The 54,195-nt window shown below is 59.9% G+C and carries 44 protein-coding genes (1 of these 44 only partly in view); 29 read left to right on the top strand and 15 right to left on the bottom strand.

Annotation, left to right across the window (positions count from 1 at the left end; translation table 11 throughout):
* Positions 1 to 263: 263 nt before the first annotated feature.
* Positions 264 to 1,361 (top strand): murein transglycosylase A, encoded by a 1,098-nt coding sequence (gene mltA / locus ABLV64_RS11735; protein WP_002915579.1) that lies wholly within the window; start codon positions 264 to 266, stop codon positions 1,359 to 1,361.
* Between the two features lie 87 nt (positions 1,362 to 1,448).
* Positions 1,449 to 2,258 carry a tRNA cyclic N6-threonylcarbamoyladenosine(37) synthase TcdA gene (gene tcdA, locus ABLV64_RS11730; protein ID WP_057213113.1) on the top strand — a complete coding sequence of 270 codons (810 nt, stop codon included), beginning with the start codon at positions 1,449 to 1,451 and terminating at the stop codon, positions 2,256 to 2,258.
* Between the two features lie 141 nt (positions 2,259 to 2,399).
* Here the strand turns inward: tcdA and csdE are convergent, their stop codons facing one another.
* Both csdE and csdA read right to left on the bottom strand, forming a co-directional pair.
* On the bottom strand, positions 2,400 to 2,837 hold the full coding sequence (csdE, locus tag ABLV64_RS11725; RefSeq protein ID WP_032456539.1) for a cysteine desulfurase sulfur acceptor subunit CsdE: 438 nt from the start codon (positions 2,835 to 2,837) through the stop codon (positions 2,400 to 2,402).
* Complete coding sequence (gene csdA, locus ABLV64_RS11720) at positions 2,837 to 4,042, bottom strand: cysteine desulfurase CsdA (protein WP_004205516.1); 1,206 nt, start codon at positions 4,040 to 4,042, stop codon at positions 2,837 to 2,839. Before csdA ends, csdE begins: the two co-directional genes overlap by 1 nt.
* 197 nt (positions 4,043 to 4,239) lie before the next feature.
* Here csdA and ABLV64_RS11715 point away from each other — a divergent pair, with 197 nt between their 5' ends.
* The 4 genes from ABLV64_RS11715 (at position 4,240) to rlmM (ending at position 7,241) form a co-directional block, all read left to right on the top strand.
* Positions 4,240 to 4,464: a YgdI/YgdR family lipoprotein gene (locus ABLV64_RS11715; RefSeq protein WP_002915549.1), complete on the top strand. Its 225-nt coding sequence runs from the start codon at positions 4,240 to 4,242 to the stop codon at positions 4,462 to 4,464.
* Positions 4,465 to 4,815: 351 nt separating this feature from the next.
* Positions 4,816 to 5,733, top strand: coding sequence for a glycine cleavage system transcriptional regulator GcvA (gene gcvA, locus ABLV64_RS11710; protein WP_002915545.1), 918 nt, complete (start codon positions 4,816 to 4,818; stop codon positions 5,731 to 5,733).
* 19 nt (positions 5,734 to 5,752) lie between these two features.
* Positions 5,753 to 6,148: a DUF423 domain-containing protein gene (locus ABLV64_RS11705; protein WP_002915543.1), complete on the top strand. Its 396-nt coding sequence runs from the start codon at positions 5,753 to 5,755 to the stop codon at positions 6,146 to 6,148.
* Positions 6,141 to 7,241 (top strand): 23S rRNA (cytidine(2498)-2'-O)-methyltransferase RlmM, encoded by a 1,101-nt coding sequence (rlmM, locus tag ABLV64_RS11700; protein WP_004205518.1) that lies wholly within the window; start codon positions 6,141 to 6,143, stop codon positions 7,239 to 7,241. The genes ABLV64_RS11705 and rlmM overlap by 8 nt, the downstream gene beginning before the upstream one ends.
* 52 nt (positions 7,242 to 7,293) lie before the next feature.
* On the opposite strand, the gene fucR is transcribed toward rlmM, so the two are convergent.
* The 5 genes from fucR to fucP form a co-directional block, all read right to left on the bottom strand.
* The gene (gene fucR, locus ABLV64_RS11695) at positions 7,294 to 8,004 is read right to left on the bottom strand and encodes an L-fucose operon activator (RefSeq protein ID WP_004205519.1); all 711 of its coding nucleotides are present in this window, start codon (positions 8,002 to 8,004) and stop codon (positions 7,294 to 7,296) included.
* A gap of 58 nt (positions 8,005 to 8,062) precedes the next feature.
* On the bottom strand, positions 8,063 to 8,485 hold the full coding sequence (gene fucU / locus ABLV64_RS11690) for an L-fucose mutarotase (RefSeq protein ID WP_017899197.1): 423 nt from the start codon (positions 8,483 to 8,485) through the stop codon (positions 8,063 to 8,065).
* A gap of 1 nt (position 8,486) precedes the next feature.
* Entirely contained in the window at positions 8,487 to 9,905 is a 1,419-nt protein-coding gene (gene fucK / locus ABLV64_RS11685) for an L-fuculokinase (protein ID WP_023319036.1), read from the bottom strand.
* A 107-nt stretch (positions 9,906 to 10,012) separates the two neighbouring features.
* Positions 10,013 to 11,788: an L-fucose isomerase gene (gene fucI / locus ABLV64_RS11680; protein ID WP_062913570.1), complete on the bottom strand. Its 1,776-nt coding sequence runs from the start codon at positions 11,786 to 11,788 to the stop codon at positions 10,013 to 10,015.
* 32 nt (positions 11,789 to 11,820) lie between these two features.
* Positions 11,821 to 13,131: an L-fucose:H+ symporter permease gene (gene fucP, locus ABLV64_RS11675; RefSeq protein ID WP_004205525.1), complete on the bottom strand. Its 1,311-nt coding sequence runs from the start codon at positions 13,129 to 13,131 to the stop codon at positions 11,821 to 11,823.
* Positions 13,132 to 13,697: 566 nt separating this feature from the next.
* Between fucP and fucA the strand changes: the two genes are divergently transcribed.
* A complete protein-coding gene (gene fucA, locus ABLV64_RS11670) occupies positions 13,698 to 14,345 on the top strand; it encodes an L-fuculose-phosphate aldolase (RefSeq protein ID WP_002915470.1) in 648 nt (215 codons plus the stop codon).
* 27 nt (positions 14,346 to 14,372) lie between these two features.
* Complete coding sequence (gene fucO, locus ABLV64_RS11665) at positions 14,373 to 15,521, top strand: lactaldehyde reductase (protein ID WP_348843271.1); 1,149 nt, start codon at positions 14,373 to 14,375, stop codon at positions 15,519 to 15,521.
* A 58-nt stretch (positions 15,522 to 15,579) separates the two neighbouring features.
* Here the strand turns inward: fucO and xni are convergent, their stop codons facing one another.
* Together xni and ABLV64_RS11655 are read right to left on the bottom strand one after the other, a co-directional pair.
* Positions 15,580 to 16,335: a flap endonuclease Xni gene (xni, locus tag ABLV64_RS11660; RefSeq protein ID WP_102006720.1), complete on the bottom strand. Its 756-nt coding sequence runs from the start codon at positions 16,333 to 16,335 to the stop codon at positions 15,580 to 15,582.
* Between the two features lie 96 nt (positions 16,336 to 16,431).
* A complete protein-coding gene (locus ABLV64_RS11655) occupies positions 16,432 to 18,375 on the bottom strand; it encodes a sigma-54-dependent Fis family transcriptional regulator (protein ID WP_004205531.1) in 1,944 nt (647 codons plus the stop codon).
* A gap of 272 nt (positions 18,376 to 18,647) precedes the next feature.
* Here ABLV64_RS11655 and ssuD point away from each other — a divergent pair, with 272 nt between their 5' ends.
* From ssuD to ABLV64_RS11615, 8 genes are all read left to right on the top strand, one after another.
* A complete protein-coding gene (gene ssuD / locus ABLV64_RS11650; RefSeq protein ID WP_348843270.1) occupies positions 18,648 to 19,820 on the top strand; it encodes an FMNH2-dependent alkanesulfonate monooxygenase in 1,173 nt (390 codons plus the stop codon).
* A gap of 46 nt (positions 19,821 to 19,866) precedes the next feature.
* Entirely contained in the window at positions 19,867 to 21,264 is a 1,398-nt protein-coding gene (locus ABLV64_RS11645; protein WP_064189520.1) for an FAD-dependent oxidoreductase, read from the top strand.
* A gap of 73 nt (positions 21,265 to 21,337) precedes the next feature.
* Positions 21,338 to 22,744 carry an LLM class flavin-dependent oxidoreductase gene (locus ABLV64_RS11640; protein ID WP_023319027.1) on the top strand — a complete coding sequence of 469 codons (1,407 nt, stop codon included), beginning with the start codon at positions 21,338 to 21,340 and terminating at the stop codon, positions 22,742 to 22,744.
* Positions 22,741 to 23,763, top strand: coding sequence for an ATP-binding cassette domain-containing protein (locus ABLV64_RS11635; protein ID WP_023319026.1), 1,023 nt, complete (start codon positions 22,741 to 22,743; stop codon positions 23,761 to 23,763). The genes ABLV64_RS11640 and ABLV64_RS11635 overlap by 4 nt, the downstream gene beginning before the upstream one ends.
* On the top strand, positions 23,760 to 24,458 hold the full coding sequence (locus tag ABLV64_RS11630; protein ID WP_348851554.1) for a methionine ABC transporter permease: 699 nt from the start codon (positions 23,760 to 23,762) through the stop codon (positions 24,456 to 24,458). The genes ABLV64_RS11635 and ABLV64_RS11630 overlap by 4 nt, the downstream gene beginning before the upstream one ends.
* Positions 24,455 to 25,333 (top strand): MetQ/NlpA family ABC transporter substrate-binding protein, encoded by an 879-nt coding sequence (locus ABLV64_RS11625; RefSeq protein ID WP_004205538.1) that lies wholly within the window; start codon positions 24,455 to 24,457, stop codon positions 25,331 to 25,333. The genes ABLV64_RS11630 and ABLV64_RS11625 overlap by 4 nt, the downstream gene beginning before the upstream one ends.
* A 193-nt stretch (positions 25,334 to 25,526) precedes the next feature.
* Complete coding sequence (locus tag ABLV64_RS11620; RefSeq protein WP_348843268.1) at positions 25,527 to 26,948, top strand: MFS transporter; 1,422 nt, start codon at positions 25,527 to 25,529, stop codon at positions 26,946 to 26,948.
* A 10-nt stretch (positions 26,949 to 26,958) separates the two neighbouring features.
* Positions 26,959 to 28,182, top strand: a complete 1,224-nt coding sequence (locus tag ABLV64_RS11615; RefSeq protein ID WP_004205543.1) for an acyl-CoA dehydrogenase family protein — start codon at positions 26,959 to 26,961, stop codon at positions 28,180 to 28,182.
* A 45-nt stretch (positions 28,183 to 28,227) separates the two neighbouring features.
* Here the strand turns inward: ABLV64_RS11615 and ABLV64_RS11610 are convergent, their stop codons facing one another.
* The 5 genes from ABLV64_RS11610 to queF all read right to left on the bottom strand — a co-directional run bounded on the left by ABLV64_RS11610 (position 28,228) and on the right by queF (position 34,848).
* Positions 28,228 to 29,169, bottom strand: a complete 942-nt coding sequence (locus ABLV64_RS11610; RefSeq protein WP_032456530.1) for a sulfonate ABC transporter substrate-binding protein — start codon at positions 29,167 to 29,169, stop codon at positions 28,228 to 28,230.
* A 131-nt stretch (positions 29,170 to 29,300) separates the two neighbouring features.
* Complete coding sequence (locus ABLV64_RS11605; RefSeq protein WP_348843267.1) at positions 29,301 to 30,668, bottom strand: L-serine ammonia-lyase; 1,368 nt, start codon at positions 30,666 to 30,668, stop codon at positions 29,301 to 29,303.
* Between the two features lie 65 nt (positions 30,669 to 30,733).
* Positions 30,734 to 32,023, bottom strand: coding sequence for an HAAAP family serine/threonine permease (locus ABLV64_RS11600; RefSeq protein ID WP_004205549.1), 1,290 nt, complete (start codon positions 32,021 to 32,023; stop codon positions 30,734 to 30,736).
* Positions 32,024 to 32,523: 500 nt separating this feature from the next.
* The gene (gene ppnN / locus ABLV64_RS11595; protein WP_004205551.1) at positions 32,524 to 33,891 is read right to left on the bottom strand and encodes a nucleotide 5'-monophosphate nucleosidase PpnN; all 1,368 of its coding nucleotides are present in this window, start codon (positions 33,889 to 33,891) and stop codon (positions 32,524 to 32,526) included.
* Positions 33,892 to 34,002: 111 nt separating this feature from the next.
* The gene (gene queF / locus ABLV64_RS11590) at positions 34,003 to 34,848 is read right to left on the bottom strand and encodes an NADPH-dependent 7-cyano-7-deazaguanine reductase QueF (RefSeq protein ID WP_217324714.1); all 846 of its coding nucleotides are present in this window, start codon (positions 34,846 to 34,848) and stop codon (positions 34,003 to 34,005) included.
* 68 nt (positions 34,849 to 34,916) lie between these two features.
* On the opposite strand from queF, the gene syd reads away from it, so the two are divergent.
* The 8 genes from syd to ABLV64_RS11550 all read left to right on the top strand — a co-directional run bounded on the left by syd (position 34,917) and on the right by ABLV64_RS11550 (position 43,403).
* Positions 34,917 to 35,462 carry a SecY-interacting protein gene (gene syd / locus ABLV64_RS11585; RefSeq protein WP_004205553.1) on the top strand — a complete coding sequence of 182 codons (546 nt, stop codon included), beginning with the start codon at positions 34,917 to 34,919 and terminating at the stop codon, positions 35,460 to 35,462.
* Positions 35,463 to 36,094: 632 nt separating this feature from the next.
* Entirely contained in the window at positions 36,095 to 36,424 is a 330-nt protein-coding gene (locus ABLV64_RS11580) for a YqcC family protein (protein WP_002915249.1), read from the top strand.
* Entirely contained in the window at positions 36,424 to 37,218 is a 795-nt protein-coding gene (gene truC, locus ABLV64_RS11575; RefSeq protein WP_004205557.1) for a tRNA pseudouridine(65) synthase TruC, read from the top strand. The genes ABLV64_RS11580 and truC overlap by 1 nt, the downstream gene beginning before the upstream one ends.
* A 4-nt stretch (positions 37,219 to 37,222) precedes the next feature.
* The gene (locus tag ABLV64_RS11570) at positions 37,223 to 37,666 is read left to right on the top strand and encodes a flavodoxin (RefSeq protein WP_004205560.1); all 444 of its coding nucleotides are present in this window, start codon (positions 37,223 to 37,225) and stop codon (positions 37,664 to 37,666) included.
* A gap of 470 nt (positions 37,667 to 38,136) precedes the next feature.
* Positions 38,137 to 39,489 carry an MFS transporter gene (locus ABLV64_RS11565; protein WP_004205562.1) on the top strand — a complete coding sequence of 451 codons (1,353 nt, stop codon included), beginning with the start codon at positions 38,137 to 38,139 and terminating at the stop codon, positions 39,487 to 39,489.
* A gap of 2 nt (positions 39,490 to 39,491) precedes the next feature.
* A complete protein-coding gene (locus ABLV64_RS11560) occupies positions 39,492 to 40,832 on the top strand; it encodes an enolase C-terminal domain-like protein (RefSeq protein ID WP_023319020.1) in 1,341 nt (446 codons plus the stop codon).
* 18 nt (positions 40,833 to 40,850) lie between these two features.
* Entirely contained in the window at positions 40,851 to 42,191 is a 1,341-nt protein-coding gene (gudD, locus tag ABLV64_RS11555; protein WP_032456528.1) for a glucarate dehydratase, read from the top strand.
* 72 nt (positions 42,192 to 42,263) lie between these two features.
* On the top strand, positions 42,264 to 43,403 hold the full coding sequence (locus ABLV64_RS11550; RefSeq protein WP_004205570.1) for a glycerate kinase: 1,140 nt from the start codon (positions 42,264 to 42,266) through the stop codon (positions 43,401 to 43,403).
* A 162-nt stretch (positions 43,404 to 43,565) separates the two neighbouring features.
* On the opposite strand, the gene barA is transcribed toward ABLV64_RS11550, so the two are convergent.
* Positions 43,566 to 46,316: a two-component sensor histidine kinase BarA gene (barA, locus tag ABLV64_RS11545; protein ID WP_348843266.1), complete on the bottom strand. Its 2,751-nt coding sequence runs from the start codon at positions 46,314 to 46,316 to the stop codon at positions 43,566 to 43,568.
* Between the two features lie 112 nt (positions 46,317 to 46,428).
* Between barA and rlmD the strand changes: the two genes are divergently transcribed.
* From rlmD to eno, 5 genes are all read left to right on the top strand, one after another.
* Positions 46,429 to 47,733 carry a 23S rRNA (uracil(1939)-C(5))-methyltransferase RlmD gene (rlmD, locus tag ABLV64_RS11540; RefSeq protein WP_348843265.1) on the top strand — a complete coding sequence of 435 codons (1,305 nt, stop codon included), beginning with the start codon at positions 46,429 to 46,431 and terminating at the stop codon, positions 47,731 to 47,733.
* A gap of 121 nt (positions 47,734 to 47,854) precedes the next feature.
* Complete coding sequence (relA, locus tag ABLV64_RS11535) at positions 47,855 to 50,092, top strand: GTP diphosphokinase (RefSeq protein WP_004205575.1); 2,238 nt, start codon at positions 47,855 to 47,857, stop codon at positions 50,090 to 50,092.
* A 111-nt stretch (positions 50,093 to 50,203) separates the two neighbouring features.
* Positions 50,204 to 50,995: a nucleoside triphosphate pyrophosphohydrolase gene (gene mazG / locus ABLV64_RS11530; RefSeq protein WP_004205577.1), complete on the top strand. Its 792-nt coding sequence runs from the start codon at positions 50,204 to 50,206 to the stop codon at positions 50,993 to 50,995.
* Positions 50,996 to 51,275: 280 nt separating this feature from the next.
* Entirely contained in the window at positions 51,276 to 52,913 is a 1,638-nt protein-coding gene (pyrG, locus tag ABLV64_RS11525) for a glutamine hydrolyzing CTP synthase (RefSeq protein ID WP_004205579.1), read from the top strand.
* A gap of 81 nt (positions 52,914 to 52,994) precedes the next feature.
* Positions 52,995 to 54,195: the 5' portion of a phosphopyruvate hydratase gene (gene eno / locus ABLV64_RS11520; RefSeq protein ID WP_002915213.1), read on the top strand. It continues 98 nt past the right edge of the window; only the first 1,201 of its 1,299 coding nucleotides appear in the window; its start codon is at positions 52,995 to 52,997; its stop codon lies beyond the right edge, outside the window.

Below are 54,195 nucleotides of genomic sequence, written 5' to 3'. Positions count from 1 at the left end.
CGACGACCTTCGGGTTATGAGCCCGACGAGCTACCAGGCTGCTCCACCCCGCGTCCGTGGAAGCGCACTATACTCCGCTAGCGAGATGATGCAACCTTTTTTCGACCAAATCGACATTTTTGTAAGAATTGGCTTATAAAACGCCACGTTGTGGTGTTTTTTTACACAAATCTGTGCCATCGATGAGATCGCGCATTTCAATAGCTCTGGCGCTTTGTTATCTTCAACACGCACTAAGGCTTCGCAGCAAAAGATGAGACACCATGAAAGGACGTTGGGCAAAATACGTAGCGACGGGGGCAATGCTGGCTATGCTCGCCGCCTGTTCCTCAAAACCGACCGACCGCGGTCAGCAATATAGCGATGGCAAGTTCACCCAGCCGTTTTCACTGGTAAACCAGCCGGATGCCGTCGGGGCGCCGATCAACGCCGGCGACTTCTCCGAGCAGGTTAATCAAATTCGTAACGCCTCTCCGCGCCTCTATAACAGCCAGAGCAACGTCTATAACGCGCTGCAGGAGTGGCTGCGCGCCGGCGGCGACACCCGCACGCTGCGCCAGTTTGGCATCGACGCCTGGCAGATGCAGGGCGTCGACAACTATGGCAACGTCCAGTTTACCGGCTACTACACGCCGGTGGTGCAGGCGCGCCACACCCGTCAGGGCGAATTCCAGTACCCCATTTACCGGATGCCGCCGAAGCGCGGCAAGCTGCCGTCCCGCGCCAGCATTTATGCCGGCGCGCTGAGCGACAACTATGTGCTGGCGTACAGCAATTCGCTGATGGATAACTTCATCATGGACGTGCAGGGCAGCGGCTATATCGATTTTGGCGACGGTTCGCCGCTCAACTTCTTTAGCTATGCCGGGAAAAACGGCTGGCCCTATCGCAGCATCGGCAAAGTGCTGATCGACCGCGGGGAAGTGAAGAAAGAAGATATGTCGATGCAGGCGATCCGCGAGTGGGGTGAAAAGCACAGCGAAGCGGAAGTGCGCGAGCTGCTGGAGCAGAACCCGTCGTTCGTGTTCTTTAAACCACAGTCTTTCGCGCCGGTGAAAGGCGCCAGCGCCGTGCCGCTGATCGGCCGCGCCTCGGTGGCCTCCGACCGGTCGATTATTCCGCCGGGAACCACCTTGCTGGCCGAGGTACCTCTGCTGGATAATAACGGCAAGTTTAACGGCCAGTACGAACTGCGCCTGATGGTCGCCCTCGACGTTGGCGGGGCCATCAAAGGCCAGCATTTCGACATCTATCAGGGCATTGGGCCTGATGCTGGCCACCGTGCCGGCTGGTATAACCACTACGGCCGCGTATGGGTGCTGAAAAACGCGCCAGGCGCGGGAAATGTTTTTAGCGGCTAACACTCCTGGCCGTGCCTGTTGACCAGGGCGCCCGGATGACGCCGTTTGCGGCGGCCTCCGGGCGCTGTCATTTTGTTCTGAGGTTCTATGTCTGTTGTAATCAGCGATGCCTGGCGCCAGCGTTTTGGCGGTACGGCACGTTTATATGGTGAAAAAGCGCTGCAATGTTTTGCCGACGCCCACGTCTGCGTGGTCGGGATCGGCGGGGTCGGCTCGTGGGCGGCGGAAGCGCTGGCGCGGACCGGCATCGGGGCGATCACCCTTATCGATATGGACGATGTCTGCGTTACCAATACCAACCGCCAGATCCACGCCCTCAGCGGCAACGTCGGGCTGGCGAAAGCGGAGGTGATGGCGGAACGTATTCGCCTGATCAACCCGGAGTGTCGGGTGACGGTGGTGGATGATTTCGTAACCCCGGAAAACGTGGCCGAATACCTTGGCGCCGGCTTCAGCTATGTCATCGATGCCATCGATAGCGTCCGGCCAAAAGCGGCGCTTATCGCCTGGTGCCGCCGCTACAAAGTGCCGCTGGTCACCACCGGCGGGGCGGGCGGCCAGATTGACCCAACGCAGATCCAGGTCGCTGACCTGGCGAAGACCATCCAGGATCCGCTGGCAGCTAAACTGCGCGAGCGTCTGAAAAGCCAGTTTGGGGTGGTGAAAAACAGTAAAGGCAAGCTCGGCGTGGACTGCGTATTCTCTACGGAAGCGCTGGTCTACCCGCAGGCGGACGGCAGTGTCTGCGCGATGAAGAGCACGGCGGAAGGACCGAAGCGGATGGACTGCGCTGCCGGCTTTGGCGCGGCGACGATGGTGACCGCGACCTTCGGGTTTGTCGCGGTGTCGCATGCCCTGAAGAAGATGCTGGCGAAGGCGGAGCGGCAGACGACGTAAATTCCCGGGTCGCGGCGCAGGCGCCTTACCCGGTCTACAGGACAATTCCCCGGAGGCGGCGCTGCGCACCTGTCCGGGCGACAAAACTGCACGAGCCCGTAGCCCGGGCAAGGCGCGTCAAGCGCCGCCCCCGGGATGAGCTTAAACCTCAACCTCGCGGGCGGCGGCGAGCACCGCCTCGCTCAGGGCGCTGAGGCCCTGGCTGCGCGAGGCGCTGAGCTGGCCGCGCAGCCCCAGCTCGTCGAACAGCGCCAGCGGATCCTGCGCCAGGATCCCGGCGCGGGTTTTTCCTTCCACGGCAGTTAAAAGTACCGCCAGCAGACCGCGCACAATCCTTCCTTCGCTGTCGCCAAAGAAGTGCAGCCTGCCCTCGGCGTCCTCCTCATAGCCCAGCCAGACGCGGTTCTCACACCCGGCAATCTCATGGGCCTGCGCTTTGTGCTCGTCGGTCAGCGTCGGCAGCTTTTTGCCTAACAAAATCAGCTGCCGATATTTATCCTCCCACTGGTTCAGCGGGGCGAAGGTCTGGCGCAGCGTGGCGTCGGTAATGGTCGTGCCGAAGGGGTGCAGGGTCGTCATTAATCCACCAAAATTTCCAGGGCGCGATCCACCGCGTGGACCAGCGCTGCAACATCGTCTTGGGTATTGTAGGGGGCGAAAGAGGCCCGCAGCGTGCCGCTGACTCCTAAAGCCGCCAGCAGCGGCTGGGCGCAGTGCTGCCCGGCGCGCAGGGCAATGCCGGACTCGGCCAGCAGCGTCACCAGATCGCTGTGATGAATACCGTCGAACTCAAAGGCGAGCAGGCTTGACTGCTGGCAGCGGAAAGAGCGGAAGCCCGGCCGTTTCGCCAGCGCCTCTTCCGCCAGGCTCGCCAGGCTGCGGCTCCAGTTTTCCGCCTGGCCGATATCGCTCTGCGCCAGCCACTCCAGCGCGGCGCTGAGGCCGATAACCCCGGCGACATTGGGCGTACCGGCCTCAAGGCCATAGGGCGCCGGCTGCGGCGTAAAGCCGTCAAAGCTGACTTCGGCGATCATCTTCCCGCCGCCGAGCCAGGGCGACATCGCCGCCAGCAGTTCGCTTTTGCCGTACAGGGCGCCGATCCCGGTCGGGCCATACAGCTTATGGCCGGAAAAGGCGTAAAAATCGATATCCAGCGCCTGCACGTCCGCGGGGAAATGTACCGCCCCCTGCGCGCCGTCGACCATCACCACCATCCCGGCGGCGTGAGCAAGGCGGATGGCCTGAGCCAGGTCCGGGCAGCCGCCGGTGACGTTGGACATCTGGCCGATGGCCAGCACCCGGCTGCGCGGGGTGATGAGCGCGCTGAGGCTGGCGATATCCGGCAGACGGTCGGCGCCGAGCGGCAGCTTGACCACTCTGGCGCCGGTTTGCCCGGCCACCATCAGCCAGGGCACGAGGTTGGCATGATGCTCGGCTTCGCTAACTAGAATTTCATCGCCAGGCTGCAGGCGCGGCCGGACGTAGCTCTGCGCCACCATATTGATGGCCTCGGTGGTCCCCCGCGTCCAGACGATATCTTTGCCGGAGGGGGCGTTCAGCCACGCCGCCACGCGCTCGCGGGCCGCCTCATAGCGCTCGGTCAGCCGCTGGGCGGCGGCGAATTGACTGCGGTGGACGTTGCCGGCGCTCAGGCGATAAAACTGGTCGCTGGCGTCGATCACCGCCTGCGGTTTGAGCGCCGTCGCCGCGCTGTCGAGATAGACGCCGGCATCGGCCAGAGCCGGAAACTGCGCGCGAAAGTGCGCAGGGTTGAATGCGTTCATGGAATTCCTCGTATCAATACCGCGATCGTCGCGCAATTTGTCGGGCGTGACAAGGCCTCTGCGCTCTGTGGAATTGTCCGAATGTGACTCCACGTGGGTCAAAGAGGGTTATGCTGAAAAGTGTTGGGTTTGTGTTTTAACCTATTACTTAACGAGTCACGAATAGTATAAATAGCCGTAAGGAGAGAAAAATGAAAATGACTAAGGCCGCTGCGATTATCTCTGCCTGTATGCTGACTTTAGGCCTGAGCGCCTGTTCCTCTAACTATGTGATGCATACCAATGATGGGCGGACCATCGTTACCGACGGGAAACCGCAAACCGATAATGATACTGGCATGATCTCGTATAAGGACGCGTGGGGCAACAAACAGCAGATCAATCGCTCTGACGTGAAACAGCTGGGTGAGCTGGACGAGTAAGGCAGTAAAAAGGCAAAAAAAAGCACCGCGCGTTGCGGTGCTACATTAAATCACTATGGACAGACAGGGTAAATGTACAGGAAGTGAAAAGGGGTAGCCTTGCTACCGGGGTCTGCAAAGACAGACCAATTGCAAACACAACAACACAACATCACAACCGTAAGCCAAAAGCTTGATGGAACACGCATTCCAAAAAAAGCTTCTCGTTCCGGCTCAGGAAGTGCCGCCACTATAGGTATTTGCTGGTAGAACCTCAACGGACAATTTATAATGGCTCAGATAAAAAAAACTAATAGGTTAACCATTGTTTCCTATTTGTTAAATTGAGTTAACATCTAAGCCAGAATAAACATGTCGAAGCGATTACCTCCTCTGAATGCATTACGTGTTTTTGATGCAGCCGCACGCCATCTCAGCTTCACTCGGGCAGCCGATGAGCTTTTTGTAACGCAGGCCGCAGTCAGCCACCAAATCAAGTCTCTCGAGGATTTTCTGGGCCTTAAGCTGTTCCGTCGGCGCAATCGTTCGCTGCTGTTAACGGAAGAAGGGCAGAGCTATTTTCAGGATATTAAAGAGATTTTTTCGCAACTGACGGAAGCGACGCGTAAACTGCAGGCGCGCAGCGCCAAAGGGGCATTAACGGTCAGTTTATTGCCAAGTTTCGCCATCCAGTGGCTGGTGCCGAGACTGACAAGCTTTAACTCAGCTTATCCGGGAATCGACGTCAGGATCCAGGCAGTGGACCGTCAGGAGGATAAGCTGGCGGATGATGTCGATGTGGCGATTTTTTACGGTCGCGGCAACTGGCCGGGCCTGCGTGTGGAAAAACTGTACGCCGAGTATCTGCTGCCGGTCTGTTCCCCGCTGCTGCTCACCGGCGATAAAGCATTGAAAACGCCTGCCGATCTGGCGCAACATACGCTGCTTCACGATGCGTCCCGCCGCGACTGGCAAACTTATACCCGCCAGCTTGGTCTAAGCCATATTAATGTGCAGCAGGGGCCGATTTTCAGCCACAGCGCGATGGTGCTGCAGGCGGCCATTCACGGGCAGGGCGTGGCGCTGGCCAACAATGTCATGGCGCAGTCCGAAATTGAAGCCGGTCGCCTGGTGTGTCCATTTAATGATGTTCTGGTCAGTAAGAATGCGTTTTACCTTGTTTGCCATGACAGTCAGGCAGAACTGGGTAAAATAGCCGCTTTCCGGCAGTGGATTCTGGCGAAAGCGGCAAGTGAACAAGAAAAATTCCGCTTTCGTTATGAACAATAATTACTTGTAGGGTAACAACATGACCAGCCGTTTTATGCTGATATTCGCCGCGATTAGCGGCTTTATCTTTGTGGCTCTGGGTGCCTTCGGCGCGCATGTCTTAAGTCAATCGCTCGGCGCGGCGGAGATGGCCTGGATCCATACCGGCCTGGAGTATCAGGCCTTCCATACCCTGGCGATTTTTGGTCTGGCGGTGGCGATGCAGCGTCGGATCAGTATCTGGTTCTACTGGAGCAGCGTGTTTCTGGCGTTAGGGACCGTGCTGTTCAGCGGCAGCCTCTACTGCCTGGCGCTCTCTCATTTACGCCTGTGGGCGTTCGTGACCCCGGTGGGCGGCGTGAGCTTCCTCGCCGGCTGGGTGTTAATGTTAATTGGTGCAATTCGTCTGAAACGTAAGGGCGTTGTTCATGAATAAGGTTGTCCTCTATTGTCGCCCTGGGTTTGAGAAAGAGTGCGCAGCAGAAATTACCGATAAGGCAGCCCGCCTCGAGGTGTTTGGTTTTGCCCGGGTCAAAGAAGACTCTGGCTATGTGATTTTTGAAGGCTATCAGCAGGATGATGGCGAGAAGCTGGTGCGTGATCTGCCGTTCAGCTCGCTGATCTTCGCCCGCCAGATGTTTGTGGTGGGCGAACTGCTGCGCGACCTGCCGCCGGAGGATCGCATTACGCCGATCGTCGGCATGCTGCAGGGCGTGGTGGAGAAGGGCGGCGATCTGCGCGTCGAGGTGGCGGACACCAACGAAAGCAAAGAGCTGATGAAGTTCTGCCGCAAGTTTACCGTGCCGCTGCGCGCGGCGCTGCGCGAAGCGGGCGTCCTGACCAGCTATGAAACGCCGAAGCGTCCTGTGGTGCATGTGTTCTTTATCGCCCCGGGCTGCTGCTATACCGGCTACTCGTACAGTAACAATAACTCGCCGTTCTATATGGGCATTCCGCGGCTGAAGTTTCCGTCCGACGCGCCGAGCCGCTCCACCCTCAAGCTGGAAGAGGCGTTCCACGTTTTTATTCCGGCGGACGAGTGGGACGAGCGCCTGGCGAACGGCATGTATGCCGTCGACCTCGGCGCCTGCCCGGGCGGCTGGACCTATCAGCTGGTGAAACGCAACATGTGGGTCTCTTCGGTCGATAACGGCCCGATGGCCCAGAGCCTGATGGATACCGGCCAGGTGACCTGGCTGCGTGAAGACGGTTTCCGCTATCGTCCTAACCGCAATAACATCTCGTGGATGGTCTGCGATATGGTGGAAAAGCCAGCGAAAGTGGCGGCGCTGATGGCGCAGTGGCTGGTCAACGGCTGGTGCCGGGAGACCATCTTCAACCTCAAGCTGCCGATGAAAAAGCGCTATGAAGAGGTGTCGCAGAATCTGGCCTACATTCAGGCCCAGTTGGACGAGCACGGCGTTAACGCCCAGATCCAGGCGCGTCAGCTGTATCACGATCGTGAAGAGGTGACCGTCCACGTGCGTCGCCTGTGGGCCGCCGTTGGCGGACGTCGCGACGAGCGTTAACCACTCACCCTCAGGCCAGAGACGCGCATGTCCTCTGGCCTTCGCCGCATGCTTAAGGCTGCGGCGCATCCGACACAATATGCGTCACCTCATCAAGATGACCAATCCTCGCTTCGCCGGAGCGGTTGAACTTGCTTTTGTCGATCAGCAGCAGCGACTGCGCCGCTCGCTTAAGCAGGATCGATTTGAAGTCGGCATTGAAGGCATTGGAGTCCCACAGCGCGCCCTGCGGGTCGATGCCTTCGCAGGAAAAAATAAACAGATCGATCTCCAGCGATTTCAGCTGGGAAATCAGCGCCGGGTTAACGTAGCAGCCATATTTCCGCTGCAGAGTACCGCCGGAGCAGGTGAGCATGATCTGGTCGCGTTTAGCCAGCTCCTGGCAGATGGGCTGGCTGTTGGTAAAGACGTGCAGCGGGCGGTCCGGCAGCTGGCGGGCGAGATACCAGCAGGTGGAGCTGGCATCGAGGGCGATGACCATCCCTTCGTCAATCCAGGCCAGCGCTTCGCGGGCGATATCGGCTTTATGCGCGTAATGGCTTTTCAGCCGCATGTGAAAAGGGTCGCCGCTGTCCTGGCTGCGCTGGTGGATCACTTTAGCCCGGCCGTGGTTGCGCAGCACTTTGCCCTGCGCCTGCAGCTCGCTGAGATCGCGGCGAATGGTTTCCCTGCTGACGTTGAGCTGTTTTGACAACGTTTCGGTGGTCAGGCTGCTGTGGTTGATCAGGAGATCGACGATCGCCTGCTGGCGGGCCGCTTTCATTTATTCTCACCCCATCATTGATTGAGCGTCTGCATCAGGCAGACGCTCCGGCATGAGATTACGGCGTGACTCCTTTTTTTAAAAGGATATTTCCGTACTTAGCGCACTCTCCTGTGATAACGATCGCAAAGGCTTTTTGCGCCCGGTCGTAGAAGGCAAAGCGGTCAATCCGCACGATATCCGGGCAGGGGGCCTGCGCCGAAAGCGCCTGCCGATAGCGCTGTTCCACCGTCGGGTCGAGCGCATCGCCTTCGACGGCGGCCATCATCACCAGCGGCGGCGCATAGCTGTCTAACTCGAACAACGGGATAATCGCCTGCAGCAGATCGCTGACCCGCAGGCCGTCGGCCCGAATCACCTGCGGACCCATGCTGTGCGCCGGGAAGTGGGCATCGGAAAAAATAATTTCATCCCCATGGCCCATTTCGGCCAGCACTTTCAGCAGTTCCGGCGATATCAGCGGGGAAATGGTTTTGAGCATCTCAGGCTTCCTCTGTTAATTCAGGTTCAGTTTGCGGCCAAAAATAGCGGTAGCGGTACGCGACCTGCGCTCTGGCCTGTTCCGGGGAAGAGAACTCGCCCACGCCATACCAGCCAAACATCGCCGCGCCGGCCACCGTGGTTTCGGCATCGTCGAGAACTTTGATCGGTATTCCCAGCCGGTCAGCCTTGATCTGGTTCCACAGCGCGTTGCGGCTGCCGCCGCCGACCAGCAGCAGTTCTTGCGCCCGGAAGCGGCCGATGTTTTCCAGGGTTTGCAGATGCTTCGCCAGCTGGTCGCTTAACCCCTCCAGCGCGGCGCGGTAAAAATGGCCGCGGGTGGTGTTGAGCGTGACGCCCTGCCAGCCGGCGTGCTGGCTGGCGAGCAGGTCGCACTGCATTCTGACGCCCTGGGCACCGGGCGGGATCGCCTGCGCTTCGTCAATCAGCGTTTGCCACGGCGTGTCAGTGTTCCACAGTAGCTTGCGCACCCACTCGAGCACGCCGGAGGCCAGCCACTGCATCCCCGGGTTATAGCGTCCCGGCTGGCTGTCCAGCTCGCAAGTGGAGCCGCTGTAGTCGCAGAGCAGCGAGGTGTCGACCTGCGCGCTGCGCACCATCAGGATCTCCCAGGTCCCTGAGGAGAGCACCGGCTCATCCTGCCCGGCACCGGCGCCAAACAGGGCGAACTGGGTGTCGTGCCCGGCCGAGATAACCGGGACCCCGACGGGAAGGCCCAGCAGCGCAGCGGCCTCCGGCAGCAGGGCGCCGATCGGCTGGCCTGCTTCAACCAGCTGCGGGAACAGGCGGCGCGGCAGGCCGGTCGCCTGCAGGATCGGCGCGCTGAAATCGCGCTGCCGGAGATCGAGCATCTGGCTGGTGCCCGCCATGGTGAGGTCGGTGGTGAACTCCCCGGTCAGCCGATGGTTGATCAGCGACGAAATAAACAGCCAGGCATGGGCCTGCGCCAGCAGCTGCGGGTGGTTCTCTTTCAGCCAGATCAGCTTATACAGGGTGTTGAATGCAAAGGCGCCGACGCCGGCGATTTGCTGCAGCTGGCGCGCGGACATATACCGGCTGATGGTGTCCATTACCGCCGCGGTGCGCGGGCATTTCCAGCTGATTATCGGATACAGCAGCGCACCCTGCTCATCCACCAGCGCGCCATCGACGCCAAAGGTCGTGACGGTGATGCCGCGCACCGTGCAGGAGGCCAGCTGGTCATGGATCTGCCGACAGCAGTCGGCAAAGCGCTGCATAATGGCCTCCAGCGACCACTGGTGCCAGTCGCTTTTTTCCGCCGCAATGTCGCTGGCGTTCGCCGTTGCGGCGCGGGCGATAATGTTCCCCTGTCGGTCAACGGCCATCGCCCGCACGTTCGTGGCGCCGCAGTCGAGGACCAGGATTACGTCTTGCTTCATAGTGACTCCCGAAACAACATTGCCGAATGGCGCGGCGCTTATCCGGCCTACAAACAGCGCGCGTCTGTAGGCCCGGTAAGCCTGCGCCACCGGGCTAAACCCACCTGTTAACGCTTATACAGCGGCCCGTAGTTCTGGCAGGCGCGGTAGTCCTGGCCTTCGATGTCCATACCGTGCGCGGCCCAGGCGGAGGGGCGGTAGATTTTCGCCGCTTCCACGTTGTGCATGCAGACCGGAATGCGCAGCATGGCGGCGAGGGTAATGAAATCCGCGCCGACATGGCCGATGGTCAGCACGCCGTGGTTGGCGCCCCAGTTAGCCATGACCGAGTACACATCGCTGAACGGGCCTTTGCCGGTCAGGCGCGGGGCAAACCAGGTGGTGGGCCAGGTGGAGTTGGTGCGGGCGTCGAGCTGGTCGTGCATCGCTTTGGGCAGCGCCACGCTCCAGCCTTCGGCGATTTGCAGTACCGGTCCCAGGCCTTTGATGATGTTCACCCGGGTCATGGTGAACGGCACGCCGCCTTCGGTCAGGAAGCGGGAAGAGAAGCCGCCGCCGCGGAAGTATTCATGGATCGCCGGGCACCATTCGGTGGCCGCGAGGCAGGCATCCGCCTCGTTCTGCTCAATCTCCCAGTGAGGTTTCATCGTTGGGTTGCCCTGCGCGTCGCGCTGCTGGCAGGAGCCGTCCAGCGCCGCGGAGCCGGAGTTAATCAGGTGAATGATGCCGTGCTCCGCCCGGCCGGTGAGCGGCTGCCCGGTGACCCGTTCAACAGCATCCGGCGACCAGTAGGTGCGTACGTCGGCAAACACCTGGGCGGTGCCGGTGAGCTGATGGCCCATCAGCATGGCCACGCCGTTGAGGCTGTCGTTTTCGGTGGCGACGACAAACGGTTCGCGCACCCCGTTCCAGTCAAAAGAGCTGTTGAGCAGCGCTTCGGCGGTATCGCCATTGGGGTATTGATCGGTCCAGTGGCGCTGACCCTGGAAACCGGCGGCGATGGCGTTGTAGCCCAGCGACTCCTCCACCAGCCCTTTTTCCGCCAGCTTCGCGTTGCCCTGCATCATGTCGCGGATGCACATCGCCATCAGCAGGCTCTCTTTCAGCACCGCGCGGCTCTGCGCCTCATTGCGCTTATACTGCTCGGCGTTCTGATCTTCGCCGTAGCGGAAATGTTTATCCGCCCACGCCAGCGCCATCTCCAGCTCGATTTCATCATAGATTTTCTGATCGATTCGCCGGCGCAGCTCCGTCATGTCGACAGCCTGAACCTTCATCCCGAGCCAGGATTCAAAGAAGTTGTGGTCGACGATGGAGCCGGCGATGCCCATTGAGACGCCGCCCAGCGACAGATAGCTTTTCCCTTTCATACTGGCGACCGCCAGGCCAGCGCGAGCGAAGCGCAACAGTTTTTCTTCGACATCCGCCGGGATCGAGGTGTCATCGGCATCCTGCACATCATGCCCGTAGATGGAGAACGCCGGGATCCCTTTCTGGCTGTGGGCCGCCAGCGCCGCGGCCAGATAGACTGCTCCCGGACGCTCAGTGCCGTTGAAGCCCCAGATGGCCTTCGGGCGCAGCGGATCCATATCGATGGTTTCGCTGCCGTAGCACCAGCAGGGGGTGACGGTGATGGTGACGCCAACGTTCTGGCTGCTGAATTTCTCTTCACAGGCGGCCGACTCGGCCATGCCGGCGATGCAGGTATCGGCGATCACGCACTCCACCCGGGCGCCGCAGGCATGGCGCAGCTTCTCACTGATAAGCGCGGCGGTGGCTTTCGCCATGTTCATGGTTTGCGCTTCCAGCGATTCGCGAACCCCCATGCGACGACCATCGATTACCGGGCGGATACCGATCTTCGGTAAGCTGATTTTTTTCATTACAGATCCCTCAGGTTATGCGGATAACAGGTTTAGTTCGTCGCCGCTTGCGAGCGGAAACGGGCAAAAATAAAGATGATGGCGAAGCACAGCGCCGGAACCAGTTCGGCGGTCGGGATATTGCCGGCGGCGTCGCTGACAAAGCCCATTACCGGGGTGACGATCCCGCCGCCGATGATGGTCATGACGATAAATGACGAGCCATATTTGGTGTCCTGGCCCAGGTGCTTAATCCCCAACGAGAAGATGGTCGGGTACTGAATGGACATAAAGGCGCTGCACAGGGTCAGGGCCAGCAGACCGACGTGGCCGCCGCTGAAGGCGGAGAGCAGACAGAGCAGCATGGCGATAAGCGCATAGATAGCGAGCACGTTATGCGGCGCGAAGCGGCGGATCAGCCAGGTGCCGGTGAAACGGCCAATAAAGAAACAGACCATGGTGCCGGTCAGGTAGTTGGCGGCGAAACCGGCCGTCATGCCCGGGATCTCTTCGACAGCGTAGCGAATCAGATAGCTCCAGCAGGCGGTTTGCGCACCGACATAGCAGAACTGAGCCAGTACCGCCCAGCGCCAGTGGCGGATGCGCATCAGGCGCGACAGCGAGGCGAGAAACGTGCTCTGCGCGCTGTCGCTGTGGTCATCGCTTTGCAGCGACGGGAAACGGGTACAGACGATCAGCAGGGCGACCAGCAGCACGATGGCCACGATAATCATATAGGGGGTTTGTACCGACAGGACCAGGCTGTGCTTCCAGGCGCCGAGCTGCTCTGGCGTCATTTTATCCAGCACCTCCTGCGGCTGATGCGGGACGTTGGACAAAATAAGGCTCTGGCCAAATACCACGGCAATAATGGCGCCAAATGAGTTAAAGGTCTGGGCCAGATTCAGGCGGAAGTGACCGCCGCTTTCCGGACCGAGGACGGTGACAAATGGGTTGGCCGCAGTTTCCAGACAGCCAAGCCCGGCGGCGATAATAAATAACCCAATCAGGAATAAGGTGTAATTCATTACTTCGGCGGCAGGCCAGAACAGCGCGGCGCCACAAGCATATAAAAACAGACCCGTAAGAATGCCGGCTTTATAGCTGAGTTTTTTCATCAGCATCCCGGCGGGGATGGGAATAATAAAATAGCCAAAATAAAAAGCCGACTGGATTAATCCGGCCTGAAAATTAGTCAGGGTAAAGGCCTGTTGAAACTGCGGTAATAAAATATCATTGAGATTATTGGCCACGGCCCACAGAAAAAAGAGGGAGCACAGCAGAGCAAAAGGAATAATGTAGCTCTTACTTTGCCCGCTCTCCATGGCGCGGTAACTTTGCGTTGGTATCGTTGTGTTTCCCATAGCGTCCTCATCAGTTCAGAAGCATTTACAACAGCATTCAGGGCGCAGTCTGGTGCTGCAGCAGACCGCAAAATTAAGTGAGCTCAGGTGACGCGCCGGTGAGTGAAATGAAAGTCACGGCGGAACTCATGGCTTCATTTTCAAATAAAAACCGCCTGTTAATATGATGAGGGTCACACTTAACGCTCTGTGGACCATTTTATGTGATAATTGTCACTTTAATTTTTCAAAATGACTGACCGTTTGAGGAAATAAATTCACAAAACCACAACGCCAATGACCGATTGAATATATATCGTGGAAAACGGGCAAATGTTACAGAAAAATAAAATGCCCGCTTGAAGAAATATTTTTAAGAACGGGCATTTTCAACATCCGCTTAACCAGTTACATCCCTTTTTTTATGATGGAATAATTGACGTGGTTCACAAAATATAGCCATGGAAATTCCCCTGCGATTATTCAGGCTGAAGATGGAGATCATTATTCAACCTATCCCACGGTCGCCAACAATAATTATGTTGCCCTGCCGTTGACGGATGATGAGTCGCTAAAAGAGGAAAACAATGGAAAGAAACAGACTGGCCCGGCAGATTATCGATACCTGCCTGGAAATGACCCGCCTGGGGTTAAATCAGGGGACCGCCGGCAATGTCAGCGTGCGCTATCAGGGGGGGATGCTGATCACGCCCACCGGCATCCCGTATGAAAAACTGACGGAAGACAAGATCGTCTTTATTGATGCCGACGGTCAGCATGAGCAGGGAAAACTGCCCTCCAGCGAATGGCGTTTCCATCAGGCGGCCTACCAGACGCGGCCCGATGCCCAGGCGGTAGTTCACAATCACGCAGTCCATTGTACGGCGGTGTCGATCCTCAACCGACCCATTCCGGCCATCCACTATATGATCGCCGCCGCCGGCGGGAATTCGATCCCCTGCGCGCCCTATGCCACCTTCGGCACCCGCGAACTGTCTGAGCATGTCGCGGTGGCGCTGAAGCACCGCAAAGCCACGCTGCTGCAGCATCATGGCCTGATCGCCTGCGAGGCCAGCCTGGAGAAAGCGCTCTGGCTGGCGCATGAAGTGGAAGTCCTGGCCCAGCTCTATCTCAGCACCCTGGCGATTACCGACCCGGTCCCCGTGCTGGATGACGAGGCGATCGCCATCGTGCTGGAGAAGTTTAAGACCTACGGATTACGCATTGAAGAGTGATGCCGCAACCCTAACAGGAGAGACGCGATGGCAAACCGAATGATCCTCAACGAAACGGCGTGGTTTGGCCGGGGGGCGATAAACGCATTAACCGATGAAGTGATGCGGCGCGGTTATCGCAAGGCATTGATCGTGACCGACAGGACCCTCGCGAAGTGCGGCGTGGCGGCAAAAGTCACTGACAAACTGGACGCCGCCGGGCTGGCATGGGACATGTTCAGCGACGTGATCCCGAACCCCACCATCGCCGTGGTTCAGCAGGGGTTGCAGGCCTTTCAGCGCAGCGGGGCGGATTACCTGATCGCCATCGGCGGCGGTTCGCCGCAGGATACCTGTAAGGCGATCGGTATTATTCAGCGTAACCCGGCGTTCGCCGATGTCCGCAGCCTGGAGGGGCTGTCGCCCACCCGTCAGCCCAGCGTGCCGGTCTTCGCGGTGCCGACCACCGCGGGGACCGCGGCGGAGGTGACGATTAACTATGTCATCACCGATGAAGAACAGCGGCGCAAATTCGTCTGCGTCGACCCGCACGATATTCCGCAGGTGGCCTTTATCGATGCCGATATGATGGACGCCATGCCGCCGGCGCTGAAGGCGGCCACCGGCGTGGACGCCCTGACGCACGCTATCGAAGGGTACCTCACTCGCGGCGCCTGGGCGTTGACCGATGCGCTGCACCTCAAGGCCATCGAGATCATCGCCGGCGCGCTACGCGGCTCGGTTGCCGGCGACGCCGGAGCGGGGGAAGCTATGGCGCTCGGCCAGTATGTGGCGGGAATGGGATTTTCCAACGTCGGGCTTGGCCTGGTGCACGGCATGGCGCATCCGCTCGGCGCTTTTTACAACACGCCGCACGGCGTGGCGAATGCCATCCTGCTGCCGCACGTGATGCGCTTTAATGCTGAGGCGACCGGGGAAAAATATCGCGATATCGCCAGGGCGATGGGCGTCAAAGGGGAAGCGTTAAGCCTGAGCGCCGCGCGTCTGGCGGCGGTGGAGGCGGTGGGCCAGCTAAACCGCGATGTCGGTATTCCCGGCCATCTGCGCGAGGTGGACGTCAGGAAAGAGGATATTCCGGCGCTGGCCCAGGCGGCGCTGGCGGATGTGTGTACCGGCGGCAACCCGCGCGAGGCGAGCCTGGCCGATATCGTCGAGTTATATCAGGCGGCCTGGTGAGGGGCCGGCCCGGGGGAAGCAGGCGGTGCCGCCGCGCCGGCACCACGCTCGGGTAGGGTCAGCGCGTCAGCCGCAGCTGCTGCAGATTACCATCCAGCTGGAGGTCGGCCTGCAGGCGGGCCACTTCCCGGCAGGTGAAGGCCATCTCCTGATGCGCTGCCAGCTTTTTGCGCCACTTTTCCGGGACCTCTGCCAGGCGGGCATACAGCCCCTCCAGGTCCTGAAACTCGTTCAGCAGCTGGGCGGCGCTTTTCGGGCCAATGCCCGCCACGCCCGGCACCTTCGAGCTGCTGATCCCCGCCAGCCCCCAGTAATCCGCCAGCTGCTCCGGGGTGACGCCGAACTCACTGGCGATGAAGGGGGCGTCCAGCCAGCGCTTCTGAAAGTAGTCGCGGATGCGGATGGTGGGCGACAGCAGCTGGCAGTAGCCTTTGTCGGTGGAGACAATGGTGGCCTGATGGCCCGCCTGGGCCACCTTCACCGCCAGGGTGGCGGCGAGATCGTCCGCTTCGCTGCCCGGCGAGGCCCAGCAGCGGATCCCCCGCTGTTCGAAGGCGGCCCGCAGCGCCGGCATCTCGGCGACCAGCGTATCCGGCATCGGCGCGCGGCCGGCTTTGTACTCCGGCAGGCGCTGGTGGCGCCAGCCGTGGGCGCGATCCTCATCATCAAACACCGCCACCGCGTGGGTGGGCTGACTGTGGACAATCAGCTGCTCCAGCGCATGCAGGCAGGTATCGACGCAGGGTGAACCCTGCACCGCGTGGATGCGGCGGATCAGATTTAACGCGTCGACGATTAACAGATGAACAGCCACAGATACCCCCTTATTCTCAGCGTCTTTAGGGTAACACCGCCATCGGATCGAGGCTATCTGCGCCTGAACAATCAGGAAGATAACGCGCAATTTTCGCTAACCGACCGCCATCAGCGAGCTGGCGACGCCGGGCGCGGGCTCGCCGTACCACACCGCTTCCCGCACCGGAACCGGTTTGGTGATAAGCCCGAGGGCGTAAAAGCGATCGGCGATGGTCTGCTGGGCGCGGATCACCGACAGATCCATCGGCCTTGGGCGATGGCTACGGCGGGCGAGGGCGATGCGCAGCGACCGGGCGTCAATCCCCAGCTCTGCTGACAGTAAGCGGGCCGCTTCGCCACGATGCGAGTCGATAAACTGCCCGGTGTGGGTCAGCTCCGTCAGCAGGCGGCGCATGATATCGCCGTGCTGAGCGAGATAGTCCCGTCGCGAGAGATAAAACTGATGGTTGTTAACCCGTCCTTCGCCGCTGGCGACCACCCGCAGCTCGCCGGTGTGTTCGGCGTCGCTGAGCAGCGGATCCCACATCATCCAGGCGTCCACCGCCAGATAGTCGCTGGCGGTCAGCGGGTATTTCGGCGGGGTATAGACCACCCGCACGTCGTTCAGCCCCAGCCCGGCGTCCTCGAGGATCTGCAGCAGCAGCCAGTGAACATTCGACCCTTTATTGAGGGCGATGCGTTTTCCGCGCAGATCGCTGAGCTGGCGAATGTCGCTCTCCTGCGGGACGACCATCGCCACGCTGCGCGGCGCCGGCGGCTCCCACGCCACGTACATCAGTTCGCTATTGCTGGCCTGGGCGAACACCGGCGGCGCTTCTCCGGTGGTGCCAAAGTCGATCTCGTTGCAGGCGAGGGCGTGAAGGAGCTGCGGTCCGGCGGGAAACTCGCTCCACAGCACGTTGACGCCGAGGCTGGCGAAGGCGGTCTCCAGACTCTGGCGGGCTTTCAGGATCCCGAGGCTGCCGAAGCGCTGGTAGCCAATGCGCAGCTCGCGATCGGCCCCGGTCGCGCTGGCGAACGCCCGCGGCGGCGCAGGCGGACGGCGGCGGCTTTTGATCAGTCCGAGGTTAGCGAGCTGGGTGCGTAAGGTATGCCGACTGATCCCTAACAGCGCGGCCGCCTGGCTCTGATTATCGTCGCAATGCGCCATGGCGTGGCGGATCAGCGCGCTGGTCACCCGCTGCCACAGCGGCTCGCCGGGAAGCGCCAGCTGGTGGCGAATAAAGTCGTCCAGTTCATGATCGCTCGCCGGCGACGGGGCGTCGTTGAGCGTCGCCAGGCGCAGCTGGGCGGGGCTAATCTCCTCTTCTTTACTGAGCAGCACCGCGTTGTGCAGGGTGTTTTCCAGCTCACGAATATTACCCGGCCACGCATAGTCCATCAGCCGGGCCAGCGACTCCGGCGCCAGACGCAGGGTTGGCCGGCCGAGGCGGCGGGCATAGAGCGATAAAAAGTGGTGCGCCAGCTGCGGGATATCCTGCCGACGCTGGCGCAGCGGCGGCAGCGGCACCACCGCGATATTCAGCCGATAGTAGAGATCTTCGCGAAAGCGGCGCTCGCGGATTGCCTGGGCCAGGTCGACGTGAGTGGCGGCAATTACCCGGACATTCACTTTAATCGCTTTGCGCGAGCCGACGCGGGTAATTTCGCGCTCCTGCAGCACCCGTAACAGCTTGACCTGCAGGGGCAGGCTTAATTCGCCGATCTCGTCCAGCAGCAGCGTCCCCCCTTCCGCGGCTTCAAACCAGCCGGGCTGTCCCTGCTGCGCGCCGGTGAAGGCGCCTTTCTCATGGCCGAACAGTTCGGCTTCGGCAAGGCTCTCGGTTAGCGCGCCGCAGTTAACGGCCAGAAACGGCTGCTGGCGGCGGGGACTGTGGTGATGGAGATAGCGCGCCACCACCTCCTTGCCGGTGCCGGTTTCGCCCACGATCAGCACGGTAGCCTCCGTCGGCGCGAGCTTGTCCAGCAGGCTCTGGAAAGCCTTCGATGCCGGGTCGATCAGCGCGGGCGCGGTGGAAGGGGATTCTGGGTTCAGCATAGCGGGCCTCCGGTCGTTGACCTCCTGAACTTATCCTGCGGCGGCGGCGGAAACCAGAGGGGGAAAGGCCGACGGCTGTTGCAAATGCGCCAGCGGATGCGCGGCGGCTGCGGGATTTGCAACAGCACGACGCGCGTGGGATGTTTTCAATTCCTTGATTTTAAAAATGTAATTTTTTATTCACCATTGGCATGATTATCGCTAACACTCATATAACCAAATTAAAACTTCTCTTCGATAAATATCGGATATGGTTATATAGGAAATAGATAATGACGCAGCAAGTTCCCGACAAGATCAATGTCTTCTGGTTCTTACCTACCCATGGCGATGGCCGCTATCTGGGCACCACCGAGGGTGGACGTCCGGTCGATTTACCTTATCTGCAGCAGGTGGCGCTGGCGGCCGACAGCCTGGGTTATTACGGCGTGCTGATCCCCACCGGTAAAAGCTGTGAAGATTCGTGGCTGGTGGCCTCGGCGCTGGCGCCGTTGACCCGCCGTCTGCGCTATCTGGTGGCGGTCAGACCGGGTCTGCAGCCGCCCACTCTGGCGGCGCGGATGGCGGCCACCCTCGACCGTTTATCGGAAGGACGGCTGCTGATCAATGTCGTCACCGGTGGCGACCCGGTGGAAAACAAAGGCGATGGCATCTTTCTCAGTCACAGCGAACGCTACCAGGTGACTCGCGAATTTCTCGACGTTTACTCCCGCCTGCTGCGCGGGGAGAAAGTGGACTATCACGGGGAGCATATTCATGTCGAGGGGGCGGAAGTGCTGTTTCCGCCGGTTCAGGAGAATGGCCCGCCACTCTATTTCGGCGGCTCTTCTGAGGCGGCTATCGATGTGGCGGCCGAACAGATCGACAGTTATCTAACGTGGGGCGAACCGCCGGAACTGGTGGCCGAGAAGCTGGCGGTGGTGCGCGAGCGCGCCGCGGCCCGCAGGCGCACTCTGCAATATGGCATCCGTCTGCACGTTATCGTGCGCGAAACGGAAGAGGAGGCGTGGGCCGCCGCCGACCGGCTGATCGCCCATCTTGACGACGACACCATCGCTCAGGCGCAAAAGATCTTCGCCCGCATGGACTCGGCTGGCCAGGCGCGGATGAGCGCCCTGCATCAGGGATCGCGCGACAATCTGCGTATTGCCCCTAATCTGTGGGCCGGCGTCGGGCTGGTGCGCGGCGGCGCGGGTACCGCGCTGGTGGGTAACCCTCAGCAGGTGGCGGAGCGCATCCGCGAATATCAGGCGCTCGGCATCAGCAATTTTATCTTTTCCGGCTACCCGCATCTGGAAGAGGCACACCGCTTCGCTGAGCTGGTGATGCCTCTGCTGCCGCTGGAAAACGCGGCCTCGTCGAAGGCGCGCAGCGTGAACACCGGTCCGTTTGGCGAAACCATCGGCGGCGATAAGCGCCCGGTGCGCCAGGCCAGCGCCAGCTGATGGCCAGGAGCGCGACCATGAGACAGCATACCGGAGGAGGGCGGCGATGAGTGCAGAACCGCATATCGTGATTATCGGCGGCGGCTTTAGCGGCGCGGCGGTGGCGATTGAGCTTCTGCGCCTGGCGCCGAACGGGGTGCGCGTGACGCTGCTGGAGCCGCGTCAGACTCCCGGCGCCGGGGTAGCCTACTCCACCGCGGAGCCGACGCACCGGATTAACGTCCCGGCCGCCCGTATGCAACTGACCGGTGATGAAGAGGGCGCCTTCGATCGCTGGTACCGCCGTCAGCCTGCCTTTGCCGCCGATGCACAGGCGCTGCGCCCGGACGGTTCCGTCTACCCTCAGCGCGGCCAGTTTGGTCGCTATGTGGCACAGCGTTTTTCCGACGCCGCGGCCGCCAGCGGCGGACGGCTGCGCCACCTGCGCGATCGGGCGTTCGCTTTTGATCAGGGGACGGTTCGCACCGAGGGTGGACTGCAGCTTAAGGCCGACCTGCTGGTGCTGGCGATCAGCCATCCACCGCCTTCGCTGCCGGCGCAGGCCGAAGCCTGGCGTCACCATCCGGCGCTGATTGCCAACCCGTGGCAGCCTGGCGCGCTCGACGCCATCGCCCCGCACGCCCGGGTGGCGGTGATGGGCACCGGATTAACCATGGCCGATACGGTCGCGACGCTGGACCGGTTGGGCCACCGCGGCAGTATCATCGCCTTTTCGCGCCACGGCCTGCTGTCGCGCGGTAACCTCAGCGGCGCGGGGGCAGCATGGCCCGGCGACTATCAGCAGGGCAACTTGCGCCAGCGCCTGCGCCAGATCCGCCTCGATGTGGCGTATGCGGCGCAGCAGGGCCTGAGCTGGCAGGTGGTGCTGGATGCGGTCCGCCAGCAGGGGCAGCGGATCTGGCAGGCGCTCAGCGTCGCCGATCGCCAGCGTTTTCTGCGCCATCTGCGCCATTACTGGGATGTCCACCGCTACCGCGTGGCGCCGCAGGTCGCCGAGGTGCTGGAGGCGCGCCAGCGCACGGGCAGTCTGCAGGTGCAGGCGGCCAGGCTACAGTCGATGAGCGCTGAAGGCGAGACGCTACGTCTGACGCTGGCGCGGCGCGGCGGCGGCGTGCAGACCCTGAGCGTCGATCACCTGATCCTGACGACCGGACCCGCGCACCGTGCCCTAACCGACAGCCAGCCATTTTTACAGGACCTTGCCCGCCGCGGCCTTATTCGCGCTGATGCTCTCGGCATGGGCCTGGAGGTGGACAGCCGTTCCCGGGCAGTGGCTGATCCGCAGGTTGAGGCGCCGCCGGTGCTGGTGGCCGGTCCGGCCGCCCGCGGGCGTTTTGGCGAACTGATGGGCCTGCCGCAGGTAGCCGACCATGCCGCTGAGGTGGCGGCGCAAGCGTTACTCACGCTCGGGATCCCGCAGGACTCCCGATGTCCAGCGTACTGAATACCTCCCTTTACCTTCCCTGATTCATTTTGACGCGTGCGCCCCGGCGACGGGCCGCGCTATGGAGATTGCTATGTCATCACAACGTGAAATTCGTCTTAACGCTTTCGATATGAACTGCGTCGGTCATCAGTCGCCGGGCCTGTGGGCGCATCCCCGGGATCGCTCCTGGCAGTATAAAGATCTGGAGTACTGGGTGGATCTGGCGCGACTGCTGGAGCGCGGCAAGTTCGACGGGCTGTTTATCGCCGACGTGCTTGGCGTCTACGACGTGCTGAACGGCAGCGGCGACGCGGCGATCCGCCAGGCGACGCAGGTGCCGGTCAACGATCCGCTGGCCCTGATCACTCCGATGGCGCTGGTGACGGAGCATCTGGGCTTCGGTCTGACCGCCTCGCTGTCGTTTGAGCATCCTTACCCCTTCGCCCGTCGTCTGTCGACGCTCGACCATCTGACCAAAGGGCGGGTGGGCTGGAACATCGTCACCTCCTATCTGGAGAGCGGGGCGCGCAATATCGGCCAGCAAACTCAGACCGACCACGACACCCGCTATGACTATGCCGATGAGTATTTGCAGGTGATCTACAAACTGCTGGAGGGAAGCTGGGAGGACGGGGCGGTGCTGCGCGACAGAGAGCGCAAGATCTTCAGCGATCCGCGGAAAATCCATCCCATTAACCATCAGGGACAGTTCTTTTCCGTGCCGGGGATCCACCTCTGCGAGCCATCCCCGCAGCGCACACCGGTACTGTATCAGGCGGGAGCGTCCAGCCGCGGCAAACAGTTCGCCGCCGGCCATGCCGAATGCGTCTTCGTCGCTGCGCCGTCGAAAGTGCTGCTGAAGAAGACGGTGGCGGATATTCGCCGCCGGGCGGCTGAGGCCGGGCGCGATCCGCACAGCATTCTGATCTTCAATCTGCAGACGGTAATTGTTGGCGACACCGACCGCGAGGCGCAGGCGAAATGGCAGGAATATAAGCAGTACGTCAGTTATGAAGGCGCGCTGGCGCTGCTCTCCGGCTGGACGGGGATTGATTTCGGCCAGTATCAGCCGGATCAGGTGCTGAAGTATCTGCACACCAACGCCATTCAGTCGGCGGTGGAGGCCTTCTCCACTGCGGACCCGAACCGGCAGTGGACGGTGCAGGCCCTGGCCGACTGGGCCGGTATCGGCGGCTTCGGCCCGCTGGTGGTCGGCAGCGCGCAAACCGTGGCGGACGAACTGCAGTCCTGGGTCGAAGAGACGGATGTCGATGGCTTTAACCTTGCCTATGCCGTCACCCACGAAACCTTCCGCGACGTCGTCGAGCTGCTGGTGCCAGAGCTGCAAAAGCGCGGCGTCTTTAAGCAAGAGTACCGTGAGGGGACCCTGCGCGAAAAACTGTTCGGCGCCGGTCCGCGTCTGGCCGCGCCTCACCCGGGCGCCAGCTACCGACGCGATGCGCGCACGGCGGCATCGGTAGAGGAGAAGGTGACATGATCGCTATCGATGATCTGCATAAAAGCTACCGCACGGCGGATGGCCGGCTCAGCGCGGTGCTGAAAGGGCTATCGCTGCAGGTGCCTGAGCGCTCCATCACCGCGGTGGTGGGGCCGAGCGGCGCCGGTAAATCAACTCTCGCGCGCTGCATCAGCCTGCTGGAGCGCCCGGACAGCGGCAGCATTCGTATCAATGGCCTGGATCTGTCGGTGCTGTCCGGCGAGGCGCTGCGCCGGGAGAGGCGGGCGATTGGCACCGTTTTCCAGTCTTCGGCGCTGCTGAGCCGCAGGACCGCCTGGGAGAATGTCGCCCTGCCGCTGGCGTGGCTTGGCGTGGTGGAGCGCGATATCAAGGCGCGGGTCGGTGAGCTGCTGGAGAGCGTCGGCCTGAGCCACAAAGCGGATGCCTGGCCAGCCCAGCTCTCCGGCGGCCAGCGCCAGCGGATCGCCATTGCCCGCGCGCTGGCGCTGCGCCCGTCCGTTCTGCTGGCGGATGAAGCCACCTCCGGCCTCGATCCTCAGGCCACGGCCTCGGTGCTGACTCTGCTCAAGCGGCTGCGTGATGAGTACCAGTTGGCGATCGTCCTGATCACCCATGAAATGGACGCCGTGCGCTCGGCGGCGGATGCGGTGGCGGAGATCCGCGACGGGACGATCGTCCAGTACGGGCGGCTCGAAGATCTGCTGGCGCGTCCCGATTCCCTGCTCGGCCAGCAGCTGTTGCCGCTGACGCCGGCGGCAGCGGCCCACAGTGATTTGCTGCTGCGTCTGAGCTACCGCTGGGATGTGCCGGTGGCCACCGACTGGATCAGCCGCCTGAGCCAGCAGTGGGCGCTGCAGATCGATCTCCTTGGCGGCCACGTCGAGGTGATTAACGGTCGGCTGGCCGGTCGTCTGCAGGTTGGAGTGCGCTTTCAGGGCGAACGCCTGTCGCCCGCGCGGCTGCAGGGCCTGCTGGCGCAGCTCGGCATGACGGCGGAGATCCTCGACAGCGCGCCGTTGCTCAGGGAGGCGGTATGAAACCGACAGTCATCAGCCAGGACACCCCCTGGAGCGAAATCCCTTCGCTGCTGCTTCCCGCCTATGGCGAAACCTGGCTAATGGTGGCCATTGTAATGCTGTTTGTCGTCACGCTGGGAGGGCTGGTGGGGGTGGTGCTATTTAACGCCTCGCCGCGGGGATTATTTCCGCACGCACTGCTGTACCGGCTGCTGAACTGGGTGGTCAACATGGGACGTTCGCTGCCGTTTCTGGTGCTGATGGCCGCTATTATCCCGTTCACTTACTGGCTGACCGGCACCACGATTGGCATCCCCGCCGCGGTGGTGCCCATGATCGCCGCCGGCGTCCCGTTCTTTGGCCGTCTGGTGGAGAACGCGCTGCGCGAGCTGCCGGCGGAGGTCACCGCGGTGGGCGTCGTCTGCGGTGGATCGCGCGGGCAAATCATTGCCAGCGCGCAGCTCAGTGAAGCATTGCCGGCGCTGGTGGCGGCGGTGACGCTAAACCTGGTCTCGATGATCGAGTATTCGGCCATCGCCGGGACCATCGGCGCCGGGGGCATCGGCTACCTGGCCGTGGTGTACGGCTATCAGCGCTTCGACAACCATATCATGATCGCGACGATCGTGGCCCTGATCGCCACGATCCAGGTGATTCAATTTTTGGGTGACCGCCTGGTCAACCGTTTACGCCACACGCAGGGGAACCTTGTATGACAACAGAGCAATTTGAGTTACGTAAAGCGCGGCGCTGGCCCTGGCTGGCGGCGCTGGCGGTGATTATCCTGCTCGCCATCGCTTTCTGGTGGTGGCGGGGACATACCCAAAGCCAGCAGGTGGTCTTCGGCAGCACGTTAAAAATTCACTACGAGCCGGCGATGGCCGGCGAGCAGCGGATTATTGAGTATATTAATCAGCATATTGCGCCCGATTACGGCCTGAAGCTGGAGGCGGTGGGGGTGCAGGATCCGGTTCAGGCTGACCGCGCGGTAGCGGAAGGACAGTATGCCGGGACGATCTATCAGCATCAGTGGTGGCTTAAACAGGTGGTGGACGCCAATGGCTTTGCGCTGTCGACTACGGTGCCGGTGTTCCAGTGGGCGTTTGGCATCTATTCCGACCGCTACTCGTCGGTACAGGCGTTGCCCAACGGCGCGACCATCGTGGTGCCTGACGACGGCGCCAATCAGGGACAGGCTCTGTGGCTGCTGCAGCGCATTGGTTTGATCTCGCTCGACCCGGCGGTAGAGCCGCGCACGGCGAAGCTGAAAAATATTGTCGACAACCCGCATCAGTTTGTCTTTAAAGAGCTGGATCTGCTGACCATGCCGCGGGCGTTAAATTCGGTGGATGCCGCCATCGGCTATGTCTCGCAATTTGACGCCGGGAAAGTGCCGCGTGAGAAAGGCATTTTATTCCCGCCGGCGCCGCGCACCTTTGCTTCGCAATTAGTGATTGGTACGCCGTATTTATCGCAGGAAAATATCGTCAAATTAAAACAGGCCTTTTCTGACCCACGGATCCAGACGTGGTTAAAAACCACCAACGATCCGCTGGTAAAAGACGTATTAGTTCCGGTATCGGCGGAATAAGCGTCCTGCACGACGTCTCTTTTCGTTGTTATTTACTTCCTTTTAGGATGCGCGAAAGCGCGTCCTTTTTGTGCTGGTGATTTTAATTAACTTATTGATTATATTGATTTTTATAGTATGAATTGTTGTTTTGATTCTCGCCGCTCGAGGTTTATAACCGCTGATGACCTGCACAAAATAATAAGGTGAAAAAATGAGTACATTACCAGTGGATAATCCCGGTATCGCTTCGGTACCGGTCAGTAGCGTCGGGGATGTGGCGCGGCTAATTAATTCCGGCAGGGAACAGGCGAAATATGCGCGGATGATTGTCTTCCTCGCGCTGGGCGGCGTTTTTCTCGACGCGTATGACTTAACCACGCTCTCTTACGGTATTGATGACGTCGTGCGTGAATTTCAGCTCTCGCCGCTGCTGACCGGCCTTGTGACCTCCTCCATTATGGTCGGGACCATTGTCGGCAATATTATTGGCGGCTGGCTGACCGATAAATATGGTCGCTATTCGGTGTTTATGGCCGATATGTTCTTTTTCGTTATTTCGGCTATCGCCGCCGGGCTGGCGCCAAACGTCTGGGTGTTGATTGGCGCTCGCTTCCTGATGGGCATCGGCGTCGGCATCGACCTGCCGGTGGCGATGTCCTATCTGGCCGAGTTTTCCCGCTTTGCCGGCAAAGGCAACAAAGCGGCTCGCCTCGCGGCGTGGTGCCCGATGTGGTACACCGCCTCAACCGTCTGCTTTCTTATTATCTTCGGTCTCTATTTCCTGTTGCCGCAGGAGCATCTTGACTGGCTGTGGCGCGCCTCCCTGCTGTTCGGCGCCGTGCCGGCGCTGCTGATTATCGCCGTCCGCAGCCGGTTCATGAACGAATCCCCGCTGTGGGCGGCAAACCAGGGCGATCTGACCTCTGCGGTGCGCATCTTACGCGACTCCTGGGGGATCCATGCCCATGAGGTCCCGACGGCGAAGCCGGCGCCGGCGCCGAAAGTGAGCTTTCGCGTGCTGTTCGAAAAACCCTACCGTGAGCGGACTATCGTCGCCGGGGTGATGAATATCTGTATCTCCTTCGAGTACACGGCGATTGCCTTTTTCCTGCCGTCAATTCTTGCCCAGTTTCTCGGGGCTGGCGTCTTCGAAACTATTTCGGCATCACTGGGGCTGAACGCCCTGTTTGCCTTTACCGGCGGGCTGCTTGGTATGCATCTGGCGTGGAAATATCCTTCGCGTCATGTGGCGATAGCCGGCTTTGCCCTGCAGTTTGTGGCGCTGATTGTGCTGGCGCTGGTGGGGCAACCGCACGCGACGGCAGGCATCGTACTGGCCATCGCGATGCTGGGACTGTGGCTGTTCGCCGAAGGATTTGGCCCGGGGGCGCAGCTGATGATCTACCCGGCGCTCTCCTATCCCACCGCCATTCGCGCCACCGGGGTCGGTTTCAGCCGGGCGCTCTCCGGGATCGGCAGCGCGCTGGCGCTGTTTATTCTGCCGCTGCTGCAGGCCTCGCTCGGCACGCAGATGTTCTGGGTGGTCTCGCTTGCCGCCATTATTCCCATTTTCTTCCTGCTGGCGGTCCGTCATGAACCGACACGAGAAGATATTGACGCAATTCATGAATAAGGAACCGACTATGACCTTGCTCTCCACTGGCACCGATTATGACGCGCTGGCGGCCGCCTTCCGCCCGATATTCACCCGCATCGCCCAGGGCGCCGCGGAGCGCGAACAGCAGCGCGTTCTGCCCGAGGAGCCGATCCGCTGGCTGAAAGAAGCGGGCTTCGGCACGCTGCGTATCCCGCGCGAGAAGGGCGGCTGGGGCGCTTCGCTGCCGCAGCTCAGCGCGCTGCTGATTGAGCTGGCGCAAGCGGATTCTAACCTGCCGCAGGCCCTGCGCGCGCACTTTGCTTTTGTGGAAGATCAGCTGAATCAGCCGGATTCCGCCGGGCGCGACCGCTGGTTTCGTCGCTTCCTTGACGGCGAGCTGGTGGGCAGCGGCTGGACGGAGATCGGCGCGGTTAAGCTGGGGGACGTGAACACTCGGGTGACGCCGGCAGAGGGCGGCTGGCGACTCGACGGCGAGAAGTTCTACAGCACCGGCGCGCTGTACGCCGACTGGATCGATGTGTTTGCCCGGCGCAGCGATACCGGTGGCGATGTGATTGCCCTGGTCAGCACCCAACAGCCCGGCGTGGCGCGGGAAGATGACTGGGATGGCTTTGGCCAGCGGCTGACTGGCAGCGGGACCACCCGCTTCACCGACGCCCGGGTGGAAACCGACCACGTCTACGACTTTGCCCAGCGCTTTCGCTATCAGACCGCCTTCTATCAGCATGTGCTGCTGGCGACCCTCGCGGGCATCGGCCTGGCGGTTGAGCGGGATGCCGCGCAGGGCGTCAAACACCGGTCCCGGATGTACAGCCACGGCAACGCCGCCGTACCGCGCGATGATGCCCAGGTTCTGCAGGTCGTTGGGCAGATTAGCAGCTGGGCATGGGCGACCCGGGCCGCGGTCCTGCAGGCCGCAGAATCGCTGCAGCAGGCCTATGTGGCGCACGTCAGCGACGACGAAGCGCTGATCGCCCGGCGCAACCAGCTGGCGGAAGTGGAAGCGGCGCAGGCGCAGGTGATCGCCAGCGACTGGATCCCGCGGGCGGCGACGGAGCTGTTCAATGCCCTCGGAGCGTCGGATACGCGTACCCGTCTGGCGCTGGACCGTCACTGGCGCAATGCGCGGACGGTCGCCTCGCATAATCCGGTGATTTACAAGGCGCGCAATATCGGAAACTGGCTGGTGAACGGTGAGGCGCCGACCTTCATCTGGCAAATTGGCAATGGTGAGAAAACGGCGGGATAAGTCCGTCGGCGACGGGGGGCGCAATGCCTCCCGCCGCCGGGAAAACTAAGGTTTATCCAGCGACCAGGTGGCGCTGCGTACGTCGACTTTCACCGGCAGCAGGCCGATGCGCGTAAAGGTATCCGCCAGCGCCTGCTGTTCGTTATACACCGCCGGCGTCATGCGTTCAGCGCCGTAGGGCAGGCGGGCCAGGGTCTTCAGCCAGATGGCTTTATCCAGCCCGGTTGAGGTCGACAGGAGGCCGGCGGCCTCGTCCTGATGGCTGTTCGCCCACACACTGAGTTTACCCAGCTCATCCACCACCTGTTTTGCCGTCTCCGGGTAGGTATCCGCAAACTTACGGCTGGCGAGATAGAAGGTGTAGTGCGGCACCAGCCCCTCGGCGTTGCGTATTTGTCGGGCTTTCGCGTTGGTTTCCACTTCCGCGAGGAACGGATCCCAGATCACCCACGCATCAATCGCCCCGCGCTGGAAAGCGGCGCGGGCGTCCGCCGGCGGCAGATAGACCGGGGTGATGTCTTTATAGCTGAGGCCCGCTTTTTCCAGCGCGGCGACCAGCAGGTAGTTGACGTCGGACCCCTTGTTCAGCCCCACGCGCTTGCCCTTCAGATCGGCTACGCTGCGGATCGTCGACTGCTCCGGGACCACAATCGCTTCCGTTTTTGGGTTAGCGGGGGAGTGGGCAAGGTAGACCAGATCGGCTTGTGCCGCCTGGGCAAAGGCCGGCGGCGCATCGCCGGTGGCGGCCAGATCGATACTGCCGACGTTGAGCCCCTCCAGCATTTGCGGACCGGCGGGGAATTCGACCCAGCGGACGGCAATGCCCTGTTTTTTCAGGCTCTCATCCAGGGTGCCGCGATATTTCAGCAGCGCGAAGATGTTCGCCTTTTGATAGCCGATGTTGACGGTCTCCGGCGCTTTGGCCAGCGCGGAGGCGGAAAGGGCGGCGAGGACCAGCAGCCAGGCGGGGCGGAATCGGTTGGACATTGTCTGTTCTCCTTAGCGTTTTGCGTAAGGTAACAAACAGCGCTTATAACCATTAAATAACTAAATTTTAATTGATATAACAAAAGGTGGGTGAGAGGGCCCGCCGCGGCGACGCGTGGCGGGCCAGCAGGTTAATCGCAGGCGACAATCTTCATCGCCAGACCACCGCGGGAGGTTTCCCGGTACTTGGCGTTCATGTCTTTGCCGGTTTCGTACATGGTCTCAATGACTTTATCGAGGCAGACGCGCGGCTCGCTGGTCCGGCGCAGCGCCATTCGCGCGGCGTTGACCGCTTTCACGGCGGCGATAGCGTTGCGTTCGATGCAAGGCACCTGCACCTGGCCGGCGACCGGGTCGCAGGTCAGACCGAGGTTATGCTCCATGGCGATCTCTGCCGCGATGCACACCTGGCCCGGGCTACCGCCCAGCAGTTCCGCCAGACCGGCCGCCGCCATTGAGCAGGCGACGCCCACTTCACCCTGGCAACCCACTTCGGCGCCGGAGATCGAGGCGTTCATCTTATACAGCGAACCAATCGCGCTGGCCACCAGCATATAGCGGGCCAGGGAGTTGCTGTTCACCTTGCGGATAAACTTGTCGTAATAGGCCAGCACTGCCGGCACGATACCGCAGGCGCCGTTGGTCGGCGCGGTTACCACCCGGCCGCCGGCGGCGTTCTCTTCGTTCACCGCGAGAGCGAACATATTGATCCAGTCGACCACCGCCATCGGGTCGCTGTTGGTGGTGTCCTGGCTCACCAGCATGCGGCGCAGCGCGGCGGCCCGGCGCGGAACGCGCAGTTTGCCCGGCAGGACGCCTTCGGTGGTAATGCCGCGCTCAATCCCGGCGCTCATCACTTCCCACACCGCGGCGAAGTGTTGCTCCAGTGCCTCTTTACTGTGTAGCGCCAGTTCGTTCTGCATCATCAGACCGGAGAGCGACAGCCCGGTTTCGCGGCAGTGACGCTGCAGGTCGGCGGCGTTTTTATAGGGGTAAGGGACGGCCACCGGCGCGTCGGTGGTCTGGCCGAAGTTCGCTTCATCGACGATAAAGCCGCCGCCGATGGAGTAGTACGTCTGGCTGTAGAGCACCTGGTCGCCGGCCAGGGCGGTGATGCGCATGCCGTTCTCATGCAGCGACAGGTTGTCGGCATGGAAATTCATGCACTGATCGACCGGGAAGTCCACTTCGTGCTGGCCGTTGGCCAGCATCAGGCGACCGTGGGTGTTAACGTCCTGAATAAATCCTGGAATGGCGTCAATGTCGACGGTGTCCGGCAGGTTGCCGGCGAGCCCCATGATAATCGCGATATCGGTATGGTGGCCTTTACCGGTCAGGGAGAGGGAGCCGTAGACGTCGACGACGACTTTGCTCACCTCGGCCAGCAGGCCGCGCGCGATCAGGTCGTCAGTAAATTGTTTGCCCGCTTTCATCGGTCCAACGGTATGGGAGCTGGAAGGGCCAATGCCGATTTTAAAGATATCGAATACGCTGATCATATGTATTCCCGTGCTGTCGGAAAGCGCGCCGCCGGTAAGCGGCGCGGGGGGAGGTGTTGACTGAATTAGCTGAACAGCGAGTAGAAGATCGCGGAGATGGCAATCAGACCCATAATCACCACGAAGACGTTGCTGACGTGGCCGCTGTATTTACGCATCGCCGGCACTTTCTGAATCGCGTACATCGGCATCAGGAACAGGATCATCGCGATAATCGGGCCGCCGAGGGTCTCGATCATGCCGAGGATGCTCGGGTTCAGCGTCGCTACAATCCAGGTGGTAACCAGCATGAACAGCGCGGTCAGCTTGTTCAGTTTGTTGATTTCGATCGATTTGCCTTTACCGCGCAGGGACTTAATCACCATGCCATTAAAGCCTTCGCGGGCGCCAAGGTAGTGGCCGAGGAAGGATTTGGTGATGGCGATCATCGCGATGATCGGCGCCATCCAGGCAATGATTGGCGCGTTAAAGTGGTTCGCCAGGTAAGACAGAATCGAGATGTTCTGCTCTTTCGCCGCCGCCAGGTCTGCCGGAGAGAGGCTCAGGACGCAGCTGAAGACGAAGAACATCACGGTCAGCACCATCATGATGTGGGCGCGAGCCAGGATGCTGGAGCATTTTTTCTCGGCGCCTTCGCCGTACTCTTCACGCTTGGCAACCGCGAAGGAGGAGATGATCGGCGAGTGGTTGAAAGAGAAGACCATTACCGGGATCGCCAGCCACAGGGTCATCAGCAGGCCGTTGCCGGTGACGGAGGCGCCGCTCAGGGAGAGGGTCTCCAGCGCCGCGCCGTTCCACTGCGGGATCAGGTACAGCGCCAACACCATCAGGGCGATAACGAACGGGAACACCAGCACGCTCATCGCTTTTACAATCATCTGCTCACCGAAACGCACGATAGTCATCATGCCGACGATCAGGATCAGCGACAGAATAGCGCGCGGCGGCGGCGTCATGTGCAGCTGGTGCGCCATGAAGCTTTCGACGGTATTGGTGATCGCCACGCTGTAGACCAACAGGATTGGATAGATAGCGAAGAAGTAGAGCAGGGTAATCAGCTTACCTGCGCCTACGCCGAAGTGTTCTTCAACCACTTCAGTAATGTCTTCGCCCGGGTTTTTGCCGGAGAGCACGAAGCGGGTCATACCGCGGTGGGCGAAGAAGGTCATCGGGAAGGCCAGAATCGCCATGATAATCAGGGGGATCATGCCGCCGACGCCGGCGTTGATCGGCAGGAACAAGACGCCCGCGCCGATCGCTGTACCGTACAGGCCCAGCATCCACATGGTGTCGGTTTTACGCCATCCGCTGCGGGTTTCGCCCGAAACGATGGTGCTGGTTTGAGTGGTTTCCATCTGTATCTCCTGGAGGAATCAACAAAATCTAATGAACAAATACAATTGCGTAACACGAAATTCGTTTAATTACGGTTTTTTTAGAAATTTTCTCCGTAATAATTGGGCCGGAAAGATACATTTATATGGTTTATGCATCAGTGATCGCGATCTCAAATGCAATAATCCACTTTCAATGTGCGTATTTTTAGTCCAACAGCCTGTTTCTGGTGATCAGCCAGCGATTTGTGGCGCGCAGGCTACCATTTGCAGCATATGAGATAAAAGCGGGGCGGCGTAATAACGAGGGATTTACTGTAAAAAAGAGAAGTGGTCGACGTTTTTGCGCTTAAAACCATTTTTTGCAGTGATAATTGTCGCAGTTTTTACTAACGCAAACGATTGGCTATGTAAAAACAATTCAGGTGTTTGATTAGTCACAGAAAGGTTTTTGGCGCGTTTTGGAAGTCAGAGAAAGCGTGCCCGCCGGGGCAACAGGCGCTGCCCCGGCGGGACGGAAATCAGGCGATGATTTCGTAGCAGGGAATATAGGCGGTACCGCCAGGAAGCTTCATGCGGTGCTGGGCGACGAAGCCCTGCAGCAGATCGTCCATGCGGCGCATCATCTCCGGGTCGCCGTGCAGCTTGTATGGACCGTACTGCTCGATGGCCTGGATGCCCACCTCTTTGACGTTACCTGCGACAATGCCGGAGAAGGCGCGGCGCAGGTCGGCGGCCAGCACTTCCACCGGCTGGTCCGGGGAGAGTTTGAGGTTGGCCATGTTTTCATGGGTCGGATCAAACGGCATCTGCAGGTCCGGCGAGATACGAATCGACCAGTTGAAGCTGTAGGCGTCGTCGGTCTCGCGACGGCTCTCTTTCACCAGCGGCATCGCTTTTTTCATCTGCCGCGCCACTTCCGCCGGGTCGTCGATGATGATCCGGTAGTGGCGACGGGCGGATTCGCCCAGGGTATGGGTGATAAATTCGTCCAGCACGCGGAAGTAGTCAGCGCTCTCTTTCGGTCCGGTGAGGATCAGCGGCAGCACCTGCGCTTTGTTATCCGGATGCATCAGAATACCCAGCAGGTAGAGCAGTTCTTCGGCGGTGCCGACGCCGCCCGGGAAGATGATGATCCCGTGGGCGATGCGCACGAAGGCCTCCAGACGCTTTTCGATGTCCGGCATGATGATCAGTTCATTGACCAGCGGGTTTGGCGGTTCTGCGGCGATAATGGACGGTTCGGTCATGCCGATAAAGCGGCTGTCTTTGTAGCGCTGCTGCGCGTGGCCGACGGCGGCGCCTTTCATCGGCGCTTCCATCGCGCCAGGCCCGCAGCCGGTGCAGATATTCAGTTCCCGCAGTCCCAGCTGCGTACCGACGCGGCGGGCGTAGAGATATTCGTTTTCGTTGATCGAGTGGCCGCCCCAGCAGACGATCATGTTCGGCGCTTCGCCGACGTGTAGCGCGCGGGCGTTGCGCAGGATCGAGAACACCAGGTTGGTGATATGGACCGAACTTTCGAGATCGAGGTTCGGGAAGCGAACGGTATTGTGGATCTGGCCGTACACGAAGAGGATGTCGCGCAGTACGGCGAACAGGTTGGCCTGCAGGGAACGAATAATGCGCCCGTCAACGAAGGCGTCTTCCGGCGGGTTGATCAGTTCCAGCTTCACGCCGCGTTCGCGACGTAGCACGTTAATATCGAAATTTTCAAAACGGGACAGGAGCTCCTTGCTGTTATCGGTCAGGCTCCCCGAGTTGAGCACAGCAAGCGAGCAGTTGCGAAACAGTTGATACAGGTCGCTGCTGGCGGTGCGCTTAAGCATATCCACTTCCAGCTGCGACAGCATATCCATTGAACCAAGCGGGCTAACATGTGTAATCAAGTGAACTCCTTACAGGACGCTTATGGTCTTCCTGTGATTACAATAGCCCTGCGAGCGGCGTTTTCACAACCTTGCGCGCGCCTAAACGCACGCAAATTGTGAAAATGTTTATTATTGTCGGGCGAGGCGGCCGGTGGCAGGGGAAAAGTCGCCGTTGCTGCGCCAGGGGTTGATATCCAGACCACCGCGTCGCGTATAGCGGGCGTAAACGGAAAGCGATTCCGGCTGGCAGAAACGGAGAATATCGTTAAAGATGCGCTCGACGCATTGCTCATGGAATTCGTTATGGTGGCGGAACGAAACCAGATAGCGCAGGAGCTGCTCGCGGTCGATTTTCGCCCCACGATACTGGATCTGCACCGAGCCCCAGTCCGGCTGGTGGGTGATCAGGCAGTTGGACTTCAGCAGATGGCTGACCAGCGTCTCTTCCACGATTTTGCCGCTGGCGGCGCCCTGCAGGTAGTCGGCGCTGAACTGATAGCTATCGATCTCGATATCCTGATCGTCGATGCAGGCGCCGTGCAGGTGGGCAATCGGCTGGCCTTCCAGTTCATCCAGCCGATACAGCGAGACCTTGACCCCGCCCTGGGCGCAGGCGCTCAGATCGCGGGTCAGCGTCTCTTCAACCTCCTGCCAGCTGGCGAAACGCGTCTGGTTGAAGCTGTTGAGATAGAGCTTAAAGCTTTTTGATTCCACCAGATTGACGGTGGTGTCGGGCAGTTCGACGTGGCCGACGGCCACCTGCGGCAGGCCTTTGCCGTTCAGCCAGGAGAGTTCGTAGAGCGTCCAGATATCGGCGCCGTGAAATGGCAGGTTGTCGGCATGCAGGCCAAGCGGGTCGCGGTTAAGGCTGCGCGGAACGCCCTGCAGCAGCGAGGCGTCATAGGTATCGCGGTAATCGGTTGATTTACCGAGCGTCAGGCCGGCCAGCGCCTGATGATTATCGTAAGAAGACATGTTTCACCATAGTAAAGCGGGTACACTATTACCCCAGTGTATCCTGTCTAACGTGAAGAGAGAAACCGGTGGACCATCAGACCGCAGAAGCGCTGCATGCTTTTACCCAACGTTATTGCGCCGCCTGGCAGCAGCAGCGCCACAGCCTGCCGCGCAGTGAAGAGCTTTACGGCGTCCCGTCACCTTGCGTCGTCGACACCCAGGACGAGGCCGTTTTCTGGCAGCCGCAGCCGTTTTCGCTGGCGCAAAATATCAGTGCGGTTGAACGCGCCCTGGATATTGTGGTACAACAGCCGCTTCATTCTTATTATACCACTCAGTTTGCCGGCGATATGACCGGCCGGTTCGCCGGCGAAACGCTCACGCTGCTGCAGACCTGGAGTGAAGAGGATTTCCAGCGGGTGCAGGAAAACCTCATCGGGCACCTGGTGGTGCAGAAGCGGCTGAAGCTGGCGCCGACGCTGTTCATCGCTACCCTCGAGAGTGAACTGGATGTCATTTCCGTCTGTAATCTCAGCGGTGAAGTCGTCAAAGAGACCCTCGGCACCGCCAAACGCCTCACCCTTTCCCCCTCGCTTGCGGGTTTCCTCAACCAGCTTGAGCCGGTGCTGTAATCCAGTCTGCCTGGTCATTTGTGAGAGATCTCTTACAAAACCTGTAAGAGATCATCATCATTTAAGGCAAATTTAATCCAATCTTTTTTTGTTAAGTTATTGGTATTAAATTAGATCTTAATTTTTTCGTCCTTTTGAGTGGGGACTAATCTTAAGAGATTGTCTCAAGAAGGGTTGTAAGAAGAGGCAGAATCAGTGATCCTATGTCTGTCGACAGGAAGTCGCGAAATGAAGCGAACATCAGGATGATGGCGCTTCTGCAGGACCCGCCAGGATGGCGTTGCAAGGACAGGCTTCAGGATGAAGCAAGGATAACGCAGGATCGCGTAATGGACACCTCCAGGATGGAGAATGAGAGCCGCTCAGGATGAACGGTGGATCAGGAAGATCGGGACAAACTTAAGGATAAGTCATTTCACATCGGGGTGGTGTGAAAGCAGGATGCACGAGTTTATGGATGAACATGGTCAGGAGACCTCAGGAAAAGTTTTCAAGGACGAGCAGGGAGCACCAATGTAGCGGGAATGCTGCAAAACGAACCGGGAGCACTGTTTATACAGTGCTCCCTTTTTTTATTTCTCCTGCGGATTTGCTATCCTGCGCCCGGTTTTTAACTCATCGAGGTTTCCCCCATGACTCTTCACGATAGCGTGCGCGATCGCCTGCGCGCCATTGAAGCCCTGCTGCGCGAAACAGAGCACTGGCAGGAGACGGCGCCGGACAGCAGCGCCTTCGCCAGCGATAAGCCGTTTTGCCTGGATACCCTGGAGCCGCTGGAGTGGCTGCAGTGGGTCCTGATCCCGCGTATGCATCAGCTGCTGGAGAGCGGCCAGCCGCTGCCGCAAAATTTCGCCGTTGCGCCGTATTACGAAATGGCGCTGGATCAAGCCCACCCGGTTCGCGAATCCATGCTGGCGGAGCTGCTGCTGCTGGACGCGCTGTTTGCCGGTGAGCAGGCCTGATGCTGGAGATAATCTACCAGGACGACTGGCTGGTGGCGGTCAACAAACCGTCGGGCTGGCTGGTGCACCGCAGCTGGCTCGATCGCGATGAGAAAGTGGTGGTGATGCAGACCGTGCGCGACCAGATCGGTCAGCACGTTTTTACCGCCCATCGCCTCGACCGGCCCACCTCCGGCGTCCTGCTCATGGGACTGTCAAGCGAGGCGGGTCGGCTGCTGGCGCAGCAGTTCGAGCAGCATCAGATCCAGAAGCGCTACCATGCGATCGTCCGCGGCTGGCTGATGGAAGAGGCGCTGCTCGATTATCCGCTGGTGGAAGAGCTGGATAAAATCGCCGATAAGTTCGCCCGCGAAGATAAAGGCCCGCAGCCGGCGGTGACCCATTATCGTGGTCTGGCGACGGTAGAGATGCCGGTCGCTACCGGGCGGTATCCCACCACGCGCTACGGGCTGGTGGAACTGGAGCCGAAAACCGGCCGCAAGCACCAGCTGCGCCGCCATCTGGCCCACCTGCGTCATCCGATCCTCGGCGACAGCAAGCACGGCGATCTGCGGCAAAACCGCAGCGCCGCGGAGCATTTCGGCTGCCACCGCCTGATGCTGCACGCCAGCGAACTGTCGTTAACTCATCCCTTTACCGGTGAGCCGCTGACCCTGCGTGCCGGTTTTGACGACGTCTGGATGCGTGCGCTGTCGCAGTTTGGCTGGCGCGGGCTTCTCCCGCTAAATGAAAGGGTTGAGTTTGCCGACGACTGCGGTCAGGATGAAGAGAATAAGGACAATCCTGGGAGATAATAGCATGGCGGAAGTCGGAATTTTTGTCGGCACCATGTACGGCAACTCGCTGCTGGTTGCGGAAGAAGCAGAAGCGATCCTCAGCGGACTGGGACACAAGGCTACCGTGTATGAGGATCCGCAGGTCAACGACTGGGAATCCTATACGGGGAAGTATGTGCTGGTGGTCACCTCCACCACCGGGCAGGGCGATCTGCCGGACAGCATCGTCCCGCTGTATGAGGGCATCAAAGATATGTATCAACCTCACCTGCGCTACGGCATTATCGCGCTGGGCGACAGCACCTACGCCAACTTTTGCGGCGGCGGCCTGAAGTTCGATCAGCTACTGCAGGAGCAGGGCGCGAAGCGCATCGGCGAGATGCTGAAGATTGACGCCAGCGAAGATCCGGAGCCGGAGAGCGTCTCTAATCCATGGGTTGAGCAGTGGGCTACCCTGCTAGAATAAAAGCGCTGCCCTCTCCCTACGCAGAGGGCGCCCTTTCAAGCTGTCGCGGCCAGATACGCGGACAGCAAAAGTGTAGCTCTTCCCGGGCCGCACGCCTTCAGGCAAATGCACAATATCCTTAGCAATATCATGGGTTAAGCTAGCCAGTTTCACCGCGTCAAGAGAGGTATTTCACACTCCGGCTCTTTTTGCTGCCCTTTTGACCACCCGCGGCGCTGGTTTTTCATTTCCGTGAACTTCCCCCCATTCTTTCAGGCATACGCCATAAACCACCTGCAATAGCGGCGTAAAAGCTGTGTAGATGCACGGTGAGCCGCGGTGTGCCTCTTCATATACTGCTCCAGCCAGTGACAAATGCAGTGCCAGATATAACGACAACTATCAAAACACGACCACGTCATTCTGATTACCCTACAGGTTGTGCTGTTCAGAATGAACGTAGCTAAACGCTATGATTCAGGAGTACAACAATGAGTTCATTAAGTCAGGCGGCGACGGCGGCTGAAAAGCGCACCAATGCCCGCTACTGGATAGTGGTGATGCTGTTTATCGTCACCTCTTTTAACTATGGCGACCGGGCGACGCTGTCGATCGCCGGTTCGGAAATGGCCAAAGATATCGGCCTGGATCCGGTGGGGATGGGGTATGTCTTCTCCGCGTTCTCATGGGCTTATGTCATCGGCCAGATCCCGGGCGGCTGGCTGCTCGACCGTTTCGGTTCGAAGCGCGTCTATTTCTGGTCGATCTTCATCTGGTCGATGTTTACCCTGCTGCAGGGCTTCGTCGACATCTTCAGCGGCTTTGGCATTATCGTCGCGCTGTTTACCCTGCGTTTCCTCGTTGGCCTGGCCGAATCGCCGTCGTTCCCTGGTAACAGCCGTATCGTGGCCGCCTGGTTCCCGGCGCAGGAGCGCGGCACGGCGGTGGCGATCTTCAACTCCGCTCAGTACTTTGCCACCGTTATCTTCGCGCCGATCATGGGCTGGCTGACGCATGAGGTGGGCTGGTCGCACGTCTTCTTCTTTATGGGCGGCCTGGGGATTGTGATTAGCTTTGTCTGGCTGAAAGTGATCCACGATCCGAACAACCATCCGGGAGTAAACAAGAAGGAACTGGAATATATCGCCGAAGGCGGCGCCCTGATCAACATGGATCAAAAGAGCAGCGCGCAGAAGGTGCCGTTCAGCGTCAAAATGGGCCAAATCAAGCAGCTGATCGGATCGCGGATGATGATCGGCATCTATATCGGTCAGTACTGCATTAACGCCCTGACCTATTTCTTTATTACCTGGTTCCCGGTTTACCTGGTGCAGGCGCGCGGCATGTCGATCCTCAAAGCGGGGTTTGTCGCCTCCGTTCCGGCGGTGTGCGGGTTCGTCGGCGGGGTGCTGGGCGGGGTGATCTCTGACTGGTTAATGCGCCGCACCGGCTCGCTGAACATTGCCCGCAAAACGCCGATAGTACTGGGGATGCTGCTCTCCATGACCATGCTGATGTGTAACTATGTCAACGTGGAGTGGATGGTGATTGGCTTTATGGCGATGGCCTTCTTCGGCAAAGGGATCGGCGCGCTTGGCTGGGCGGTGATGGCGGATACCGCGCCGAAAGAGATTAGCGGTCTTTCCGGCGGCCTGTTCAACATGTTCGGCAATATCTCCGGTATCGTCACCCCGATCGCTATCGGCTATATCGTCGGCACCACCGGCTCGTTCAACGGGGCGCTGGTTTACGTCGGCATCCATGCCCTGGTGGCAGTGCTGAGCTACCTGGTGCTGGTGGGCGACATCAAACGTATTGAACTGAAACCTGTAGCGGGACGTTAATCATGACTACCCAATCCAGCCCGATTATTACAGAGATGAAGGTCATTCCGGTGGCCGGACACGACAGCATGCTGCTGAACATCGGTGGGGCGCATAACGCCTGGTTTACCCGCAATATCGTGGTGTTGACCGATAACGCCGGCAACACCGGCGTGGGCGAAGCCCCTGGCGGTGAGGTTATCTACCAGACGCTGCTGGCGGCGATCCCGCAGGTGGTAGGTCAGGAGGTCGCCAGGCTGAATCGCGTGGTGCAGCAGGTACACAAAGGCAATCAGGCGGCGGATTTCGACACCTTTGGCAAAGGGGCGTGGACCTTTGAACTGAAAGTCAACGCGGTAGCGGCGCTGGAGGCCGCGCTGCTCGATCTGCTCGGCAAAGTGCTCAATGTGCCGGTCTGCGAGCTGCTGGGGCCGGGCAAGCAGCGTGATGCCGTCACCGTGCTGGGCTACCTGTTCTATATCGGCGATCGGCAGAAAACCGACCTTGGTTATCTGGACCATACGCCGGGCGATCACGAATGGTATCGCCTGCGCCACCAGCAGGCGTTGAGCAGCGAAGCGGTGGTGCGCCTGGCGGAAGCCGCTCAGGATCGCTACGGTTTCAAAGACTTTAAGCTGAAGGGCGGCGTGCTGCCCGGCGAGCAGGAAATTGACACCGCCCGGGCGCTGAAAAAGCGCTTTCCGGATGCGCGCATCACCGTCGATCCTAACGGCGCCTGGCTGCTGGATGAGGCGATCGCCCTGTGCAAAGGGCTGCAGGATGTTCTGACCTACGCCGAAGATCCGTGCGGCGCCGAGCAGGGTTTTTCCGGCCGGGAGGTGATGGCCGAGTTCCGCCGCGCCACCGGGCTACCGGTCGCCACCAATATGATCGCCACTAACTGGCGCGAGATGGGTCATGCGGTGATGCTCAACGCCGTCGATATTCCGCTGGCGGACCCGCACTTCTGGACGCTCTCCGGCGCGGTACGAGTGGCGCAGCTGTGCGACGAATGGGGGCTGACCTGGGGCTGCCATTCCAACAACCATTTTGATATTTCCCTTGCGATGTTTACCCACGTCGGCGCCGCGGCGCCGGGTCAGCCCACCGCCATCGACACCCACTGGATCTGGCAGGAAGGCGAGGCGCGCCTGACCAAAAATCCGTTGCAGATTATTAACGGCAAGATTGCCGTGCCAGATGCGCCGGGACTCGGCGTGGAACTTGACTGGGAGCAGGTGCGCAAAGCCCATGAGGCCTATAAAGCGCTGCCGGGCGGCGCGCGCAACGACGCGGGCCCGATGCAGTACCTGATCCCCGGCTGGACATTCGACCGCAAACGTCCCGTTTTCGGCCGCCACTAATTACAAAAGGATGATGCTATGACGACTTTCTCTTCCACGCCCGTTGTCACCACCATGCAGGTGATCCCGGTTGCCGGCCATGACAGTATGCTGATGAATCTGAGCGGGGCCCACGCTCCGTACTTCACCCGCAATATCGTGATTATCAAAGATAACGCCGGCCATACCGGCGTCGGTGAAATTCCGGGGGGCGAAAAAATTCGCCAGACTCTGGAGGATGCCATTCCGCTGGTGGTGGGCAAAACGCTGGGCGAGTATAAAAACGTGCTCGGCGCGGTGCGCAATCAGTTCGCCGACCGCGACGCCGGCGGCCGCGGCCTGCAGACCTTTGACCTGCGCACAACCATTCACGTGGTGACCGGAATCGAAGCGGCGCTGCTGGACCTGCTGGGCCAGCACCTTGGGGTCAACGTCGCCTCGCTGCTCGGCGATGGACAACAGCGCAGCGAAGTTGAAATGCTGGGCTACCTGTTCTTTATCGGTAACCGCCACGCCACGCCGCTGGCCTATCAGAGCCAGCCGGATGAACAATGCGAGTGGTATCGCCTGCGCCATGAAGAGGCGATGACGCCGGATGCGGTGGTCCGCCTCGCGGAAGCGGCGTATGAAAAATATGGCTTCAACGACTTTAAGCTGAAGGGCGGCGTGCTGGCCGGTTTTGAAGAAGCCGAAGCGATCGGCGCCCTGGCGAAGCGCTTCCCGAATGCCCGCGTGACCCTCGATCCGAACGGCGCCTGGCTGCTTGAAGAAGCCATTCAGATTGGCAAGCAGCTGAAGGGAGTACTGGCCTATGCGGAGGATCCGTGCGGCGCTGAGCAGGGCTTCTCCGGCCGCGAAGTGATGGCGGAGTTCCGTCGCGCGACGGGCCTGCCGACCGCCACCAATATGATCGCCACCGACTGGCGGCAGATGGGCCATACGCTCTCCCTGCAGTCGGTGGATATACCGCTGGCGGACCCGCACTTCTGGACCATGCAGGGATCGGTTCGCGTGGCGCAGATGTGCCATGAGTTTGGCCTGACCTGGGGTTCGCACTCTAATAACCACTTCGACGTGTCGCTGGCGATGTTCACCCACGTTGCGGCTGCGGCGCCGGGCAAGATCACCGCTATCGATACCCACTGGATCTGGCAGGAGGGCAATCAGCGTCTGACCAAACAACCGTTTGAAATTAAAGGCGGAATGGTGCAGGTGCCGAGCACGCCGGGTCTGGGGGTTGAGCTGGATATGGACCGCGTAATGCAGGCAAATGAGCTATATAAGAAACATGGCCTTGGCGCCCGCGACGATGCGATGGCGATGCAGTACCTGATCCCGGGCTGGACCTTTGACAACAAGCGTCCATGCATGGTGCGCTAAAAGGCCGCCGGCCTCTGCGGGGGCCGGCATTGCGCGATAGCCACAAGGGTTAGCTCAGAGTAAGGACTGCAGATGAAAATAGTGATCGCACCGGATTCCTGGAAGGAGAGCCTGAGCGCGCTGGAAGTAGCCAGTGCGATAGAGCAAGGCTTTCGCGAGATTTATCCTGACGCGGAATATGTCAGGCTGCCGGTTGCCGACGGCGGGGAAGGGACGGTGGAAGCCATGGTGGCGGCGACCGGCGGGCATCAGGTTCCGCTGACGGTGACCGGGCCGCTGGGGGAGCCGGTAGAGGCATTTTATGGGCTGTCCGGCGATCGCCAGTGCGCCTTTATCGAAATGGCGGCGGCCAGCGGGCTGGAAAGCGTTCCCCCGGCGCAGCGTAACCCGCTGCTGACCACCTCCTGGGGCACCGGGGAGCTCATCCGCCATGCGCTGGACGCTGGTGTGCGGCAGATCATTATTGGCATTGGCGGCAGCGCGACCAATGACGGCGGCGCCGGCATGGCGCAGGCGCTGGGGGCGAAACTGCTGACCGCCGACGGTCAGCAGATCGCGCCAGGGGGCGGTGCGCTGGAGACGCTGGCGCGCATCGATCTTAGCGAGCTGGATCCACGGCTGGCAGATTGTCGGATTGAAGTGGCCTGCGACGTTACCAACCCGTTGACCGGCCCGCAGGGCGCCAGCGCGGTATTCGGCCCGCAAAAAGGGGCGACGGCGCAGATGATTGACCGGCTTGACGGCGGCCTGCGGCACTATGCCCGGATCATCGCCCGTGATTTAGATTGCGACGTGCTGAGCCTGGAAGGCGGCGGCGCGGCGGGCGGGATGGGCGCGGCGCTGTATGCGTTTTGCGGCGCTCAGCTGCGCCCGGGCATTGAGATTGTCACCGATGCGCTGCAGCTGGCGGAGCGGGTGGCGGATGCTGATTTAGTGATCACCGGCGAAGGGCGTATCGACAGTCAGACTATCCACGGTAAGGTGCCGGTGGGGGTGGCCCGGGTGGCGAAGCGATTTAACGTACCGGTGATCGGGATTGCCGGCAGCCTGACCGCCGATGTCGGCGTCGTGCATCAGCACGGGCTGGATGCGGTATTCAGCGTGTTGTACACCATCTGCACTCTGGATGAAGCACTGGCCAATGCCGCCGCCAATCTGCGGATGACGGCGCGAAACGTCGCCGCGGTTTTGCAGATGGGCGGTAAGCTGTAATTGAGGGATCCCGGCTGGCGCGGCTTCCCGGGAATGTCTCAGTGCGTAGCACCGCGATCCGGGAACCATCCCCGGTGGCGCTTACGCTTACCGGGGCTACCAACCGAATACCGGACCGTAGGGCGTAGCCCGGATGAGGCGCATAGCGCCGCTATCCGGGGTTTACACTCCCATCCGGCACGCTTCGCGCGCCACATTGTCCATCTCATCTAACAGCTCAAGCAGCTCCGGCTCCAGATCCTCGGCGACGGTGCCTGCGCGCAGCTGGCTCTCCAGGGTGTGGCACAGCTTTTTCAGCCGCGGCACGCCGCTGTAGCTGCAGCTGCCATGCAGTTTGTGGATCAGATCCACCAGCCCTTCCGGCTGCTCGCCAACCAGTTGCTCTTCCACTTTGTTACGTACCTCCGGCATAAAAGCGATCAGCATCTGCAGCATCTCCCTCGCCAGATCTGGCTTCATCGCCGCCTGGCGCAGCGCCAGCTGCCAGTCGAGCGTCTGGTTATGGTCGATGACCGGCTCTGTGGGCGGTATCGCCGCCGGGGCGATGCTGTGTACTCCGGGCTGATAGCGCAGCAGCAGGGCGTGCAGTTTCTCTTCTTCGATCGGCTTCGCCAGATAGTCGTTCATGCCGGCGCTCAGGAGCTTCTCGCGCTGGCCCTCCAGGGCGTGCGCGGTGACGGCGATAACCGGCGTTAGCTGGTGATGCGGCAGATGATGGATAAGCTCACAAGCGCGGATGCCGTCCATATCCGGCATCTGAATATCCATCAGGATCAGATCCATCTGCAGTTGCTTGGCCTTGTCCACCGCCTGCTGGCCGCTGTCGCAGAGGATCACCTGCTGCACAAGGTCATCCAGCAGGGCGCCAATGAGCTTCAGGTTTGCCGGGTTGTCGTCGACGGCCATCACGGTCATCGGCAGCTTATGGCTGTCGGCCTGCGTCAACGGCGCGGAGGCTGTCGCATGATTGGTGGCCACCAGCGCTGGCAGTAAACGGGTGGTGGTGAGCGGTTTCAACAGGCAGGCGGCGACGCCATCGCGTTTCAGGGCTTCGGCGCTAACCTGGGCATGACACGGCAGAGCCAGCAGTACGTTGTCTGACATCGCGCAGGCTTTGGCTAATTTTTCCCGGTGCGGTGACAAATCGCGCATTGAGACCGGGATACCGACCAGCAGAATGTCGTACTGGGCTTCCGCCAGCGAGGAGAAGGTGGGGCTGTAGATCACCTCCAGCGGCGTGGCGGCCAGCATCTCCAGCGTGCACTGCGCCGCCGTCGCGTTGGCTTCCACATAGGCCAGACGCTTGCCCGCCAGCCCGTCGGTATTCAGCATATCCGGGATGGCGTTCGGGTTGAGATCGAGGTTGATATGGAACCAGAAGGTGGAGCCGCGGTTCGGCTGACTGTGAAACGAGATATCGCCGCCCATCTCCTTGACCAGACGCTGGGTGATCACCAGCCCGAGCCCGGTGCCGCCGTGGCGGCGTGAAATACTGGCATCGGCCTGACGGAAGGCCTGGAACAGCCGGGACTGATCGCGCTCGGGGATGCCGATGCCGGTATCGTGGATCTGAATTTCGATCTGCACCCGCGAATTACTGATGGCCCGCTGCTCCACCAGCACGTCGATATTACCGTGCTCGGTAAATTTGATGGCGTTGCCCACGAGGTTGGTCACAATCTGCTGCAGACGCAGCGGGTCGCCGATGACGTTATCCGGCACGTTGTTCTTAATGTTCAGCGTCAGCTCCAGCCCCTTATCATGCGCGGAATGCGCCAGCAGGGTGACCACCTCATCAAGCGAGGTGCGCAGCAGGAACGGAATGCTCTCCAGGATCAGCTTCCCGGCTTCCAGCTTGGAAAAGTCGAGCACGTCGTTGATGATCGCCAGCAGATTATTGGCCGAGCGTTCGATGGTGGTCAGGTGGTCGCGCTGCGTGGCGTTGAGATCGGTTTTCAGCGTCAGGCGGGTAAAGCCGATCACCCCATTGAGCGGGGTGCGCAGTTCGTGGGACATATTGGCCAGGAATTCAGACTTAATGCGCGCCGCCTCCTGGGCGCGCTTTTTCGCCAGGTCCAGTTCGACGTTCTGAATCTCCATCTGCTCAAGGGTTTCCCGCAGATCGGAGGTGGCCTGGTCGACGTTGTGCTGCATCTCCTCATGGTACGCCGCCAGCGACATGGCCATCGAGTTGATGCCGTTTTTCAGCATATCCAGCTCGCCGAGCATAAAGCCCTCGACCCGACTGTCCAGCTGCCCACGGCGGATGCGGTCGACGGTATTGACCATATTGCGGATAGGGCCGGTGACGTCGCGCATCAGGCGCCAGCCGAAGATCAGCGCAATGCCGATGCAGAACAGCATCATCACGCTGGAGATGAAAATCTCTTTGTACTGCTGCAGGCGGACCGATTTCAGATCCAGCTCCAGCGCGACGTAGCCCAGCATATTGCCCGGCATTTTGGCATCGGATTCGGGGGATTCATCCGGCGAATAACTTTCCGAGACGATCGGCGTGCGCAGGATCATCATGTCGCCGTCGCGGATGACGCTGAGACGACGGGGAAACGCCTCGCCTTTTGGGATCTGCAGGTCGCTGGGGTTGAGCTGGTAATTGGAGGTGACAAACAGGCGGTTATGCGAATCGTACACCGAGATGGCCCGCACGATCTCCGAGTGGCGACGATGCAGAACGCTGATCAACTGGCCGATGGATTCGCGGTTTTGCAGATTCATGCCATATTCGCTGGAGACTGCCAGCGGCTCAATAATGCTGGTGCCGGCGTCCTCCAGCTGACGTTGCAGGTCGTTATAACGGTGAGCGACAAAGAAAACACTGAGCAACAGCCCTATCAGGACGGTTGGCGCCAGAATCAGAATCATCATGCGAGCACGCAGGCTGTAGTTGGTCATGCGGTTCCATTATGGGAGAATATAGACATCATCGTTCGGTGCGCGTCGGTGCGCTTCGCGGCGCTGCCGCTCTGAACGAGCTCGTTTTATTTGATTGAGACAACTCTCTACGATGGCGCAATTCTACTCTGCAAAACGGCGTGTGACGACGCGCCAGATCATAACCGTTACAGTCAACGACCTCGATCCCTTTGGCCAGGGCGTGGCCCGCCACCAGGGGAAAGCGCTGTTCGTCGGCGGCGTGCTGCCGCAGGAGCAGGCTGAGGTGGTGCTGGTGGAAGACAAAAAGCAGTACGCCCGCGCCCAGGTAAAACGCCGTCTGACCGACAGCCCGCAGCGCCAGGCGCCTCGCTGTCCCCATTTTGGCGTTTGCGGCGGTTGCCAACAGCAGCATGCCAGCATCACGCTTCAGCAGCAAAGTAAACGCGCCGCGCTGGCGCGCCTGATGAAGCGCGAGGTGGATGAGATCATCGCCGGCGAGCCGTGGGGGTATCGCCGTCGCGCGCGCTTAAGCTTGAATTATCAGCCAAAGACCCAACAATTGCAGATGGGTTTTCGTCAGGCCAGCGACAAAGCGATCGTCGATGTGGTGCAGTGCCCTGTTTTGGTGCCCCAACTTGAGGCGCTGCTGCCCGCCGTGCGCGAGTGCTTAAGCGCGCTGAGCGCATTACGCTGCCTTGGCCATGTCGAGCTGGTGCTGGCGGACAACGGCCCACTAATGGTGCTGCGCCATACCGCTGCGCTGCCGGCCGCTGACAGGGAAAAACTGGAACGTTTTTCGCAAACTCACGGTCTTTCCCTGTGCCTCGCGCCGCAAAGCAAGATACTGGAACATATTCACGGCGAAGCGCCATGGTATACCTCAGACGGACTACGCTTAGTGTTCAGTCCGCGGGATTTTATCCAGGTCAACGACGGCGTGAATCAGCAGATGGTGCGTACCGCGCTGGCGTGGCTGGATCTGCAGCCCGAAGACCGGGTGCTGGATCTGTTCTGCGGGATGGGCAATTTTACCCTGCCGCTGGCGACTCGCGCCGCCCACGTGGTCGGGGTGGAAGGGGTGCCGGCGCTGGTGGAGAAGGGGTGGGAAAATGCCGCCCTCAATGGTTTATCCAATGTCACCTTCTTCCATGAAAATCTGGAAGAGGATGTCACCCGCCAGGCCTGGGCGAAGCACGGCTTTGATAAAGTGCTGCTGGACCCGGCCCGTGCCGGCGCGCCGGGCGTGATGCCGCATATTATAAAACTGGCGCCGCGGCGGGTGGTGTATGTTTCCTGCAACCCGGCGACGCTGGCGCGAGACAGCGAAACCCTGTTGCAGGCTGGATATCAGATTCAACGCCTGGCGATGCTGGATATGTTCCCGCATACCGGTCATCTGGAATCAATGGTGTTGTTTGAGCGCAGGCTTACATAAGGTCATTCACAACGTCGCAGAAGAGCCGCCCCGGCCATCAATGCTGACGCGACCTGCAGGATGACATGTAGAAAGTTGAGGCTTGCCGACTTCGGCAGGCCGGTCCCTTAAGGAGAGGACAATGGTTGCGGTAAGAAGTGCACATCTTAATAAAGCTGGTGAATTTGACCCGAAGAAATGGATCGCGAGTCTGGGGATTTCCAGCCAGCAGTCGTGTGAGCGCTTAGCCGAAACCTGGGATTATTGTCGCGAAAAAACGCAAGGACACCCGCTGGCGGACCTGCTGCTGTGGCGGGGCGTCGAAATGGTGGAGATCCTCTCTACCCTAAGTATGGATATCGATACCCTGCGCGCGGCGCTGCTGTTCCCGCTGGCCGACAGCGAAGTCGTCAGCGAAGCGGTTATGCAGGAGAGCGTGGGTAAATCGGTCGTGACCCTGATTCACGGGGTACGGGACATGGCCGCCATCCGTCAGCTGAAAGCTACTCATACCGACTCAGTATCTTCCGAGCAGGTGGATAACATTCGCCGCATGCTGCTGGCGATGGTGGACGATTTCCGCTGCGTGGTTATCAAGCTTGCCGAACGTATCGCGCATCTGCGCGAGGTCAAGGACGCGCCGGAAGATGAGCGCGTGCTGGCGGCGAAAGAGTGCACCAATATCTATGCTCCCCTGGCGAACCGCTTAGGTATCGGCCAGCTGAAGTGGGAGCTGGAAGATTACTGCTTCCGCTACCTGCACCCGGCAGAGTACAAGCGTATTGCCAAACTGCTCCACGAACGCCGTATCGACCGCGAGCATTATATCGACGAGTTCGTCGGCCACCTGCGGGCAGAAATGAAAGCCGAAGGGGTCAAGGCCGAGGTCTATGGTCGGCCGAAGCATATCTACAGCATCTGGCGCAAAATGCAGAAAAAACACCTCGCCTTTGACGAGCTGTTTGACGTTCGCGCGGTGCGCATCGTGGCCGAGCGGTTGCAGGATTGTTATGCCGCGCTGGGGATCGTTCATACTCACTACCGTCATCTGCCGGATGAGTTCGATGATTACGTGGCCAACCCGAAACCCAACGGCTACCAGTCTATCCACACCGTGGTGCTGGGGCCGAGCGGCAAGACGGTGGAGATTCAAATCCGCACCCGGCAGATGCATGAAGACGCCGAGCTGGGCGTGGCCGCGCACTGGAAGTACAAAGAGGGCGCGGGAGCGGGTACCAGTGGCGGTCGCGGCTATGAGGACCGTATCGCCTGGCTGCGCAAGCTGATTGCCTGGCAGGAAGAGATGGCCGACTCCGGCGAAATGCTCGACGAAGTGCGCAGCCAGGTCTTTGACGACCGGGTGTATGTCTTTACGCCGAAAGGCGACGTGGTGGACCTGCCGGCGGGGTCGACGCCGCTCGATTTTGCCTACCATATCCACAGCGACGTCGGTCATCGCTGCATCGGCGCTAAAATCGGCGGCCGCATCGTGCCGTTTACCTATCAGCTGCAGATGGGCGATCAGATCGAAATTATTACCCAGAAGCAGCCGAACCCGAGCCGCGACTGGCTCAACCCTAACCTCGGCTACGTTACCACCAGCCGCGGACGCTCCAAAATTCACGCCTGGTTCCGTAAGCAGGATCGCGACAAAAACATTCTTGCCGGCCGGCAGATCCTTGACGATGAGCTGGAGCATCTGGGCATCAGCCTGAAGGATGCGGAAAAGCACCTGCTGCCGCGCTACAATTTCAACGAGCTCGATGAACTGCTGGCGGCCATCGGCGGCGGCGATATCCGTCTCAACCAGATGGTCAACTTCCTGCAGGCGCAGTTCAATAAACCGAGCGCCGCCGAGCAGGATGCGGCAGCGCTGAAGCAGCTGCAGCAGAAAACCTATGCTCCGCAGAACCGCACCAAGGATAATGGCCGGGTGGTGGTGGAAGGGGTTGGCAATCTGATGCACCATATTGCCCGCTGCTGCCAGCCGATCCCGGGCGATGAGATCGTCGGCTTTATCACTCAAGGGCGCGGGATTTCCGTGCATCGCGCCGACTGCGATCAGCTCGCTGAACTGCAGTCGCATGCCCCGGAGCGCATCGTCGATGCGGTATGGGGCGAAAGCTACTCGGCGGGATATTCGCTGGTGGTCAGGGTGGAGGCGAACGATCGCAGCGGGTTACTGCGCGATATCACCACCATCCTCGCCAATGAGAAGGTGAACGTGCTGGGCGTTGCCAGCCGCAGCGATACCCGTCAGCAGCTGGCCACCATCGATATGACCATCGAGATTTACAACCTGCAGGTGCTGGGCCGGGTGCTCGGTAAGCTGAACCAGGTGCCCGATGTGATCGACGCGCGTCGTCTGCACGGCGGTTAATTCGTCTCCAGGCCGGATAAGGCGAAGCCGCCATCCGGCAATTTCGCAACGTCGGATAAGGTCGAAACGCCTTATCCGGCCGACTTTTTTTTGAATTTCCAGGATTGTCACATGACTCAGATTGACCGCTTGCTCGGCATCATGCGCCGCCTGCGCGACCCGGAAAACGGCTGCCCGTGGGATAAAGAGCAGACCTTTGCCACCATCGCCCCCTATACCCTCGAAGAAACCTATGAAGTGCTGGACGCTATTTCGCGAGAGGATTTTGACGACCTGCGCGGTGAGCTGGGCGATCTGCTGTTCCAGGTGGTGTTCTATGCGCAGATGGCGCAGGAAGAGGGACGTTTTAACTTTGACGATATCTGCGCCGCCATCAGCGACAAGCTGGAGCGCCGCCATCCCCATATTTTCGCTGATGCCACCGCGGGAAACAGCAGCGAAGTCCTGGCCCGCTGGGAGCAGATCAAAAGCGCGGAGCGGGCGGAAAAAGCCCAGCACTCGGCGCTGGACGACATTCCGCATAGCCTGCCGGCGCTGATGCGCGCGCATAAAATCCAGCGTCGCTGCTCGGCGGTCGGTTTTGACTGGACCTCGCTGGGCCCGGTGCTCGACAAAGTGCATGAAGAAATTGATGAAGTGATGCATGAAGCGCAGCAGGCGGTGGTGGATGAAGCGAAACTGGAAGAGGAAGTGGGCGATCTGCTGTTCGCCACGGTGAATTTATCCCGCCATTTAGGGGTCAAAGCCGAGGTGGCGCTGCAAAAAGCGAACCGCAAATTCGAGCGGCGCTTTCGCGAAGTCGAGCGCATTGTCGCCGCCCGCGGCCTGGAAATGACCGGCGTCGACCTCGATACCATGGAAGAAGTATGGCAACAGGTAAAACGCCAGGAAACTGATCTCTAACGAGTTTTCGTGATCAAGCGCGATTTGTGTGATTTTATAAATAACAAGCGCTTGATTTACGTCAAAAACATTTCGCCAAAAGCGTCTATTTTCTCTTTCCGTTATGTCGTTGAAACACCATGTAGCCTGCCTCTTCGAGTTGTTCGGGTCGCAACACAGGTGCAACTTGAAGAACGAAGGGGAGGGGAAGAATGAAAGTTTGTGGCGTCACGCATGTTCGGGTATACTACTTTCCCGTCCTGGTTATTCCATCGTTTTACCCTAACTTCTCAGGTTCAGCATGACAACGAACTATATTTTTGTGACCGGCGGGGTCGTATCCTCTCTGGGTAAAGGCATTGCCGCAGCCTCCCTGGCAGCCATTCTTGAAGCCCGTGGTCTCAACGTGACCATCATGAAACTGGATCCGTATATCAACGTCGATCCGGGCACCATGAGCCCAATCCAGCATGGGGAAGTGTTCGTTACTGAAGACGGCGCAGAAACCGATCTGGACCTGGGCCACTACGAGCGTTTCATCCGCACCAAGATGACTCGTCGTAACAACTTCACCACCGGTCGAATCTACTCCGACGTGCTGCGTAAAGAGCGCCGTGGCGACTATCTGGGCGCAACCGTACAGGTTATTCCGCACATCACCAACGCCATTAAAGAGCGCGTACTGGCTGGCGGCGAAGGCCATGACGTGGTGCTGGTGGAAATCGGCGGTACCGTAGGCGATATCGAATCCCTGCCGTTCCTCGAAGCTATTCGTCAGATGGCGGTAGAGATCGGCCGCGAGCATACCCTGTTTATGCACCTGACTTTAGTGCCGTACATGGCCGCCGCCGGTGAAGTCAAAACCAAACCGACTCAGCACTCCGTGAAAGAGCTGCTCTCCATCGGTATTCAGCCTGACATCCTGATTTGCCGCTCCGATCGCGCGGTTCCGGCCAACGAACGGGCGAAAATTGCTTTGTTCTGTAACGTTCCGGAAAAGGCTGTTATTTCTCTGAAAGACGTCGATTCCATTTATAAAATTCCAGGCCTGTTGAAATCTCAGGGGCTGGACGATTATATTTGTAAACGATTCAGCTTAACTTGTCCGGAAGCAAACCTGGCCGAATGGGAACAGGTAATCTATGAAGAAGCCAATCCGGCAGGCGAAGTCACCATCGGCATGGTCGGTAAGTACATTGAACTGCCGGACGCCTACAAGTCGGTGATTGAAGCGCTGAAACACGGTGGTCTGAAAAACCGCGTTACCGTCAACATCAAGCTGATCGATTCGCAGGATGTGGAAACGCGCGGCGTCGAAATCCTCAAGGATTTAGATGCTATCCTTATCCCGGGCGGCTTCGGCTACCGCGGTGTGGAAGGTAAGATCGCCACCGCGCGCTATGCGCGTGAGAACAATATTCCTTATCTGGGCATTTGCCTGGGTATGCAGGTTGCGCTGATTGAATTCGCGCGCAATGTAGCGGGTATGGAAAACGCCAACTCGACGGAATTTGTGCCAGACTGTAAATACCCGGTTGTGGCCCTGATTACCGAATGGCGTGACGAAGATGGCAACGTTGAAGTCCGCTCCGAGAAGAGCGATCTGGGCGGCACCATGCGCCTGGGCGCGCAGCAGTGCCAGCTGGATGAGGATTCTCTGGTACGCCAGCTGTACGGCGAGCCGACCATCACCGAGCGCCATCGTCACCGCTACGAAGTCAACAACATGTTGTTGAAACCGATTGAAGCTGCCGGTCTGCGCGTTGCGGGCCGTTCCGGGGATGATCAGTTGGTCGAGATCATCGAAGTGCCGAACCATCCGTGGTTTGTGGCCTGCCAGTTCCACCCGGAGTTTACTTCGACGCCGCGTGATGGACACCCGCTGTTTGCCGGCTTTGTGAAAGCCGCCAGCGAGTACCAGAAACGCCAGGCGAAGTAAAAAGAGTTAGAACGGCAATGCACCCATCCGGGTGCATTGTTTGTCTGGAGTTTTAGTTTAACTTGTACTGAGGAAAACCTAATGTCCAAAATCGTTAAAGTCATCGGTCGTGAAATCATCGACTCCCGTGGTAACCCGACTGTTGAAGCCGAAGTACACCTGGAAGGTGGTTTCGTCGGTATGGCAGCTGCTCCGTCAGGTGCTTCTACTGGTTCCCGCGAAGCGCTGGAACTGCGCGATGGCGACAAATCCCGTTTCCTGGGTAAAGGCGTAACCAAAGCTGTTGCTGCGGTAAACGGCCCGATCGCTCAGGCAATCCTGGGCAAAGATGCCAAAGATCAGGCTGGCATCGACAAGATCATGATCGACCTGGACGGTACTGAAAACAAATCTAACTTCGGTGCGAACGCAATCCTGGCCGTTTCTCTGGCGAACGCCAAAGCAGCTGCTGCCTCCAAAGGCCTGCCGCTGTACGCGCACATCGCTGAACTGAACGGCACTCCGGGCAAATACTCCATGCCGGTTCCGATGATGAACATCATCAACGGCGGTGAGCACGCTGACAACAACGTCGACATCCAGGAATTCATGATTCAGCCGGTTGGCGCGCCGACCCTGAAAGAAGCAGTACGCATGGGTTCTGAAGTGTTCCATCACCTGGCGAAAGTGCTGAAGTCCAAAGGCATGAACACTGCCGTTGGTGACGAAGGCGGCTACGCGCCGAACCTGGGTTCCAACGCCGAAGCGCTGGCTGTTATCGCTGAAGCGGTTAAAGCAGCAGGCTACGAGCTGGGCAAAGACATCACCCTGGCGATGGACTGCGCAGCGTCTGAATTCTACAAAGACGGTAAATACGTTCTGGCCGGCGAAGGCAACAAAGCGTTCACCTCTGAAGAGTTCACTCACTTCCTGGAAGAGCTGACCAAACAGTACCCGATCGTCTCCATCGAAGATGGCCTGGACGAATCTGACTGGGAAGGTTTCGCTTACCAGACCAAAGTACTGGGCGACAAAATCCAGCTGGTTGGTGACGACCTGTTCGTAACCAACACCAAGATCCTGAAAGAAGGCATCGAAAAAGGCATCGCTAACTCCATCCTGATCAAATTCAACCAGATCGGTTCTCTGACCGAAACTCTGGCTGCTATCAAGATGGCGAAAGACGCTGGCTACACCGCTGTCATCTCTCACCGTTCTGGCGAAACTGAAGACGCGACCATCGCCGACCTGGCTGTGGGTACCGCTGCAGGCCAGATCAAAACCGGTTCTATGAGCCGTTCTG

It is taken from the genome of Klebsiella sp. JB_Kp031, from assembly GCF_040064295.1.
GTDB lineage: Bacteria > Pseudomonadota > Gammaproteobacteria > Enterobacterales > Enterobacteriaceae > Klebsiella > Klebsiella quasipneumoniae.
Note: the sequence above shows the minus strand (reverse complement) of the source record. Positions and strands in the feature narration are given on the sequence as shown.

Bases quoted from the DNA above. Each gene is read 5' to 3' on its own strand.
- mltA (WP_002915579.1), top strand. From the start codon at position 264: ATGAAAGGACGTTGGGCAAAATACGTAGCGACGGGGGCAATGCTGGCT.
- tcdA (WP_057213113.1), top strand. From the start codon at position 1,449: ATGTCTGTTGTAATCAGCGATGCCTGGCGCCAGCGTTTTGGCGGTACG.
- csdE (WP_032456539.1), bottom strand. From the start codon at position 2,837: ATGACGACCCTGCACCCCTTCGGCACGACCATTACCGACGCCACGCTG.
- csdA (WP_004205516.1), bottom strand. From the start codon at position 4,042: ATGAACGCATTCAACCCTGCGCACTTTCGCGCGCAGTTTCCGGCTCTG.
- ABLV64_RS11715 (WP_002915549.1), top strand. From the start codon at position 4,240: ATGACTAAGGCCGCTGCGATTATCTCTGCCTGTATGCTGACTTTAGGC.
- gcvA (WP_002915545.1), top strand. From the start codon at position 4,816: ATGTCGAAGCGATTACCTCCTCTGAATGCATTACGTGTTTTTGATGCA.
- ABLV64_RS11705 (WP_002915543.1), top strand. From the start codon at position 5,753: ATGACCAGCCGTTTTATGCTGATATTCGCCGCGATTAGCGGCTTTATC.
- rlmM (WP_004205518.1), top strand. From the start codon at position 6,141: ATGAATAAGGTTGTCCTCTATTGTCGCCCTGGGTTTGAGAAAGAGTGC.
- fucR (WP_004205519.1), bottom strand. From the start codon at position 8,004: ATGAAAGCGGCCCGCCAGCAGGCGATCGTCGATCTCCTGATCAACCAC.
- fucU (WP_017899197.1), bottom strand. From the start codon at position 8,485: ATGCTCAAAACCATTTCCCCGCTGATATCGCCGGAACTGCTGAAAGTG.
- fucK (WP_023319036.1), bottom strand. From the start codon at position 9,905: ATGAAGCAAGACGTAATCCTGGTCCTCGACTGCGGCGCCACGAACGTG.
- fucI (WP_062913570.1), bottom strand. From the start codon at position 11,788: ATGAAAAAAATCAGCTTACCGAAGATCGGTATCCGCCCGGTAATCGAT.
- fucP (WP_004205525.1), bottom strand. From the start codon at position 13,131: ATGGGAAACACAACGATACCAACGCAAAGTTACCGCGCCATGGAGAGC.
- fucA (WP_002915470.1), top strand. From the start codon at position 13,698: ATGGAAAGAAACAGACTGGCCCGGCAGATTATCGATACCTGCCTGGAA.
- fucO (WP_348843271.1), top strand. From the start codon at position 14,373: ATGGCAAACCGAATGATCCTCAACGAAACGGCGTGGTTTGGCCGGGGG.
- ABLV64_RS11655 (WP_004205531.1), bottom strand. From the start codon at position 18,375: ATGCTGAACCCAGAATCCCCTTCCACCGCGCCCGCGCTGATCGACCCG.
- ssuD (WP_348843270.1), top strand. From the start codon at position 18,648: ATGACGCAGCAAGTTCCCGACAAGATCAATGTCTTCTGGTTCTTACCT.
- ABLV64_RS11645 (WP_064189520.1), top strand. From the start codon at position 19,867: ATGAGTGCAGAACCGCATATCGTGATTATCGGCGGCGGCTTTAGCGGC.
- ABLV64_RS11640 (WP_023319027.1), top strand. From the start codon at position 21,338: ATGTCATCACAACGTGAAATTCGTCTTAACGCTTTCGATATGAACTGC.
- ABLV64_RS11635 (WP_023319026.1), top strand. From the start codon at position 22,741: ATGATCGCTATCGATGATCTGCATAAAAGCTACCGCACGGCGGATGGC.
- ABLV64_RS11630 (WP_348851554.1), top strand. From the start codon at position 23,760: ATGAAACCGACAGTCATCAGCCAGGACACCCCCTGGAGCGAAATCCCT.
- ABLV64_RS11625 (WP_004205538.1), top strand. From the start codon at position 24,455: ATGACAACAGAGCAATTTGAGTTACGTAAAGCGCGGCGCTGGCCCTGG.
- ABLV64_RS11620 (WP_348843268.1), top strand. From the start codon at position 25,527: ATGAGTACATTACCAGTGGATAATCCCGGTATCGCTTCGGTACCGGTC.
- ABLV64_RS11615 (WP_004205543.1), top strand. From the start codon at position 26,959: ATGACCTTGCTCTCCACTGGCACCGATTATGACGCGCTGGCGGCCGCC.
- ABLV64_RS11610 (WP_032456530.1), bottom strand. From the start codon at position 29,169: ATGTCCAACCGATTCCGCCCCGCCTGGCTGCTGGTCCTCGCCGCCCTT.
- ABLV64_RS11605 (WP_348843267.1), bottom strand. From the start codon at position 30,668: ATGATCAGCGTATTCGATATCTTTAAAATCGGCATTGGCCCTTCCAGC.
- ABLV64_RS11600 (WP_004205549.1), bottom strand. From the start codon at position 32,023: ATGGAAACCACTCAAACCAGCACCATCGTTTCGGGCGAAACCCGCAGC.
- queF (WP_217324714.1), bottom strand. From the start codon at position 34,848: ATGTCTTCTTACGATAATCATCAGGCGCTGGCCGGCCTGACGCTCGGT.
- ABLV64_RS11580 (WP_002915249.1), top strand. From the start codon at position 36,095: ATGACTCTTCACGATAGCGTGCGCGATCGCCTGCGCGCCATTGAAGCC.
- truC (WP_004205557.1), top strand. From the start codon at position 36,424: ATGCTGGAGATAATCTACCAGGACGACTGGCTGGTGGCGGTCAACAAA.
- ABLV64_RS11570 (WP_004205560.1), top strand. From the start codon at position 37,223: ATGGCGGAAGTCGGAATTTTTGTCGGCACCATGTACGGCAACTCGCTG.
- ABLV64_RS11565 (WP_004205562.1), top strand. From the start codon at position 38,137: ATGAGTTCATTAAGTCAGGCGGCGACGGCGGCTGAAAAGCGCACCAAT.
- ABLV64_RS11560 (WP_023319020.1), top strand. From the start codon at position 39,492: ATGACTACCCAATCCAGCCCGATTATTACAGAGATGAAGGTCATTCCG.
- gudD (WP_032456528.1), top strand. From the start codon at position 40,851: ATGACGACTTTCTCTTCCACGCCCGTTGTCACCACCATGCAGGTGATC.
- ABLV64_RS11550 (WP_004205570.1), top strand. From the start codon at position 42,264: ATGAAAATAGTGATCGCACCGGATTCCTGGAAGGAGAGCCTGAGCGCG.
- barA (WP_348843266.1), bottom strand. From the start codon at position 46,316: ATGACCAACTACAGCCTGCGTGCTCGCATGATGATTCTGATTCTGGCG.
- rlmD (WP_348843265.1), top strand. From the start codon at position 46,429: ATGGCGCAATTCTACTCTGCAAAACGGCGTGTGACGACGCGCCAGATC.
- relA (WP_004205575.1), top strand. From the start codon at position 47,855: ATGGTTGCGGTAAGAAGTGCACATCTTAATAAAGCTGGTGAATTTGAC.
- mazG (WP_004205577.1), top strand. From the start codon at position 50,204: ATGACTCAGATTGACCGCTTGCTCGGCATCATGCGCCGCCTGCGCGAC.
- pyrG (WP_004205579.1), top strand. From the start codon at position 51,276: ATGACAACGAACTATATTTTTGTGACCGGCGGGGTCGTATCCTCTCTG.